General features: G+C 70.9%; 42 protein-coding genes. 15 read left to right on the plus strand and 27 right to left on the minus strand.

The genetic code is table 11. From position 1 onward, the window contains the following. Positions 1-449: 449 nt before the first annotated feature. Positions 450-1,457 carry a stage II sporulation protein M gene (locus ACZ61E_RS28085; protein ID WP_469702763.1) on the minus strand — a complete coding sequence of 336 codons (1,008 nt, stop codon included), beginning with the start codon at positions 1,455-1,457 and terminating at the stop codon, positions 450-452. Between the two features lie 117 nt (positions 1,458-1,574). Here ACZ61E_RS28085 and ACZ61E_RS28090 point away from each other — a divergent pair, with 117 nt between their 5' ends. Then, positions 1,575-2,549: an RDD family protein gene (locus ACZ61E_RS28090; protein WP_469702765.1), complete on the plus strand. Its 975-nt coding sequence runs from the start codon at positions 1,575-1,577 to the stop codon at positions 2,547-2,549. Between the two features lie 32 nt (positions 2,550-2,581). Here ACZ61E_RS28090 and ACZ61E_RS28095 read toward each other — a convergent pair whose 3' ends face one another. From ACZ61E_RS28095 to ACZ61E_RS28135, 9 genes are all read right to left on the minus strand, one after another. After that, complete coding sequence (locus ACZ61E_RS28095; RefSeq protein WP_469702766.1) at positions 2,582-3,196, minus strand: hypothetical protein; 615 nt, start codon at positions 3,194-3,196, stop codon at positions 2,582-2,584. Positions 3,197-3,385: 189 nt separating this feature from the next. Beyond that, positions 3,386-4,843: an adenosylhomocysteinase gene (ahcY, locus tag ACZ61E_RS28100; RefSeq protein WP_469702767.1), complete on the minus strand. Its 1,458-nt coding sequence runs from the start codon at positions 4,841-4,843 to the stop codon at positions 3,386-3,388. A gap of 397 nt (positions 4,844-5,240) precedes the next feature. Beyond that, positions 5,241-6,257: a cation diffusion facilitator family transporter gene (locus ACZ61E_RS28105; RefSeq protein ID WP_469702768.1), complete on the minus strand. Its 1,017-nt coding sequence runs from the start codon at positions 6,255-6,257 to the stop codon at positions 5,241-5,243. Positions 6,258-6,355: 98 nt separating this feature from the next. Then, positions 6,356-7,525 carry a mannose-6-phosphate isomerase, class I gene (gene manA / locus ACZ61E_RS28110; RefSeq protein WP_469702770.1) on the minus strand — a complete coding sequence of 390 codons (1,170 nt, stop codon included), beginning with the start codon at positions 7,523-7,525 and terminating at the stop codon, positions 6,356-6,358. A 105-nt stretch (positions 7,526-7,630) separates the two neighbouring features. After that, complete coding sequence (locus ACZ61E_RS28115; protein WP_469702771.1) at positions 7,631-8,767, minus strand: SIS domain-containing protein; 1,137 nt, start codon at positions 8,765-8,767, stop codon at positions 7,631-7,633. A gap of 85 nt (positions 8,768-8,852) precedes the next feature. Continuing rightward, the gene (locus ACZ61E_RS28120) at positions 8,853-9,035 is read right to left on the minus strand and encodes a Trm112 family protein (RefSeq protein ID WP_469702772.1); all 183 of its coding nucleotides are present in this window, start codon (positions 9,033-9,035) and stop codon (positions 8,853-8,855) included. Between the two features lie 274 nt (positions 9,036-9,309). Further along, the gene (locus ACZ61E_RS28125; RefSeq protein WP_469702774.1) at positions 9,310-10,668 is read right to left on the minus strand and encodes a phosphomannomutase/phosphoglucomutase; all 1,359 of its coding nucleotides are present in this window, start codon (positions 10,666-10,668) and stop codon (positions 9,310-9,312) included. Between the two features lie 95 nt (positions 10,669-10,763). Further along, on the minus strand, positions 10,764-12,380 hold the full coding sequence (locus ACZ61E_RS28130) for an L-lactate permease (RefSeq protein ID WP_469702775.1): 1,617 nt from the start codon (positions 12,378-12,380) through the stop codon (positions 10,764-10,766). A 224-nt stretch (positions 12,381-12,604) separates the two neighbouring features. Continuing rightward, the gene (locus tag ACZ61E_RS28135; protein ID WP_469702777.1) at positions 12,605-13,033 is read right to left on the minus strand and encodes a DUF3499 domain-containing protein; all 429 of its coding nucleotides are present in this window, start codon (positions 13,031-13,033) and stop codon (positions 12,605-12,607) included. A 271-nt stretch (positions 13,034-13,304) separates the two neighbouring features. Here ACZ61E_RS28135 and ACZ61E_RS28140 point away from each other — a divergent pair, with 271 nt between their 5' ends. Next, the gene (locus ACZ61E_RS28140) at positions 13,305-13,733 is read left to right on the plus strand and encodes a metallopeptidase family protein (RefSeq protein ID WP_469702816.1); all 429 of its coding nucleotides are present in this window, start codon (positions 13,305-13,307) and stop codon (positions 13,731-13,733) included. A gap of 32 nt (positions 13,734-13,765) precedes the next feature. Here the strand turns inward: ACZ61E_RS28140 and ACZ61E_RS28145 are convergent, their stop codons facing one another. The 3 genes from ACZ61E_RS28145 to ACZ61E_RS28155 all read right to left on the minus strand — a co-directional run bounded on the left by ACZ61E_RS28145 (position 13,766) and on the right by ACZ61E_RS28155 (position 19,689). Beyond that, positions 13,766-15,385, minus strand: a complete 1,620-nt coding sequence (locus ACZ61E_RS28145) for a DUF5719 family protein (RefSeq protein WP_469702778.1) — start codon at positions 15,383-15,385, stop codon at positions 13,766-13,768. After that, on the minus strand, positions 15,382-19,146 hold the full coding sequence (locus tag ACZ61E_RS28150; protein ID WP_469702780.1) for a glycosyltransferase: 3,765 nt from the start codon (positions 19,144-19,146) through the stop codon (positions 15,382-15,384). Before ACZ61E_RS28150 ends, ACZ61E_RS28145 begins: the two co-directional genes overlap by 4 nt. A gap of 279 nt (positions 19,147-19,425) precedes the next feature. After that, the gene (locus tag ACZ61E_RS28155; protein WP_023541320.1) at positions 19,426-19,689 is read right to left on the minus strand and encodes a WhiB family transcriptional regulator; all 264 of its coding nucleotides are present in this window, start codon (positions 19,687-19,689) and stop codon (positions 19,426-19,428) included. Positions 19,690-20,342: 653 nt separating this feature from the next. Between ACZ61E_RS28155 and ACZ61E_RS28160 the strand changes: the two genes are divergently transcribed. From ACZ61E_RS28160 to ACZ61E_RS28170, 3 genes are all read left to right on the plus strand, one after another. Beyond that, entirely contained in the window at positions 20,343-20,843 is a 501-nt protein-coding gene (locus ACZ61E_RS28160; RefSeq protein ID WP_469702781.1) for a cysteine dioxygenase, read from the plus strand. Positions 20,844-20,856: 13 nt separating this feature from the next. Next, entirely contained in the window at positions 20,857-21,825 is a 969-nt protein-coding gene (cofD, locus tag ACZ61E_RS28165; protein WP_469702783.1) for a 2-phospho-L-lactate transferase, read from the plus strand. 74 nt (positions 21,826-21,899) lie between these two features. Beyond that, positions 21,900-23,204 (plus strand): coenzyme F420-0:L-glutamate ligase, encoded by a 1,305-nt coding sequence (locus ACZ61E_RS28170; protein WP_469702817.1) that lies wholly within the window; start codon positions 21,900-21,902, stop codon positions 23,202-23,204. A gap of 36 nt (positions 23,205-23,240) precedes the next feature. On the opposite strand, the gene ACZ61E_RS28175 is transcribed toward ACZ61E_RS28170, so the two are convergent. The 3 genes from ACZ61E_RS28175 to ACZ61E_RS28185 all read right to left on the minus strand — a co-directional run bounded on the left by ACZ61E_RS28175 (position 23,241) and on the right by ACZ61E_RS28185 (position 27,017). Further along, positions 23,241-24,260: a DNA-3-methyladenine glycosylase family protein gene (locus ACZ61E_RS28175; protein ID WP_469702784.1), complete on the minus strand. Its 1,020-nt coding sequence runs from the start codon at positions 24,258-24,260 to the stop codon at positions 23,241-23,243. A 222-nt stretch (positions 24,261-24,482) separates the two neighbouring features. After that, on the minus strand, positions 24,483-25,565 hold the full coding sequence (manB, locus tag ACZ61E_RS28180; protein WP_469702786.1) for a mannose-1-phosphate guanylyltransferase: 1,083 nt from the start codon (positions 25,563-25,565) through the stop codon (positions 24,483-24,485). A 63-nt stretch (positions 25,566-25,628) separates the two neighbouring features. Next, positions 25,629-27,017, minus strand: coding sequence for a peptidoglycan recognition protein family protein (locus ACZ61E_RS28185; protein ID WP_469702787.1), 1,389 nt, complete (start codon positions 27,015-27,017; stop codon positions 25,629-25,631). 137 nt (positions 27,018-27,154) lie between these two features. Between ACZ61E_RS28185 and ACZ61E_RS28190 the strand changes: the two genes are divergently transcribed. From ACZ61E_RS28190 to ACZ61E_RS28205, 4 genes are all read left to right on the plus strand, one after another. Continuing rightward, positions 27,155-27,982 (plus strand): TIGR03089 family protein, encoded by an 828-nt coding sequence (locus tag ACZ61E_RS28190; RefSeq protein ID WP_469702788.1) that lies wholly within the window; start codon positions 27,155-27,157, stop codon positions 27,980-27,982. A gap of 95 nt (positions 27,983-28,077) precedes the next feature. Next, on the plus strand, positions 28,078-29,598 hold the full coding sequence (locus ACZ61E_RS28195; protein ID WP_469702789.1) for an LCP family protein: 1,521 nt from the start codon (positions 28,078-28,080) through the stop codon (positions 29,596-29,598). Positions 29,599-29,824: 226 nt separating this feature from the next. Next, complete coding sequence (locus tag ACZ61E_RS28200; RefSeq protein ID WP_469702790.1) at positions 29,825-31,684, plus strand: LCP family protein; 1,860 nt, start codon at positions 29,825-29,827, stop codon at positions 31,682-31,684. A 70-nt stretch (positions 31,685-31,754) separates the two neighbouring features. Further along, positions 31,755-33,521 (plus strand): LCP family protein, encoded by a 1,767-nt coding sequence (locus ACZ61E_RS28205; RefSeq protein ID WP_469702792.1) that lies wholly within the window; start codon positions 31,755-31,757, stop codon positions 33,519-33,521. A 95-nt stretch (positions 33,522-33,616) separates the two neighbouring features. On the opposite strand, the gene ACZ61E_RS28210 is transcribed toward ACZ61E_RS28205, so the two are convergent. Next, entirely contained in the window at positions 33,617-34,648 is a 1,032-nt protein-coding gene (locus ACZ61E_RS28210; RefSeq protein ID WP_469702793.1) for a glycosyltransferase family 2 protein, read from the minus strand. Positions 34,649-34,843: 195 nt separating this feature from the next. Here ACZ61E_RS28210 and ACZ61E_RS28215 point away from each other — a divergent pair, with 195 nt between their 5' ends. After that, positions 34,844-36,373 carry an LCP family protein gene (locus ACZ61E_RS28215; RefSeq protein WP_469702794.1) on the plus strand — a complete coding sequence of 510 codons (1,530 nt, stop codon included), beginning with the start codon at positions 34,844-34,846 and terminating at the stop codon, positions 36,371-36,373. A gap of 33 nt (positions 36,374-36,406) precedes the next feature. On the opposite strand, the gene ACZ61E_RS28220 is transcribed toward ACZ61E_RS28215, so the two are convergent. Further along, complete coding sequence (locus ACZ61E_RS28220) at positions 36,407-36,955, minus strand: acyl-CoA thioesterase (RefSeq protein ID WP_469702795.1); 549 nt, start codon at positions 36,953-36,955, stop codon at positions 36,407-36,409. A gap of 119 nt (positions 36,956-37,074) precedes the next feature. Between ACZ61E_RS28220 and ACZ61E_RS28225 the strand changes: the two genes are divergently transcribed. Further along, positions 37,075-38,355, plus strand: coding sequence for an LCP family protein (locus ACZ61E_RS28225; RefSeq protein WP_469702797.1), 1,281 nt, complete (start codon positions 37,075-37,077; stop codon positions 38,353-38,355). 142 nt (positions 38,356-38,497) lie between these two features. Here ACZ61E_RS28225 and ACZ61E_RS28230 read toward each other — a convergent pair whose 3' ends face one another. Continuing rightward, positions 38,498-39,670 (minus strand): acyl-CoA dehydrogenase family protein, encoded by a 1,173-nt coding sequence (locus ACZ61E_RS28230; RefSeq protein WP_469702798.1) that lies wholly within the window; start codon positions 39,668-39,670, stop codon positions 38,498-38,500. A gap of 228 nt (positions 39,671-39,898) precedes the next feature. Between ACZ61E_RS28230 and ACZ61E_RS28235 the strand changes: the two genes are divergently transcribed. After that, positions 39,899-41,245, plus strand: coding sequence for a UDP-glucose dehydrogenase family protein (locus tag ACZ61E_RS28235; RefSeq protein WP_469702799.1), 1,347 nt, complete (start codon positions 39,899-39,901; stop codon positions 41,243-41,245). 78 nt (positions 41,246-41,323) lie between these two features. Here the strand turns inward: ACZ61E_RS28235 and ACZ61E_RS28240 are convergent, their stop codons facing one another. From ACZ61E_RS28240 to ACZ61E_RS28255, 4 genes are all read right to left on the minus strand, one after another. Next, positions 41,324-42,466, minus strand: a complete 1,143-nt coding sequence (locus tag ACZ61E_RS28240) for a dipeptidase (RefSeq protein WP_469702800.1) — start codon at positions 42,464-42,466, stop codon at positions 41,324-41,326. A 218-nt stretch (positions 42,467-42,684) separates the two neighbouring features. Continuing rightward, positions 42,685-43,878, minus strand: a complete 1,194-nt coding sequence (locus tag ACZ61E_RS28245; protein WP_469702802.1) for a dipeptidase — start codon at positions 43,876-43,878, stop codon at positions 42,685-42,687. Between the two features lie 8 nt (positions 43,879-43,886). Further along, positions 43,887-44,411: a 5-(carboxyamino)imidazole ribonucleotide mutase gene (gene purE / locus ACZ61E_RS28250; RefSeq protein WP_469702803.1), complete on the minus strand. Its 525-nt coding sequence runs from the start codon at positions 44,409-44,411 to the stop codon at positions 43,887-43,889. Continuing rightward, the gene (locus ACZ61E_RS28255) at positions 44,408-45,547 is read right to left on the minus strand and encodes a 5-(carboxyamino)imidazole ribonucleotide synthase (RefSeq protein WP_469702805.1); all 1,140 of its coding nucleotides are present in this window, start codon (positions 45,545-45,547) and stop codon (positions 44,408-44,410) included. The genes purE and ACZ61E_RS28255 overlap by 4 nt, the downstream gene beginning before the upstream one ends. A gap of 262 nt (positions 45,548-45,809) precedes the next feature. Here ACZ61E_RS28255 and ACZ61E_RS28260 point away from each other — a divergent pair, with 262 nt between their 5' ends. Continuing rightward, positions 45,810-46,319, plus strand: a complete 510-nt coding sequence (locus ACZ61E_RS28260) for a GtrA family protein (protein ID WP_469702806.1) — start codon at positions 45,810-45,812, stop codon at positions 46,317-46,319. Here ACZ61E_RS28260 and ACZ61E_RS28265 read toward each other — a convergent pair. After that, positions 46,312-47,577, minus strand: a complete 1,266-nt coding sequence (locus tag ACZ61E_RS28265; protein ID WP_469702807.1) for an ATP-binding protein — start codon at positions 47,575-47,577, stop codon at positions 46,312-46,314. The genes ACZ61E_RS28260 and ACZ61E_RS28265 overlap by 8 nt on opposite strands. An 82-nt stretch (positions 47,578-47,659) precedes the next feature. Then, positions 47,660-48,337: a response regulator transcription factor gene (locus ACZ61E_RS28270; RefSeq protein ID WP_469702809.1), complete on the minus strand. Its 678-nt coding sequence runs from the start codon at positions 48,335-48,337 to the stop codon at positions 47,660-47,662. Between the two features lie 280 nt (positions 48,338-48,617). Between ACZ61E_RS28270 and ACZ61E_RS28275 the strand changes: the two genes are divergently transcribed. After that, positions 48,618-50,171, plus strand: coding sequence for a peptide MFS transporter (locus ACZ61E_RS28275; protein ID WP_469702810.1), 1,554 nt, complete (start codon positions 48,618-48,620; stop codon positions 50,169-50,171). Positions 50,172-50,296: 125 nt separating this feature from the next. Here the strand turns inward: ACZ61E_RS28275 and ACZ61E_RS28280 are convergent, their stop codons facing one another. After that, positions 50,297-50,785, minus strand: coding sequence for an ATP-binding protein (locus ACZ61E_RS28280; RefSeq protein ID WP_469702812.1), 489 nt, complete (start codon positions 50,783-50,785; stop codon positions 50,297-50,299). 211 nt (positions 50,786-50,996) lie between these two features. Next, positions 50,997-51,365 carry an STAS domain-containing protein gene (locus ACZ61E_RS28285; protein ID WP_469702814.1) on the minus strand — a complete coding sequence of 123 codons (369 nt, stop codon included), beginning with the start codon at positions 51,363-51,365 and terminating at the stop codon, positions 50,997-50,999. A gap of 368 nt (positions 51,366-51,733) precedes the next feature. Here ACZ61E_RS28285 and ACZ61E_RS28290 point away from each other — a divergent pair, with 368 nt between their 5' ends. Further along, complete coding sequence (locus ACZ61E_RS28290) at positions 51,734-52,639, plus strand: RNA polymerase sigma factor SigF (protein WP_469702815.1); 906 nt, start codon at positions 51,734-51,736, stop codon at positions 52,637-52,639. Positions 52,640-52,764: the final 125 nt, after the last annotated feature.

Below are 52,764 nucleotides of genomic sequence, written 5' to 3' on the forward strand. Positions count from 1 at the left end.
TGTTGAGTTCTCAAGGAACGGACGCTTCCTTCGGTCCCGTCACCGGGCCCCTCCGGGCTTTCCCTTCGGTCCTACTGTCTTGCTGTTGTGCTGTCTTGCGTTTCCGACTCTATCAGAACCTTTTCGTGTCTCGCTCCTCATGGAGAAGCGGTCTCGATTAAGAGTCCTGATGGCCTTTGGATTGGCCCTTTGCCTTTCGGCGAGCCCGACATTATCAGAAACATCCGGGCCGAACTAAATCGGCCGTTGCGATTCGGATGATGTATCGGAAGGCCCTGCGGAAATTCGATTCCCACTCAGAGCCGAGTAGACAAGCACGCCACTCTCGAACATGTCCATCTCCGAGGCAACCGTTCAAATCTACCTCCCCACACAGACCGTGTCAACGATCGGCAGCGATCTTTGCGGGGCGGAGAGGAGACTAACAGGTAGGCGACGCCCGACGCACATCAGGCCGCCGTGGGCAGTTGGGCGCTCCGGTCGGCGTCCTCCACGTCGCCCGTCTCCCCCGCGCGAGCCGCTCGTCCGCCCAGTACGTACACGTACACGAGGAAGACGGCCTCGGCCAGGACACCGATGGTGATGCGTGCCCATGTCGGCAAGCCGGACGGGGTGACGAAGCCCTCGATCAGGCCCGAGACGAAGAGGATCAGGGCCAGGCCGATTGCCATGCCCACGGCGGCCCGGCCCTGCTGGGCGAGCGCTGTCCGACGGGTGTGCGGTCCCGGGTCGATCAAGGTCCAGCCGAGTCGGAGACCCGTACCCGCCGCGACGAACACTGCGGTCAGTTCGAGCAGACCGTGGGGCAGGACGAGGCCGAGGAACGTGTCCAGACGGCCGGCCGACGACATCAGGCCGATGCCCACGCCGAGGTTGAGCATGTTCAGGAAGAGGATCCAGATCACCGGGAAGCAGAGGAAGGCACCGAGAACGAGGCACATGGCCGCGGCCCGTGCGTTGTTCGTCCACACCTGTGCGGCGAAGGATGCCGCGGGGTTACTGGAGTAGTAGGACTCGTAGTCACCACCGGGCCGGGTCATCCTGCGCAGGTCCTCGGGGGCCGCGATCGCCGACTGGACCTCGGGGTGCGCCGATATCCACCAGCCGATGAGCGCGGCGACGAGCACCGAGAGCAGCGCGGTGGGTATCCACCAGTGCCGGGAGCGGTACACGGCGGCGGGGAAACCCGCGTAGAGGAAGCGCGCGGCGTCGCGCCAGCCCGCGCGACGGGTTCCGGTGACCACCGCGCGCGCCCGCGCCACCAGCTGGGTCAGGCGCGCGATGAGCATGGGGTCGGGGGCGCTGGACTGGATCAGGGAGAGATGAGTGGCTGTCCGCTGGTAGAGAGCGACGAGTTCGTCCGCCTCGGCACCCGTCAAGTGGCGTCCTCGGCGCAGGAGAAAGTCCAGGCGGTCCCACTCGGGTCGGTGGGCCGTCACGAAGACGTCGAGATCCATGGTCGGCTGCTGCTCCAGGCACTGGGTGCGTACGGTCCTACTACTGCGGCGCGTTGCAGGCCAGCTTGGCAGACTGAGCGGTCCGGGGGCAGAGAAGGTCGGCGAAGGGTGGCACCGGTGAATGAGCTTGTGACGGGCGACGCGGTCGTACTGGGGCTGCGCCCCGCGAAGCTGCCGAGCCGGGCGCTGGCCGTCGTCATCGACCTGGTGGTCGTCTGGACCGCTTACATCGCCGTCTCGATCGTTCTCGCCATCGTGACGGATTCACTGGACACGGCGGCGGTGGCGGCACTGGCGGTCGCGAGTTTCCTGCTGATACCGGTGGGTGTGCCGATCGCGGTGGAGACCCTCAGCCACGGGCGTTCGCTGGGGAAGTTGGCCTGTGGGCTCCGGGTGGTGCGTGACGACGGTGGGCCCATCCGTTTCCGTCACGCGTTGGTGCGTGGGGCGATCGGTGTGGTGGAGCTGCTGATGTCGTTCGGCGTCATCGCGTCCATCGCCTCGCTCGTCTCGGCACGTGGACGCCGGGTCGGGGACCTGTTCGCGGGGACGCTGGTCGTACGGGAGCGGGTGCCGGCGGATCGGGCCCCTGCCGTGCCGCCTCCGCCGCCCTGGCTCGTCGGCCGCTTCGCCGAGCTGGATCTGTCGTCGGTGCCCGACGATCTGTGGCTGGCGATACGGCAGTACCTGACCCGGATGCGGCAACTCGACCCCGGCGTCGGGTGGTCGATGTCGGAGAGGCTGGCGGGTGATCTCGCGGCGCGTACGGGTGTGCCGCTCCCCCACGGGGTGCCGCCGGCGGCATATCTGGCGGCAGTGGTGAGCGAACGGCAGGCACGGGACGCGCGCCGGGCCTTCGGCGCGGCCACTGATGTCGGCGGGCCGCCGCCGGTCCGGTCGCCCCACCCGGACCGGCCGGACGTCACGCGACCGCAGGACGCCCGACAGCGGAACGAACAGCCGGAGGCCGTGCAGGCACGAGCCGTGCAACCGCCCGAGGTACGGCATCAGGCGGCTGAGACGGCGTCAACTCACGGACGGGGTCCGGCCGATCCACCGGCTTCCGGTTCCGGGTTCGCGCCACCGGCATAGGGCGGCAGCCGCGCCGTTGGGCCGATCCGGCGTCAGGAGAGGGTCGACGGTGGGGATTCGAGGTCTTCGAGTTCGACACCCGGCGCCGCGAGTACCACGTCGCCGCTGATGTGGACGGTGTGCTGCTCACCGGTGTCCAGCGCGCTGACCTGGTATTCGTCCACGCTCAGGGGCCCATTGTCAGTGGCATGCGCTTCACTTCTCAGTAGCGCCCAGGACTGGTCGACAGTACGGGGGGCCAGCACAGGGTCCGTGAACGCCACGAGGCGGACGCGAGTCACGGGGGAAGCGGAAGTGAGGCGGAGCAGGCGGGTGATCGCGACGAGGAAAGCGGGGGAAGCACCGGTGAAGGCGTGGGCGGGGACATTGCCTTCGGTGGCCTCGGTGCCGGTCGGGTCGGTGCGGACCCAGGTGACGCCTTCGAGTGCGGCGGCACGCACGCGCCAGCTCGCGGCGTGCAGTTCGAGACGGATGGGGCGGCCGAGTTCGTCGAGCGTGAGGTCGACGGAGCCGGAGTGCTCGCCGGAGGGAGCGGTGATCTGGGAGACGTAGCGCCAGCCCGAGGGCCCCGGCGCGCAGTGGAAGTGTTCTTCGCCGAGGGGGGTGTGGTCGTGCGGGTCGTGGAGTGAGTAGCGGCCACGGGGCATGTGCGGGAGTCCTTCGATGTCCTCGGAGCCCGCGCCGGGGAGCGCACGGAAGCGCCGCCGCACACACGGGCCGTCTGGACCGCTGGACCGGAAGCCGGTGGGACCAGGAGCCGGAGACCTGGGCAGGCCCCCAACACGGGGGTGTGGGGGCCTGCCCGTACCGCTGGTGTCAGCGGCGGTGTCTGTGGGTCAGTAGCGGTAGTGGTCGGACTTGTACGGGCCTTCGACCTTCACGCCGATGTACGCGGCCTGCTCGGGGCGGAGCGTCGTGAGCTTCACGCCGAGGGCGTCGAGGTGGAGGCGGGCGACCTTCTCGTCGAGGTGCTTGGGCAGCACGTAGACGTCGGTCGGGTACTCCTCGGGCTTGGTGAAGAGCTCGATCTGGGCCAGCGTCTGGTCCGCGAACGAGTTGGACATCACGAAGGAGGGGTGGCCGGTCGCGTTGCCGAGGTTCAGCAGGCGGCCCTCGGACAGGACAATCAGCGTCTTGCCGTCGGGGAACTTCCAGGTGTGGACCTGCGGCTTGACCTCGTCCTTGACGATGCCGGGGACCTTGGCGAGACCGGCCATGTCGATCTCGTTGTCGAAGTGGCCGATGTTCCCGACGATGGCCTGGTGCTTCATCTTGGCCATGTCCGAGGCCATGATGATGTCCTTGTTGCCCGTCGTGGTGACGAAGATGTCGGCGATGCCGACGACGTCGTCCAGGGTCGAGACCTGGTAGCCGTCCATCGCCGCCTGGAGCGCACAGATCGGGTCGATCTCGGTGATGATCACGCGGGCGCCCTGGCCGCGCAGGGACTCGGCGCAGCCCTTGCCCACGTCGCCGTAACCGAAGACGACGGCGACCTTGCCGCCGATCAGCACGTCGGTGGCGCGGTTGATGCCGTCGATCAGGGAGTGGCGGCAGCCGTACTTGTTGTCGAACTTCGACTTCGTCACGGCGTCGTTGACGTTGATCGCCGGGAAGAGAAGCGTGCCGTCACGGTGCATCTCGTAGAGACGGTGGACACCGGTCGTGGTCTCTTCGGTGACGCCGCGGATCTCGGACGCCAGGAGGGTCCACTTCTGCGGGTTCTCGGTGAGGGTGCGGTTGAGCAGACGGAGGATGTGGCTGTACTCCTCGCTGTCCGCCGTGGCCGGGTCCGGGGCCGCGCCGGCCTTCTCGAACTCGACGCCCTTGTGGACGAGGAGGGTGGCGTCGCCGCCGTCGTCCAGGATCATGTTCGGGCCGCCGGTGGAGGCGTTGGGCCAGGTCAGGGCCTGCTCCGTGCACCACCAGTACTCTTCGAGCGTCTCGCCCTTCCAGGCGAAGACCGGGACGCCCTGCGGGTCGTCAGGGGTGCCGTTCGGGCCGACGGCCACCGCGGCGGCGGCGTGGTCCTGGGTGGAGAAGATGTTGCAGGAGGCCCAGCGGACGTCGGCGCCGAGCGCGACCAGCGTCTCGATAAGGACGGCGGTCTGCACGGTCATGTGCAGGGAGCCGGTGATGCGGGAGCCGGCGAGGGGCTGCGCCTCGGCGTACTCCTTGCGGATCGACATCAGGCCGGGCATCTCGTGCTCGGCGAGGGTGATCTCCTTGCGGCCGAAGTCGGCAAGCGAGAGATCGGCGACCTTGAAGTCCTGTCGGTTGGCGACAGTGGTCATAGCGAGCTGCTCCTCGTGAAGGGGTCGAGGGTGGGTACGGCTGACTCTGCGGCGGGCGGGCATAGGAATGCCCGGACGTACGCAAACGCAGTCCGTCGGAGGCCCTCTCTCCCTCGGCCGGTCCGCGCCGCAGACCGCCCGACCGCCATCAGCAGCGACGTCTGGCTCTGGTGACGAATCTACACCGATCGGCCCAGCGCCCTAAAGGGCGCCTGGGTGCGGTCCCCGTCCGTGACGGGCTCCGAAGGGGCCCCAACTCGGGCCTTACCGGCGTTTTCGCCGCATGTCCTCGGTCCGGATATGGCCGAGAACGACCGGGGGTCGCACCGGTTCCTCCGTGGAGAGGCCCCGGCACGTCATCGCTGCCGGGGCCTCTCCACGGAGACGAGCGCGTTGATCAGTGGTCGTCCTTGCCGGGGCCTGAGCCGGAGCCCGGCTCGGAGGTCGGCACGGTCTCCGCGCCGCCCGGCGACTTGGCGGGGTTGGTGCCCGCCGCCGCGGCGGCAGCGTTGAAGATGTCCGGTTCCAGATAGATCACACGGGCGATCGGGACCGCGTCACGGATGCGTCGCTCGGCCGCGTTGATGGCCTGGGCGACCTCGGCCGCCGTGTCGTCGTGCTCGACCGCGATCTTGGCCGCCACCAGCAGTTCCTCGGGGCCGAGGTGGAGCGTGCGCATGTGGATGATGCCGGTGACGACGTCGCCGTCGACGATCGCGGCCTTGATCTTCTCCGCGTCCTCCCGGGCGGCGGACTCACCGAGCAGCAGCGACTTCGTCTCGGCGGCCAGGACCAACGCGATGACGATGAGCAGGACGCCGATGCAGAGGGTGCCGATGCCGTCCCAGACGCCGTTGCCCGTGGCGAGCGCCAGGCTCACACCGAGGAGCGCGAGGATCAGACCGACCAGCGCGCCGAGGTCCTCCAGCAGGACGACGGGGAGTTCGGGGGCCTTGGAGTGCCGGATGAACTCCTTCCACGAGCGCTTGCCGCGCGTCTGGTTGGACTCGACGATGGCGGTGCGGAAGGAGAACGACTCGGCGATGATCGCGAACACCAGGACGCCGACCGGCCAGTACCACGCCTCGATCTCGTGCGGGTGCTTGATCTTCTCGTAGCCCTCGTAGATGGCGAACATGCCACCGACGGAGAAGAGCACGATGGAGACGAGGAACGCGTAGATGTAACGCTCGCGACCGTAGCCGAAGGGGTGTTCCGGGGTCGCCTCGCGCTTCGCCTTCTTGCCGCCGAGGAGCAGCAGCCCCTGGTTGCCGGAGTCGGCGAGCGAGTGCACGCTCTCGGCGAGCATGGACGACGAGCCACTGAAGAGGAACGCCACGAACTTGGCTACTGCGATCGCTAGGTTGGCGGCGAGCGCCGCCACGATCGCCTTGGTTCCGCCTGACGCGCTCATGGGTGCGGTGGTTCCCTTCCTCGGTCTGCGGCCCTGGCGCCGCGGTACGGCGGCACATTGTTGCAGCCGCCGGGGCGGACCGTGCGGGAAGCTCCGGTTCAGGCGATGACGGTGGCCCTGAAGACCTTTCCCGTACCGGTCAGTTCGGTCTTCTCGCCCGCGGGGACGAAGACCGAATCACCAGGTTTCAGGCCGATTTCGTTGGCGCGCGGGGTGCCCGCCGTGCAGAGCAGGATCTGCGGGGTGCCGGTGGTGAGATCGCGGGGTTCGGCGCCCGGGGCCAATCCGTAGCCGGACAGCCGGAATTCGTCGATCGGGGTCTCGTACACCTCCTCGCCGGACGACGACGCCTCGGGGCGGAGCACGGCGGGCTCGGTCGACTCGAAGCGCACGATGCGGAGCAGTTCCGGTACGTCGACGTGTTTGGGGGTGAGGCCGCAGCGCAGGACGTTGTCCGAGTTGGCCATGATCTCGACCCCCAGCCCGCTCAGATAGGCGTGGGGGACACCGGCGCCGAGGAAGAGGGCCTCACCGGGCTGGAGTTGTACGTGGTTGAGCAGCATGGCCGCGATGACGCCGGGGTCGCCGGGGTAGTGGTGCGCGATCGACACGTATGGCGAGTACTCGCCGCCGAGGCGTGCCGCTGCCTCTGCGGAGGAATGCACTGTGTGTGACATCTCGTCGGGGTCGGCGGTCAGCACGGCGGTGAGGACCTCGCGCAGCGCGGCTTCCTCGGGGTGTGCGCGCAGGAGGTCCACGTAGGGCTTGAGGGAGTCGACGTCGAGCCGGGCCAGGAGGTCGGCGGTCTCGTCGGGTGCCCGGAAGCCGCACAGACCGTCGAAGGGGGTGAGGGCGCAGATCAGTTCGGGCTTGTGGTTGGCGTCCTTGTAGTTGCGGTGCGGCGCGTCGATGGGGACGCCCTGGCGCTCCTCCGCGGCGTAGCCCTCCTTCGCCTGGGCGAGGTCGGGATGGACCTGGAGGGAGAGGGGGGCGCCGGCGGCGAGGAGCTTGAGGAGGAAGGGGAGACGTGGTCCGAATTTCTTGACGGTGGGGGCGCCGAGTTCCGTCTCGGGGGCTGCCGCGATGAGGTCGGAGAGGGGGTGGTCCGCGGGGGTGGTGGCGCGGTTGACACGGGACGGGGCCCCCGGGTGGGCGCCCATCCACATCTCGGCCTGGGGCTCGCCGGTCGGGGCGGTGCCGAGCAGTTCCGGGATGGCGGTCGTGGAGCCCCAGGCGTAGGGGCGCACGGTGTTGGAGAGGCGGTCCATGGGTGGTTCCTTGCTCTTGTTCCGTGACGTACGGGACGGAGTGGGCGGCCCCGGGGGCTGTGAGGGGCGCTCAGCGCGTGGGCCGGCCGGACGGGCCGGTGGGGGTCATTCGCGGTTGCCGGAGGCCAGGGCCAGATAGACGGCCGTGAAGTCGGTGACGGCGACGAGTTCCGCGAGGGCTTCGAGTTCGCTGCCTTCTCGCGGCTCCAGCTCGCTGATGGCCGTCTCGTGGCTGATGGCGAGTTCGCGGGCGGCGGGCGCCGCGGTCAGTCCGCCGACGGGGCGGTCGCGGAGCAGTACGACCCGGGCGTGCAGCGGCTGGGTTTCCTCGACGCGGTCGCGGAAGAAGTCGTCGGGGTCCGCGGTGCCGCCGGCGAAGTCTCCGCCCAGGAGGAGGCCGTGTGCGGGCAGGGCGCCGGGAAGCTCGGCCGCGAGCGCGGGGCGGCCGGACAGCTCGGCGAGTACGGCGGCGAAGCGGCGACCGGCGGGGGCGGCGACCGTGCCCTCCGTCCAGATGAGGGGGAGGCTGTCGGCCAGTTCGGCGGCGAGGGTCTTGGCGGGGTTGCTGTAGGTCGCGATGGCCGGGCCGCAGCGTTCGGCGGCGCTGTCGAGACGGTCGGCGACGAGCTGAAGGGTCCCCGCGGACGCGGTGAGCAGTCCGACGCGGTCAAGAAGCGAGAGGAGCGGGGTGAACAGCGCCCACAGCGCACCCGGACTGGCCGCCTGGATCTCCTCGTACTGCTCCTGGGGTGTGGGCGCCATGGGCACGGTGAGACCGTGCGTGCCGCCGACGGCCTCGCTGAGCGGGGACGGGTGCGGGGCGACGGCGACGACGGTGCAGCCGCGGCGGTACGCCTGCTCGGCGAGGAGGGCGAGGCCCGGTTCGCCGCCGTCCGTGGTGGCGATGAGGAGCAGGTCGACGGAGCCGGCCCAGCCGGGGAGGGCCCAGCGCAGGGCGCCGGGGGCGGGGGCGACACCGGTGGGGCGCAGGAGGGTGACGGGCGCGGCGGCGCCGGCGAGCGCGCCGAGCAGGTCGGCGACGTTGAGTGCGGCGGTGCCGGAGCCGGCGAACAGCACGGCGCGGGGGCGGCCCTCGGGGTTGAGCTGTCCGATGCCCGCCTCGGCGGCGTGCCGGACGGCGGTGCGTACACGTGCCCCGGCCTCGGCGGCGCCGAGGAGCAGCCCGCGGTGGTCGGCGCGTGCCAGCGCGTCCGGCGCGTCGAGCAAGGACTCGTCGAGCATGGGAGGTGTGTCTCCGATCACCGGGCGCCGTGGACGGCGCGTGGGCACGGGCCTGTGGGTGCGGGCCTGCGGGTGCGGGGCTCGCTCAGGCGGGGCGGCGGGCCTCGTCCACGAGGAGCACGGGGATGTCGTCCCGGACCGGGTAGGCCAGGCCACAGTCCGCGCCGGTGCAGATCAGCTCGGGTGTGTCGGCTTCGGTGCGGTCGTTGAGCGGCGCGTGGCAGGCCGGGCAGGCGAGGATCTCCAGGAGGCCGGCTTCGAGCGGCATGGGGTGGTGTCCCTTCAAACGAACTGAGGCGTACGGGGTGGTACGGATCGGACCACGTCAGCCTACCGCCGGAGGGTGGAGCCGGGCTCGTTCCGGGGGTGGGGCTCGGGCGGGCGCCGGACGGGGGTGAGCGGTGCTCCGCCGCTGCTCGCCAGCCGCCGCCCAAACCGGGGGCGCTCCGGAACCCCGTACCGCCCCCGTCCGGCGATCCGGGTGGGAACCGCGGCCCACGCCACAGCCCCCCAGCCCCCAGCCCTCAGCCGCCGGCCCGGAGTCAGGACCGGATCAGAGCCAGGGCCTCGTCCCTGATCTTGGCCATCGTCGGCTCGTCGCGGGCCTCCACGTTGAGGCGCAGCAGCGGTTCCGTGTTGGAGGCACGGAGGTTGAACCACCAGTCGGGGGTGGTCACGGTCAGTCCGTCGAGCTCGTCGGTCGTGACGCCCTCGCGGTCGGAGAAGGCTTTCCGTACGGCGGCCAGGCGGGCCGTCTGGTCGTCCACCGTGGAGTTGATCTCGCCCGATCCGGCGTACCGGTCGTAGGAGGCGACGAGTTCGGACAGCGGTCCGGTCTGGCCGCCGAGTGCGGCCAGGACGTGGAGCGCGGCGAGCATGCCGGTGTCCGCGTTCCAGAACTCGCGGAAGTAGTAGTGCGCCGAGTGCTCGCCGCCGAAGATGGCGCCGGTTCGGGCCATCTCCGCCTTGATGAAGGAGTGGCCGACGCGCGTGCGGACCGGGGTGCCGCCCTGTTCCCTGACGACCTCGGGGACCGACCAGGAGGTGATCAGGTTGTGGATCACCGTGCCGCCCGGGTGCTTGGCGAGTTCGCGTTCGGCGACCAGGGCCGTGATCGCAGAGGGTGATACGCCCCTGCCCCGCTCGTCGACGACGAAGCAGCGGTCCGCGTCCCCGTCGAACGCCAGCCCCAGATCGGCGCCTTCGGCGAGGACCCGGGCCCGGAGGTCCACGATGTTGCGCGGATCAAGCGGGTTGGCCTCGTGGTTGGGGAACGTGCCGTCCAGTTCGAAGTACATCGGGACCAGGTCGACGGGCAGCCCGGCGAAGACCGTGGGCACGGTGTGGCCCCCCATGCCGTTGCCCGCGTCGACGACGACCTTCAGCGGGCGGATCGCCGAGAGGTCGACCAGGGACAGCAGATGGGCGGCGTAATCCGTCAACGTGTCACGCTGTGTGATCGTTCCCGGCTTCTCGGCCGGTTCCGGGGGGCCTTCGGCGAGCCACCGCTCGGCCAGCGCGCGGATCTGGGCCAGGCCGGTGTCCTGCCCCACCGGCGCCGCGCCCGCGCGGCACATCTTGATGCCGTTGTACCGCGCGGGGTTGTGCGACGCGGTGAACATCGCGCCCGGCAGGTCCAGTGCCCCGCTGGCGTAGTAGAGCTGGTCCGTCGAGCAGAGCCCGATCAGCGTGGCGTCGGCCCCGCGCCGGACGCCGCCGTTGGCGAAGCTCGCCGCCAGATGGGGCGAGGAGGGCCGCATGTCGTGACCGACAACGATCGCCGTGGCGCCCGTGACTTCCACGAAGGCCGCCCCGAAGAGTTCGACGAGCCGGTCGTCGAGCTGGTCCGGATACACGCCACGTACGTCGTACGCCTTCACGATCTGGCCCAAGTCGGCCACGGCCACCCCTCCTGAGGTCTCTGCGGACAGTCATCACAAACTACCCGTCCCCGGGAGGGGTCCCGAGGCACGTCCCCGGCCCGGCCGCGGCGCGCCTACGGCAGCATCCACCCCAGGACGAAGGTGCTCTGCCCCACGACGATCAGGCACATCACCAGCAGCAGCCCGAGGCTCCAGGGCAGGACCTTCCTCAGGAGGTCGCCTTCCTTGCCGGCGAGGCCGACCGCCGCGCACGCGATGGTCAGGTTCTGCGGGGAGATCATCTTGCCGAGCACACCGCCGGAGCTGTTCGCCGCCGCCAACAGCTCGGGGGACAGCCCGGATTCACGCGCCGCCGTCACCTGGAGCGCGCCGAAGAGGGCGTTGGCCGAGGTGTCGGAGCCCGTGACGGCGACACCGAACCAGCCGAGCACGGGCGAGAGGAACGCCAGCCCGGCACCGGCCGCCGCGACGAAGTGGCCGATGGTGGCCGCCTGTCCGGAGAGGTTCATGACGTAGGCGAGGGCCAGTACCGATACGACGGTGAGGATGGCGTAGCGCAGTTCGTGGACGGTGGCCGCCCACTCCCTCACCGCGTCCTTCGCCTTGAGCCCGATCACCGCGGCCGTCAGGAGGCCCGCGATCAGGACGAGTGTGCCGCCGGTCGAAATGAGCGGCAGCGAGAAGACGTTGGCCCCGACCGGTTTGCCCTCGGAGTCCGCGACGTTGAGGAAGGGCCAGTCGAAGGACTGGGTCGCCTCGGCCAGGAGGTCCTTGACCGGCGGGATCTGCGCGAGGGAGAAGATGACCACGATCAGGCCGTACGGCGCGTAGGCGCGGACGATCTCGCGGCGGTCGTCCTCGACGTCGAGGTCCTCGCTGCGGGCGCCCGTCAGTACGGAGGCGCGCACCGCCTCGTCGGCCGGCCTGCGCGCGCTCGGGACGGCGAGCAGCGCGGCGGCGCCCACCAGCGCGGCCCCGATGTCCGCGAGTTGGGCGGAGACGTAGTTGGCGGCGACGAACTGCGCGGCGCCGAAGGCCAGTCCGCATGCCAGGGCGGGCGCCCAGGTCTCTCGCAGGCCCCGCTTGCCGTCGACGAGCAGGACGAGCACCAGGGGGACGACGACGGCCAGCAGCGGCGTCTGGCGGCCGACGACGGAGGCGACGGTGTCCAGCGGCAGTCCGGTCACCTGGGCCAGGGTCACGACGGGCGTGCCCATGGCGCCGAAGGCGACGGGCGCGGTGTTGGCCACGAGGGCGACGACGGCCGCCTTGACGGGGTCGAAGCCGAGTGCCACGAGCATCACCGCGGAGATGGCGACGGGCGCGCCGAAGCCGGCGAGTGCTTCGAGGAGCGCGCCGAAACAGAAGGCGACGACGAGCGCCTGGATGCGCGGGTCGTCGGAGAACCGCCCGAACGAGCGGCGCAGGATGTCGAAGTGCTGGGTACGGACCGTCATCCGGTACACCCAGAGGGCGTTGACGACGATCCACATGATCGGGAAGAGGCCGAAGACGACGCCCTGCGCGCCCGCGGAGAGGGTCTGGCCGAGCGGCATTCCAAAAGCAAGCCAGCCGACCAGGACGGCGACGGCCAGACCTGTCAGTCCGGCAAGATGCGCCTTCATACGGACGGCACCGAGCAGCACCAGCACGGTGACCAGGGGAAGCGCGGCGACGAGGGCGGACACGCCGAGTGAATCGGCGACAGGTTCCAGTTGCTGTTCGAACACGACGAGGGCCTCCGTATTCCGCGATGCGGAAAGTGATCTCTCACGGCTGGGAGGCATGATCGTGTCCACGACATACAAGGTCAATGGCCCGTGCAGGATCCGTCACCGAAAGCCGGTGAGGGAGGCGAGGGCGCGGCCGGAGATGACCCGGGAGTCAGGAACCCAGGGCCTGGTGCGGCGAGCCGGAGACCCGGGATTCGCGACCGGGCGCCGGGAATCGCGGGTCAGGAATCGGGTGAACGCAGCACCCGCAGATGCCCGCGGCGCCCGGCCTCCGTCTGCTCCGCCCCGCGCGGCCCGTTCACACCGGGTCCGGCCGTTCTCTCCGGAGGACGCGCGGCCTCACGCACGGCGTTCGCCAGGGCTTCGAGATCGTCCCCGCTGGGCCGGGCCGGCGCCGAACCGTCCGTGAGCCGGACGACCTCCCACCCGCGTGGCGCGGTCAGTCTCTCGCTGTGTTCGGCGCACAGGTCGTAGCAGTGGGGCTCGGCATGCGTGGCGAGCGGGCCGAGGACCGCGGTCGAATCGGCATAGACGTACGTCAGTGTCGCGACAGCGGAACGGCCGCACGCGGTGCGCGAACAGCGACGTACAGGGCTCACGATGTTGGACGGTACCGCACTCTTGAGCGGGCCGCGACGACTCTCCCTCACGTCACCCCGCCGTGTCGTGACACGGAATTCGCCCCGCCGGCGACCCTCACAACTGCCCTGACCTGCACGGGAGGAGGAGTAACCGACCGATTACCATCAGTGAATCAGTCATTACTTGGGGCAAATCCCGTCATTGGAGGCGAGCGCCACGATCCGGCCGGCGAAGCGAAACGAGCCCAGGCTTGGCCGGAATGCTCAATTTGCGACATGACGTCCGGTGGTCACGGCACGCCGTCGCGGCGTGCCGAATGAGAGCTACCCTGCGTCAGTGATGGACAGTCCCGTACCGCCGAATCCGACCGAGCCGAGACCTCGCCGCCGCGACCGTCACGGCCGCGGGATGCGCGGACCCGTCGCCCCGCCGCAGGTTCCGCTCTCGGCGAGCCGCTCGGATTCGTTCCGCGATCTCGTACGGGACTCCGTGGAGCGGCTGGAACGGCGCTGGCCCCAGCTGGCGGAGATGGATTTCCTCGTCCTCGACGTGCCAGGCGCGGAGGACGAGTCGGTGCCGCTCGGCCGGTCACTCCCGGAGGGCAAGGACCGGCCCGCGCGCATCGTCGTGTACCGGCGGCCCGTCGAGATCCGTACGAAGAACCGCGAGGAGCGCGCGATGCTCGTCCACGAGGTGGTGGTCGAGCAGGTGGCCGAACTGCTGGGGCTCGCACCGGAATCCGTCGACCCCCGGTACGGCCAGGACTGACCGCGAGGGTTCCCGCGGTCCCGCCCCCGGCGTCACTTCAGTACGGAGAGGTCTTCCTTCGTCGCCGGTACGGACACCATGCCCCGGTCGTCCGGCAGCGTCTGCACCGTGAACATGGGGACGCCGTCCTGGGTCAGGGCCAGTGTGCGCGCCGCGTGGACCGGACCGCCCGACTCGGGCTCCACCGTCAGCGCGTACGAGCCCTTGAGGCCCTGTGGCACGGGCGGGGTGACGGCCTGCGTGGTGCCGCCCTTGACCGAGTAGGTCTTGACGACCTGCTCGCCTCCCCCGGTGCCCGCCGACGCGGTGACCTTCACCTTGCCGGTGCCGTCCGGCGCGGTCAGTGACAGCGTCGAGCCCTTGGCCCGGTTGTCGGCGGCCGTCGCGCGCTCCGTGACCGGGCCGGTCGCCGGGACGAAGGCGACCTCCTGGTCGGTGCCCTTGCCCCGTACGACGCGCAGCGCGGCGACCACCGGGGTCTCGCCGGCGCCCTCCGCCGGGCCCACCAGCACCGAGCCGGCCTCGCCCTTGGTGACGTCCCCCAGATCGAGCGAGGCCGTCATGCCCGACTTGACGTTCAGTGTCTCGGCCGCCGTGGCGGGGACGATCGTGCCGCTCTCGCCTGCCAGTCGCACCCTCAGTTCGGCGTCGTCCTCACCCGGCGCGAAGACCACCAGTCGTACGGAGGTGGCGTCGGCCGGGATGCCGGGGAGCACCACGCGCGCTGCCGGATCGGCGGAGGCGGCGAGCCAGTCGCCGCCGAGCTTCTCGTCGGCGGCGTTCACCACGGCGCCGACCCGGCCCGTGCGGGTGCTGACGTGGACGGTGACGTTCGGCTCGGCCTCTCCGGTGAGCGTCGAGAGCAGGACGGGGACGCTGGACCGCGCCGGTACCGGAATGCCCTCGCCCGTGTCGGACTTGAGCGTGCCCTCCTTGCCGTACAGCGCGACATCGGCGACGGCCGCCGTGTCGTCCGGGTTGGTGAGGTGGACGTAGTCCTGGCGGGACTTGTCCGTGGAGGCGCCGGGGAACCAGAAGTCGGTGTCGGGCGGGGTGCAGTTCATACCGAACAGGCCGCGTCCGTCGCCACCCGTGACCGTGGTGGTCTGCTGAGCGGTCCAGCCGGGCGCGAGAGGGCCGGTGGCCGTGCCGACGAGGGCGGGGGCGTCCGAGGTGTTCTTCGTCCCGGAGACGGGCTTGCCGGGCTCCTTGAGGGCCAGGAACGGCTTGGCCCCGGCGTCCGCCGCGTCCGCGGCGGGCTCCTTCGCGGCCTCGTCCCCGGCCGCGTCGTCCGTCTGCTCGCCGTCCTGCTCCCCGTCCGTGGCGTCGCCCGCCTCGTCGCCCGCCTCGTCCTTCTTGTCGTCGTCGGCGGCCGTGTCGTCCAAGGGAGCGGCGGACGGCGCCAGTTCGGCCGTGCCGCCGGTGCCCGCGCCGCCGTTCCCGGCCGGCGTGAAGGAGGTGTACACCGTCTCGGCCAGCTCCGACGTGCTGGGCGCGGGGCAGAGCAGGCTGCTGCGCTCCACGGGGAGCCGTGCGGCCGTCTTCGCCGTCGCGGTCGTGTCGGTGCCGTCCGGCGCGCTGACCGCGGCGAAGCCGGTGACCGCGGCGAGTGCGGTGGCGGCGGCGATGAGGGAGAGGGTCGTGCGGTTCACTGGTTTCTGCTCCCGTCGGGGCGCTGCTCGTTCTCATCGCCGTCGGTGTACGGCTGTTGGGGCGCGGTGTAGGGCTGCTGCCCCTCGGTGTACGGCTGTTGGACGACGTATCCGTACTGGTCGTACTGGACCGGCGCCTGCTGCTGGTACTGGTCCGCCGGATACTGCTGGTACTGCTGGTATCCGTCGGCGTCGTACTGAGCGGCGCCCTCGTACTGCCGCGTGCCGTCGTACTGCTGTCCGCCCTGGTGGGCGGCGCCTTCGTACCCCTGCTGCTCGTTCCGTCCGCCCTGGTACTGCTGTTCGTTCGTGTACGAGCCGTACTCCGCGCCCTGGTAGGACGCCTGGCCGTCCCACTCTCCGTACGACTGCTGCTGCGGAACGGCCGCAGCGGCGGCGTACGGGGCCTCCGCCGGGGGCGGCGGCACGGTCGTGTCGCCGCTGTCGGTGGCGACCGCCGCGGTCCCCGCTCCCGCCTCGGCTTCCGCCTGCGCCGCCGCCCGCAGCCTGCGCGCCCGGCGGCCCTCGCCGGACACGGGCTGCGCGGGTACGTCGGCGCGCTCGTCGGGCAGGTCGTCGTCGATCTCCCGGCGCCGCCCCGGCAGGGCGAGCACGAGCAGGACGACGCCGAGCGCCGCCTGCGCCCAGACCCACGCGGTGTGGGTGAACGAGTCCTCGTACGTGAGGTCGAGCCGGCCGCCCTCGGCGGGCAGTTCGAAGCCCTGCGCCCAGCCGTCGACGGTCGTCTTCTCAAGGAGGTTGCCGTCGAGCGTGGCCTGCCAGCCCTCGGCGGCCCGGTCGGCGATCCGCAGCACACGTCCGGCCTTGCCGGCCGGGATGTCGGTGTGGGCCTCGACCGTGGACGATCCGACGGGCAGCGGCTCGGCGTCGTTCTCGCCCTCGATGATCGTGGCCCGCGAGATCTGACGGTCGACGCGCCAGAGCGCGCTGCCGTCGAGCTGGCTGAGCCGGCTCAGGCCGGGGGTGGCGTCGAGCACGCGCGACATCTGCGCCGGGGCGCCGTCCCGGACGAGGACGTAGCGGATCGCGAATCCGCTGAGCTGATCGGTCTGGTCGGCGCCGGAGCCGGCGACCAGACGGCCGACGACCTTGTCGAGGCCGGGGTCGCTGCCACCGGACTCGGTCAGCTCGGCGTCGCCGAGCCGGCCGCCGGAGCCGCGTACGAGCGAGTAGGAGACCTCGGCGGGCGACGTGCCACCGAGGACCAGGGTGCGCGGCTGGTCACGGGTGATGCTCTCCTCGGCGACGAACGCCGGCACCTGCACGGGGTCGCGCCGCTCCAGCGGGCCCGCGGCGCCGCTGATCATCCAGCCGCCCGCGGCGAGCAGCGGGGCCGCGCCGGCCGCGAGGGCGATGAGCGCGGCGACGGGCTGGCGCCAGCCGAAGCTCTGGCTCGCGACGCGTTCCCTGGCGCCGTCGGCGCCGAGCACGGCCGCGGCGATGAGCGCGAGACCGTAGAGGAGCGTGGCGGGCCCGGCCCAGCCGGAGTTGTTGGCGAAGACGGCGAAGACCAGCGCCACGAGGGCGGTCGCCCAGGCCGCGCGGACGGCGAACTGCCGCTCACCGCGCAGCAGCGCGGCCAGTGCGGCCAGGACGACGCCGATCAGCAGCAGCCCGCCCGCGGCCTTGGGGCCGCCGGGGCTGATGCCGAGCAGATCGAGCGCGGTGGCCTGTCCGGTTCCGAACTCCAGTCCCGCCTCGCGGAAGAGGCCGGACGGTGACGTCAGCAGCGAGAGCGACCAGGGGGCCAGGACCAGCAGCGGGGTGCCGGCCACGGCCAGCAGGCGCAGCCCGTAGGCCACGATGTCGTCGCGGCGCAGGGCCAGGACGGCGAGGCCGAGGACGAGCGCCATCGGCCAGACGATCGGGGTGAACGCCATGGCGAGGGTGAGCAGGAAGGTGTACGCCCAGGTGGCGCGCCAGCTCCCGCGCGCCGGACTCGCGGAGCCCTCCTTCGGCTCGGCGCGGATTCCGTACGCCGCGACGGCCGCACGCGCGATCAGCGGCAGCAGGACGGCCAGCACGGCCGTGCCGAGCCGTCCGGTGGCCAGGGCGCCGGTGGCGGCGGGCAGGAAGGCGTACGCGACGCTCGCCCAGGCCCGCAGCAGCTTCGATTCGACGAGCGGCCGGGAGGCGAAGTACGCGGTGACTCCGGCCAGCGGTACGGAGCAGACGAGCAGCAGGGTCAGCGCGAAGCCGGTCGACCCGAGGAACAGCGCCGACAGGGCCGCGAGGACCGCGAGGTAGGGCGGCGCGGTCTGGGTGCCGCCCGTGCCGACGGGGTGCCAGCCGTCGGCGTAACGGGACCACAGGCCCGCCACGTCCGGCGGCGCGGGCAGCAGCGCGCCGCCCGCGAGGGCGCCGCCGCCGAGCAGGGCCCGGCAGGCGACGAGTGAGACGACGAGCAGTACGGCGAAGAGGACGGGGCCCGGCTTGTGCGCGAGGCGCTTCAGCCGGGCGAACTGCTCGACCTCCAGGAAGTCCGCGTCGTCCCCGCCGGGGCCCGACTCCACCGCGCCGTGGCGTGAGCCACCGGCTTCGGTCTCAGAGCCGCCACCGAGGCTTCCAGCTACTTGCTCGGCCGTTGCCCGGACGGTGGCGCCGGGTGGCGGGAAAAGCGCGCGGAGTTCGCTCGCCTCGACGACGCCCTTGCCGCGTCGTTTTCGCGCGGCGACGATGCGGCCGGGCCTCAGGAGCGTGCCGGACAGGCCCATGACCTCGTCGACGGCCTGCCCCGGTGCCTTGCCCACCAGGTAGGCGATGGTGCGCAGCAGTGTGCCGACGATCAGCCGCAGTAGTACGTAGGGCAGGACGGCGGCGCGTGAGTTGACGAGCATCGTGTAGACGGCGCCGGCCTTGTCGACCCGGTGCGGGTTGACGACGGAGCGGCCCGCGCAGTCGACGGTGCGGCGCTCGCGGGCGGCGGCCTCGGCGTGTCTGAGGACGGCGTCGGGCGCGACGAGCACCCGGTGTCCCGCGGCGTGCGCGCGCCAGCACAGGTCCACGTCGTCGCGCATCAGCGGGAGTCTGCGGTCGAAGCCGCCGAGTTCCTCCCACACGTCGCGGCGGATGAGCATGCCCGCGCTGGAGACGGAGAGGACGGTGCGGACCTGGTCGTGCTGGCCCTGGTCCTGCTCGCGCCGGTCCAGCCCGGTCCAGCGGCGCCCGCTGTTGGCGATGGAGACGCCGGCCTCCAGGAGCTGCTTGCGGTCGTACCAGCCGCGCAGCTTGGGGCCGACGATCGCGGCGTGCGAGTCGGTGTCGACGACGCGCAGCAGTTCGGCGAGCGCGTCGGGCTCGGGCGCGCAGTCGTCGTGGAGCAGCCACAGCCACTGCACGGGCTCGCCGTGCGGCAGGTCGGGCATGTCGTACGCCTCGTCGTGCCAGGTCCTGGTGACCGGGTCCCAGCCGCTCGGCCGTTTCAGATACGGCAGGTCGTCGGGTGTCAGCACGCCGGCGGTGCGGACCGCCTCCTCGACGGCCGTACCGAAGCCGGTGCGGCGGGCGAGGTGGACGACGCGGTCGGGGCCGAGCGATTCGGTGAGGAACGCGGCCGATTCGTCGGCGCTGCCGGTGTCGGCGGCGATGACGTTCTGTACGGGGCGTTCCTGGCCGATCAGCCCGGTGAGGGCGTCGGGAAGCCAGCGGGCACCGTCGTGGGAGACGAGCACGGCGGTGACGACGTGCCGCGGGTACTCCGGTGCGGTGGCTGAATCGAACGCGGCTGTGGTGGCGGACATCGAGGTAGGGGCCCTCCGGCCGGGGGGTCGCCCCGACGGGGCGTTGGGGCGTCTCGGACGGGGCCCCACACTAACGGTACGAACACCCACCGGATGGCCGAGCGCCCGGACAAAGCGGACGAGGTGGGAGACGGCGCCGGGCCGGGCGGCGCGCGCCGGTCACGACAACGGTCCGCCGTCTGCGAATGAGGACGCAGCTGACGGACCGCTCGGAGACTGCCTCGCGAGGTCGCACGCGGACTATCGCGCAGGGAGCGTGCGGAGAATGGCTGGAACTGTTCAAACCGCGGCCTTCTTGAGACGCCGGCGTTCCCGCTCGGACAGACCGCCCCAGATACCGAACCGCTCGTCGTTGGCGAGGGCGTACTCCAGGCATTCCGAGCGGACCTCACAGGCGAGGCAGACCTTCTTGGCCTCGCGGGTGGAGCCGCCCTTCTCGGGGAAGAAGGACTCGGGATCGGTCTGGGCGCACAACGCGCGCTCCTGCCAGCCGAGTTCCTCGTCCGCGTCCTCGACCAGCAGTTGTTCGAACAGCTCGGTCATGTGCGCCCCTCGTCTGTCTTTTCATCCCCGCGCTTGCGGCCGCTACCGTTTTCGGCCGAACGACACGAGTGAAATTACAAGTGTGTGGATACAGGCCAGTCAAGCCGAGATCTGCTATTGGTCCCGGTATTCACTCTGCGGAACCAAGGCTATGCGGAAAGTGTTCAAATCACCAAAAACCTGACACATGCCACCGGCCTGCTCGCACCCACCCCTCTCCGGGGGAGACGTCAGGAGCCGTGCCGATGTTGCGATCCAGCCATGGAAGCGATTCGAATCACAGTCCGGTCACGAGAGCGTGACGGTGTTCGCGAGCCCGACGCAGCGCCATGTCTCCAGGTCGGCGGCCACGCAAACCTTTCTCCTGAACCAGCACCCGGACGAGGGGAAACATTGCCGCCAAATCGGTCATTGAGTTGACAAGTGGGAACCATTTCCACCACCTTTGAACGCATGCCGGTCTCCTCAGCGACGTACGCGACCCACACCCGTGGATTCCGCACTGCTGTCCTGACCCGCTGTAGCTGTTCCTGTTCCTGTTGTCCGTGCTGTTGAGCCACTGACGCTCCGGCCGTACACCTCTTCTCCACCACCCTCTCCGCGGGCTTGTCCCGCGCCCCCACGCATCCTTCTGCCGAGGAACCTCCACACCCATGAACAGCGACAGCGACCTTCAGATCGCGGGCGATCTCCTCGAGGTGCCGCACCTCCTCCAGCCCGCCCGTGAGCACCCCTCCACCGTGGCCGAATTCGTCGGCCTCGCCCGTGCCGTCGCCGCCGACCGCGCGCGGTGGGCCGCGCTCGTCGAGTACGACGCCGTCAGCCGCTGGTACCACCGGCTGAACACCGGTCCCGGCTACGAGGTGTGGCTGCTCTCCTGGGTGCCCGGCCAGCGCAGCGGGCTGCACGACCACGGCCGCTCCTCCGGCGTACTGACCGTCCTCGACGGCGAGCTGACGGAGCGTACGCGGAGGACGAGCCGCCGCCTCGCCGGCGGCGCGCAGCGGGTCTTCGCCCCCGGATACGTCCACGAGGTGGTCAACGATTCGCTCGAACCGGCCGTGAGTCTGCACATCTACTACCCGGGTCTGACCGAGATGCCGATGCACTCCGCCCGGTGCGCCCCGGCGGCCCGGGATGTCGTACCCGCCTGACAAACTGCACGGCATGCGCATTGTGGTTCTGGCCGGCGGTATCGGCGGTGCCCGTTTCCTGCGCGGCCTCAAACAGGCCGCGCCGGACGCGGACATCACGGTGATCGGCAACACCGGTGACGACATCCATCTGTTCGGGCTGAAGGTCTGTCCGGACCTCGACACGGTGATGTACACCCTCGGGGGTGGCATCAATGAGGAGCAGGGCTGGGGGCGTACGGACGAGACGTTCCAGGTCAAGGAGGAGCTGGCGGCGTACGGGGTGGGGCCCGGGTGGTTCGGTCTCGGAGACCGCGACTTCGCCACCCACATCGTCCGCACCCAGATGCTGGGCGCCGGTTATCCCCTGAGCGCCGTGACCGAGGCGCTCTGCGCACGCTGGAAGCCGGGAGTCCGGCTGCTGCCGATGTCCGACGACCGCGTCGAGACACATGTCGCCGTCGATGTGCCGGACAGCCCCACCGGCGAGCGCAAGGCCGTGCACTTCCAGGAGTACTGGGTGAAGATGCGGGCCTCGGTGAAGGCGCACGCGGTCGTGCCCGTGGGCGCCGACCAGGCGAAGCCGGCGCCCGGTGTGCTGGAGGCCGTCGCGCAGGCGGACGTCGTCCTCTTCCCGCCCTCGAACCCCGTCGTCAGCATCGGCACGATCCTGGCCGTGCCGGGGATCCGTGAGGCGATCGCCGACGCCGGGGTGCCGGTCGTCGGGCTCTCGCCCATCGTCGGCGACGCGCCGGTGCGCGGCATGGCCGACAAGGTCCTGGCGGCGATCGGCGTCGAGTCGACGGCCACCGCCGTGGCGCAGCACTACGGCTCGGGGCTGCTGGACGGCTGGCTGGTCGACACCGTCGACGCGGCGGCCGTCGCCGAGATCGAGGGCGCGGGGATCCGCAGCCGGGCCGTACCACTGATGATGACCGATCTGGACGCGACGGCGGCGATGGCGCGTGAGGCGCTGGCGCTGGCCGAGGAGGTGCGGGCGTGACGGTGTCCTACGAAAGCGGAACCGGAAGCGAGGACGGGCGCGCGGTCGGGCGCGGGGGCGGGGGCGGAGGAGTCCTGTCCTACGGCGTGCGGGCGCTCGCCGGGCTGCCCGAGGTCGCCGCGGGCGACGACATCGCGAAACTCATCGCCGCGGCGGGGCCCGGTCTGGTCGACGGGGACATCCTCCTCGTCACCTCGAAGATCGTGTCCAAGGCCGAGGGCAGGATCGTCGAGGCGCGGGACCGTGAGGCGGCGATCGACGCCGAGACCGTCCGCGTCGTGGCGCGCCGCGGGCCACTGCGGATCGTGGAGAACCGGCAGGGTCTGGTGATGGCGGCGGCCGGTGTCGACGCGTCCAACACCCCTCCGGGGACGGTGCTGTTGCTGCCCGAGGACTCCGACGCCTCGGCCCGTGCGATCAGGGACGGGCTGCGGGACGCGCTGGGCGTGGACGTCGGCGTGATCGTCACGGACACCTTCGGCCGGCCGTGGCGCAACGGGCTGACGGACGTCGCGATCGGCGCGGCGGGCGTGCGGGTCCTGGACGATCTGCGCGGTGGTACGGACGCGCACGGCAATCCGCTGGGCGCGACGGTCGTCGCTCTCGCCGACGAACTGGCCGCCGCGGGCGACCTGGTGAAGGGCAAGGCCGCCGGGCTCCCGGTGGCCGTGGTGAGCGGACTGGGACGGCTGGTGGGCGAACCGGCCGACGGTGAACCGGCGGACGGCGCACGGGCGATGGTGCGGGTCGCCGCCGACGACATGTTCCGGCTGGGGACTTCCGAGGCGGTACGGGAAGCGGTAACCCAGCGCCGTACGGTCCGGGAGTTCACCGACGAGCCGGTCGACACGGGCGCGGTCCGCCGCGCGGTCGCCGCGGCCGTGACGGCACCGGCGCCGCATCACACGACGCCGTGGCGGTTCGTCCTGCTGGAGTCGCCCGGGTCGCGGCTGCGGCTCGTCGACGCGATGCGGGAGGCGTGGATCGCCGACCTGCGCCGTGACGGCAAGTCGGAGGAGTCGGTGGCGAAGCGGGTGAAGCGGGGGAACGTGCTGCGCGACGCGCCGTACCTGGTGGTGCCGTGTCTGGTCGCGGACGGCGCGCACACGTACGGCGACACACGGCGCGACACGGCGGAGCGCGAGATGTTCGTGGTCGCGACGGGCGCCGGTGTGCAGAACTTCCTGGTGGCGCTGGCCGGGGAGGGGCTCGGCTCCGCCTGGGTGTCGTCCACCATGTTCTGCCGCGACGTCGTACGGGAGGTGCTCGAACTGCCCGCGAACTGGGACCCGATGGGCGCGGTGGCGGTCGGTCACGCGGCGGCACCGCCGAGGACCCGGCCGGGGCGGGCACCGGAGGACTTCTTCCAGGTGCGCTGAGCCCGTCACAGCACCTGCGCCTCGCGGCGCCCCGCGTCAGAGGTGGGCGATCCTGCCGACCGGCATGCGCGGGGCGCGGCGGGGTGGTGTGCGGCCGCTGAGGAGGATGAGCCGTACGGCGCGGTGCCGCTGCCCGGCGTACGGCTCCAGCAGTTCGAGCATCCCGGCGTCGTCGGTGTCGGGGCGGCCGGCGAGCGCGTAACCGACGATGCCGGGCAGATGGAGGTCGCCGACGGTGACGGCGTCCGGGGCGCCGTTCGACCGCTGAAGGACCTCGGCTGCGGTCCAGGGCCCGATGCCGGGGATCAACTGGAGCCGGGCGGCGGCGGGTTCGGGCTCCATGCCGACGGCCTCCTCCAGCCGGCGGGCGACGCGGGCCGCGCGTACGACCGTGTCGGAGCGTTTGGCGTCGACACCGGCCCTGTGCCACTCCCAGGACGGGATCATGGCCCAGGCGCGGGCGTCGGGCATGACGTACATCCGGCTGTCACGGCGGCCGTCGGACGGTTCGCCGTACGGGCCGGGAGCGGGCTCGCCGTACTTGCGTACGAGATGGCGCCAGGAGCGGTTGGCCTCGATCGTCGTGACCTTCTGTTCGAGGATCGACGGGATCAGCGACTCCAGTACGAGGCCGGTGCGGCACAGGCGCAGGCCGGGGCGGCGGCGCTGGGACGCGGCGAGGAGCCGGTGGCGCGGGACGAAGGCGGCCGGGTCGTCGAAGGCACCGAGCATCTCGGGCAGCTTCTCCAGCAGCCAGTCCGCGCCCGGCCCCCATGCCTCGGCGTGCACGGTGCCGTCGCCGGCCGCCCCGACCCGCAGGGTGCCCGGCCCGGCGGGCGTCCGTGTCGCGCGGACGGCGGAGCCGTCGGCAGCGATACGGAAGGTGGGATCGGCGGGTCCCCGGCGCAGGGGTCCGAGGACGAGGCCCAGCTCGAACGCGTCACCCGGCGGGGTCCACCTCCGGGTCCTGGCGGGCGGGCTGCCGGTGCCGTCGCCGCGGGAGCCCGTCCGGGGCGTGGGGATCGCGGGCGTACGGGGGGCGAAGCGGCCTGCCACGGGGAGGGTCCTTGGGGTCGGGGTCTGTGACGAGGGTAGGCGAGCCGTGAGCGCGGCCTCTCCCCTGCCCCGCCCCTTCCCGAGAACCGGGGCCGAGCCCCCGGGCCTCCGGGCCGGGCCCCTGGTGGGCGGCGGGCCCGACAGGACCGGGCTCCGTCCTCGATCGCCGGACGGGAGCGAAACGCCCCAACGGTCGAGACGAGCCCGGGACGGCACGGCGGGCTACTCGTCCGAGGAGAAGCGGATCGAGGCCGGCGGGATGGTCGTGTCGCACCAGACGCGGGCTCCCGCCCGGAGTTCGTTGTCCGGCCCCACCGTCGCGCCGTCGCCGACCACCGTGCCCGACAGGGTCGTACGCGCGCCCACCCGTGCCCCCTCGCCCACCAGGGAGTCGGTGACGACCGCACCGGGGCCGACCACCGCGTTGTCCAGGATCGCGCTGCCGGAGATCCGGGCGCCCTCCGCGATCACCGCGCCCGCGCCGATCACCGTGCCTGCCGTGAGCTTCGCGTCCGGGGCGACCGTGGCCGACGGGAGGACGAGGCGGTCGCCGCGGCGGCCCGGCACCGCCGGGGACGGCGCCACGCCCATGACCAGGTCCGCCGAGCCGCGGACGAACGCCTCCGGCGTGCCCAGGTCCAGCCAGTACGTGGAGTCGACCATGCCGTGCAGATGGGCGCCCGACTCCAGCAGGCCGGGGAACGTCTCACGTTCGACCGACACCGGGCGCCCCGCCGGGATGGAGTCGATCACCGAGCGGCGGAAGACGTAAGCCCCCGCGTTGATCTGGTCGGTGACGATCTCCTCCGGGGTCTGCGGCTTCTCCAGGAACGCGGTGACCCGGCCGCTGTCGTCCGTGGGCACCAGCCCGAACGCCCTCGGGTCCTCGACCCGGGTCAGATGCAGCGAGACGTCCGCCCCGGCCGACGCGTGGGTGTCGACCAGCGCGCCGATGTCCAGGCCCGTCAGGATGTCGCCGTTGAAGATGAGCACCGGGTCGTCCGGGCCGGAGTCCAGCCGGGAGGCGACGTTGCGGATCGCACCGCCGGTGCCGAGCGGCTCGCGCTCGGTGACGTACTCCAGCCGCAGGCCGAGTGACGAGCCGTCACCGAAGTACGGTTCGAAGACCTCCGCCAGATAGGACGTCGCCAGGACGACGTGCTCGACACCGGCGGCCCGCGCCCGTCCCAACTGGTGTGCGAGGAACGGGACACCGGCCGCCGGGACCATCGGCTTGGGCGTGTGCACCGTGAGCGGCCGGAGCCGGGTGCCCTTACCGCCGACCAGGAGGATCGCTTCAGTCACCTTGTTCGTCTCTGCTTCCTGCTGGGGCCGACGGTCCCCCCGTACGGGGGGTGACCGGCCAGTCTAGGAGCGTCCCTGGTACTTCGCGGCGGACACACGGATCGTCCCGAGTTTGCTGTAGAGCTTGTTGCCCGGACAGTCGGTCACGAAGCCGTCCCGATGGCCGGACACCGCGTTCATGCTGACCTTCCGGCCCTTCTTGTACTTGTTGCTGCCGCCGGACGTCAGCGTCACCTTGCCCCGCGGGTTGATCCCGTGCAGGCCGAGCTTCCAGGCGCCGAGTCTGGCGACGGCGGTCGTGACGGCCGCGGGCGGGTTGGTGGACGAGTACGAGCCGAGAACGGCGATGCCGGTGGTGTTGGTGTTGAAACCGAGGGTGTGAGCGCCCATGACCGGCTTCGTGACGCCTCCGGCGCGCCCCTCGTAGATGTTTCCGCACTTGTCGATGGCGAAGTTGTAGCCGATGTCCCGCCAGCCGCTGCTCGTCACGTGGTAGCGGTAGATACCGCGAATGACGGAGGGCGCCTGCTTGCAGGTGTAGTTGTTGCCGGTGGCGCTGTGGTGGACGAAGGCGGCCTTCACCGTCTTGGTGTAGCCGAACTGCTTCTCACGCAGCTTCTCGTCGGCTCCCCAGCCCTTGCGCGAGATGATCTTCGGGCGGGGTGCGCCGTACGGCCTGGCGGCGACACCGGTGTCCGTGACGGTGCCGTCGCCGGTCTCCGCGTCCGTACCGGTCTCCGCGTCCGTACCGGTCCCCACGTCCGTACCGACGGTCGCGTCCGTACCGGCGCCCGGGTCGGTGGCCTCGTCCGGGTCGATGGCCTCCGCGTCCTCGTCGGTCCCCGCGGGCTCCGGGTCGGCCGCGACCGCCTGGCCGCGCGGGGCGTGGGCACCCGTCACGGGAAGCTGTTCCGGCGCCTCCCCCGGGTCGACGAGTTCCAGGCTCAGCCCGCGAGGCAGTGTCGCGCGGTCCGCGCCACCGTCCGGGCCGATGTCCGCACGGACCCGTGCCTGGACGCCGTCGGACGCCCCGACCCACAGCGGGGCCGTCGAGCCCCGTACGGTGCCGGAGTCGCGCTCCGACGTACCGAGGTCGGCACCGTGTTCGGCGTTGTGCGTCTCCAGGTCCTGCCAGCCGGACCAGACGCCCGTCTCGGCGGACCGGCTTCTGACCTGGACCGAGCCGTGGAGTTCGGCGTCGGCGTCGTCCCAGACGACACCGACGAGCGAGAAGGGTTGGACGTTCCGCTGGGACAGCCCCTGCTCGGTGGCGACACCGGAGGAGCGTTCCGACCCGAACGGGACGAGTGGCAGCGACTCGGTGGTGCCCGGAACGGATGTGCCCGCTCCGGCGTCCTGGGGAGCCGCCACAGCCCCGGAGGGCAGAGAGAGCGGGAGTACGAGAGCCGCGGCACACGCGACGCCGATCGAGGATGACAGGAATGCACGCATGTCCCGATCGTGCGGCCGTCCGTCCGTCGCCGCCTTCCGGGAGCGGCCGGGGAAACTGACGGTCCATCGGACCAACCGGTGGACGGCGTCACCGGTACGGCGGTGCGCCCCCGGTGGCCCGGCGTACCCTTGCCCGCGTGAACGCCAGCGACCGCACCCCCGCCGACCTGCTGCGATCCGCTCTCGCCACGGATCCGGCCCGCCCCTTGGTCACCTTCTACGACGATGCCACCGGTGAACGCGTGGAATTGTCCGTGGCCACCTTCGCCAATTGGGTGTCCAAGACCGCCAATCTCCTCCAGGGCGACCTCGCCGCCGAGCCCGGCGACCGGCTCGCGCTGCTGCTGCCCGCGCACTGGCAGACGGCCGTGTGGCTGCTCGCCTGTTCCTCGGTGGGGGTGTGCGTCGAGATCGGCGGCGACCCGGCCGCGGCGGACGTCGTGGTCAGCGGCCCGGACCCGGACGACCTCGCCGCCGCCCGCGCCTGCCGGGGCGAGCGGCTGGCCCTCGCGCTGCGTCCGCTCGGGGGCCGCTTCCCCCAGGCGCCCGACGGGTTCGCAGACTACGCGGTCGAGGTGCCCGGCCAGGGCGACCGGTTCGCCCCGTTCGCCCCGGTGGACCCGGATGCGCCCGCGCTCGTCGTCGCCGGTACGGAGCTGACGGCGGCCCAGCTGGTCGAGCGGGCGGGCGCCGACGCCAAGGCCCTCGGTCTGACGGCGCCCGGCGCGCGGCTGCTGTCCGACAGGCCGTACGACTCCTGGGAGGGGCTCTCGGCCGGGCTGTACGCGCCGCTGGCCGCGGGCTCGTCGGTGGTGCTGTGCCGCAACATGGCTCAGCTGTCGGCGGAGGCGCTGGTCAAGCGGATCGAGAGCGAGCGTGTCACTGTCACGGCGGACGGCGGACGGCGACACGGTGAGCTGATGGTCCGACGGGTTCCGGCGTGGAGCGCCGCCTCCGGTAGATGATCGTCGGTAGATCTCGTTCAGTGCACAACCAAGCGTGCGGTTCAACCGTCTACCCCTGAAACCGGCGGAGCCGTGCGCCGCCGCCGCCATGAAGGATGGACTCGCCCGTGACCGACAGTGCTGGCACGCCGCCCGAACCGGACCCCCGGGCCGACGACGAGCCGCCGACCGCGTCGCCCGGGTCCGACGGCGACGCCACCTCGGCGGAGAAGGCCGCAGCGGCGGATACCGGAGCCGGGAAGGCCGGAGCGGCGGATGCCGCCGAAGCCCCGGAGGGAGCCGTACCGGACGGAGCGAAGGCCGGGAGCGAGGCCGGGAACGGGACCGGGGCCGACGCGGAAGCAGGGCCGGAGGCCGGAGCGAAGGCTGAAGGGAAGGCCGAGGCGTCCGATGTCCCGGACGCCCCCGCAGCCCCTCCCGGCGACGGTGACGACCCCGGCACCGGCACCGACGCCCCGCGCAGACGCCACTGGCTCCGCTGGACCGCCCTCGGCACCTCCGTCGTCGTCCTCGCCGCCTCCGGTGTCGGCTGGTGGTTCTACCAGAAGCTCGACGACAACATCACCACCGACACCACCGCCGAGGCCGAGCTGCGGACGTACGAGAGGGAACGCCCCAAGCCCATCGCCGTCGACGCGAAGAACATCCTCCTCATCGGCTCGGACACCCGCTCCGGCGAGGGCAACGGGAAGTACGGCCGCGACGACGGCGGTTCGCAGCGCTCCGACACCACGATCCTGCTGCACCTCGCCGCCGACCGGCAGAGCGCGACCGCCGTCTCCATCCCCCGCGATCTGATGGTCGAGATCCCGAGCTGCCAGACGTCGGACGGCAAGCGCTCGCGGAAGCAGTCCGCGCAGTTCAACTGGGCCTTCCAGTTCGGCGGTACGGCGTGCGCGGTCCGTACGGTGGAGAAGCTGACCGGTATCCGCGTCGATCACCACATGGTGGTCGACTTCAGCGGGTTCAAGGACATGGTGGACGCCGTCGACGGCGTCGAGGTCTGTCTCAAGAAGCCCGTCGACGACCGGGACGCGCATCTGAAACTGCCGGCGGGCAAGCAGACCCTCACCGGCGAGGAGGCCCTCGGGTTCGTACGGGCCCGCAAGACGATCGGCGACGGCAGCGACACCGAACGCATGGAGCGCCAGCAGCAGTTCCTGGGTTCGCTGGTCAAGAAGGTGCAGAGCAACGGCGTTCTGCTCAATCCGACCCGGCTGTATCCGGTGCTGGACGCGGCGACCAAGTCGCTGACGACGGATCCCGGGCTGAACACGCTCAGGGACCTCTACGACCTGGCACGCGGCCTGCGGAACGTACCCACGGAAAAAGTGCAGTTCCTTACCGTACCGCGACAGCCTTATGTAAATGACCCGAACCGTGACGAGCTGGTACAGCCCGACGCGGACAGGCTGTTCACACAACTGCGTGAGGACGAGCCCGTCTCGGTCGTCCCGGCGGGCCAGGAGCAGAACGGCGAAAACAACCAGGGGGACACTCAACGTGACGGAGAAAGCGCGAAGCCGGACGGAAAGCCGGACGACACCGGATCGTCGAGTGCCACTGCGACACCGAGTTTCCCGGGCACAAATGCCGCCGCCGGGCTCTGTGAGTAAAAGCAATACCAAGTAGGGGTCGGCAGTCTATGCCGATTGGGCAGATTGCCCCTTGTAAGAGGAGTCGAATTTGTCACTGGCGTCGCTCGACGCTGAACTGGGCGGATAGTGTGACGCGATCCGGTACATCGGACCGCAGTGGTCGCACACGCCGCCGGATCGAAAGACCGAGCGCTTTTGGGGGATGAAGCGCTTCGTGTGGCACCGACGGAGGACTCAAGCAACCGTGGATGCGCAAGGCCGTGGACAAGGCGACGGGATCGATCCCGCCGACCAGTGGGTACTCAACCCGCAGACCGGCAATTACGAATTGCGACTGAACCACTCCGAAGGGCAGTCGTCCGCTCCTTCCCGTGACTCGGGAAACGGACACGACGCTCCTCGTCGGTCGAGAAACGCGCCGCACACGGACGCTTCACCGCAGGGGCGTTCCGCCAGAGACCGCGGAGCACCCGGCGCGGCGGGGGCCGGCGCCGCCGACGAGGCGGGCGCGAGCATCCCGCGTGCCCGAAACTCCTCCGGTTCCACGGGCACTTCGGGCACCTCCCGCCGCGACGTACCCGCCCAGCGCGGGCGCCGCGCCGCGAACAACGCCGACGCGGCGGGTGCCGCGGGCGCGGGCCGCCGCAAGCGCAAGGCGCCGCCCAAGTCCCGGAAGAAGAAGGTCCTCGGCTGGACCGGCGGCATCACGGCGTTCATCCTCATCGGCGGGGCGGGCGCCGCCTACTACGCGTACCAGGAGCTCAACGGCAACATCAACACGATCGATGTCGAGGGCGCGGGCAGCGGAGGGTTCAAGAAGGACCAGGCCGTCAACATCCTGGTGATCGGCACCGACAAGCGCACCGGGTCCGGCAACGAGGGCTACGGCGACAAGGACAGCGTCGGTCACGCCGACACCACGATCCTCTTCCATGTCTCCAAGGACCGGACGAACGCGACCGCGCTCTCCATCCCCCGTGACCTGATCACCGACATCCCGGACTGCCAGACGACGACCGAGGACGGTACGAAGAAGGTCGTCCCCGGCGAGCAGGGGGTCCGCTTCAACACCAGCCTCGGCCAGTCCGAACGGGACCCGGGCTGCACGATGCGTACGGTCAAGGAGCTCACCGGGCTCACGGTCGACCACTTCATGATGGCCGACTTCAACGCGGTCAAGACGCTGACGACCGCGGTCGGCGGTGTCGAGGTGTGCGTCGCCAAGGACGTCGACGACCCCGACTCGCATTTGAAGCTGAGCAAGGGCAAGCACGTCATCAAGGGTGAGCAGGCCCTCGCCTTCGTCCGTACGCGGCACAGCTTCGGCAACGAGAGCGACCTGGACCGGATCCAGACCCAGCAGCAGTTCCTGAGCGCGCTCATTCGCAAGATGAAGTCCAGCGAGACCCTCACCAGCCCCACGAAGCTGTGGGACCTGGCGTCGGCGGCGACCGACGCGCTCACGGTCGACACGGGCATCGGCAGCATCGAGAAGCTCCGGGACCTCGGTACGGAGCTGTCCAAGGTCAATCCCAAGAACATCACCTTCACCACGCTCCCCGTGGTGGACAACCCCGCGGAGGTCGTGAAGGCGACCGTCGTGGTGAACGAGGCGAAGGCGAAGCCGCTGTTCGCGATGATGCAGAGCGACACCTCCCTCACCGAGGTGAAGGAGCAGGAGAAGGCCGCCAAGAGCAAGCAGGCGGCGCTCCTCAAGGGAACCAAGTCGGCACCCGCCGATGTCAGGGTCGATGTGTTCAACGGCGGCGGGCCCCAGGGTTCCGCCCAGGAGACGCTCGCCTGGCTCCAGAACGAAGAAGGCGTACCGAAGTCCACCAACAAGGGCAACGCGCCCGAGGAGCTGGACAAGACGTCGCTGGAGTACGCACCGAACCAGGCGGACCAGGCCCGCCGTCTCGCGGACATGATGGGCCTGCCCGCCTCGGCTATGAAGCCGGGCACGGAGGACGCCGAGGGGCTCCAGGCGATGACCCTGACGCTCGGTGCGGACTTCAAGGGCGCGGGCGTGCCCATCGCCGGACCGGCGAAGGCGCCGGACGGCGTGCAGAAGGTGGAAGCCGACAAGCAAGTGTGCGCCAAGTGAGCCAGGCCCCGGTACGCCCGGATCGCCTGCTCGCGCTGAGCGCTTGAGCGACAGGGGCAGGGGGCACGGGGTGGAAGAGAGCTCGCGCGGACAGGGGACACGGCAACGTGTCGCGCACGCCGGTGAGTTGGGCTGGGACGACAGTCTGTACGAGGACGGTGCGGGCAAGCCGGCGGGCGGGCCCGGTGCCACGTCGGGCGCGGGCGGTTCGAACGGCGGCACGGGGTCGGGCGACGGCTCCGGCTCCGGCTCCGGCTCCGGCGACGCTGCCGCCGGCAGCGGTGAGGGCTCGGGCAGCGCCCGCGGAAGCGGCCCCCGCCGCGACGGCGCGCGCCCGCGCGACCGGCGCGGCAGACGCCGAATACTGCGCTGGGTGTCCTCAGCCGTCGCCCTGCTGATACTCGGCACGGCCGGCGCCGGATACCTCTACTACCGCCATCTCGACGGCAAGCTCAAGAAGGAAGACCTGACGCTCGGCGACAAGCCGATGGCCGACCACAAGGTCAACTCCGCGGGGCAGACCCCGCTCAACATCCTGCTCATCGGCTCCGACGCGCGCGACTCCAAGGCGAACCAGAAACTCGGCGGCGCCAAGGAGACCTTCGGCGGCCCGCCCCTGGCCGACGTGCAGATGCTGCTCCATGTGTCGGCCGACCGCAGCAACATGTCGGTGGTCAGCATGCCCCGCGACACCATGCTGAAGATGCCCAAGTGCACCGACCCGGACACCGGCAAGGTCTACCCGGCCAGCACGGGCAACGTACAGACCAACGAGAGCCTGGGACGCGGAGGTCCGGGCTGCACGGTGGCCACCTGGTACGAGCTGACCGGCATCACCATCGACCACTTCATGATGATCGACTTCGCCGGTGTGGTGTCGATGGCGGACGCCATAGGCGGCGTACCGGTCTGCGTCCAGGAGAACGTCCACTCGCGCAACGCCGAGGGCAAGGGCTCGGGACTGAAGCTGGAGAAGGGCGAGAACGTCGTCCAGGGCGAGCAGGCACTCCAGTGGCTGCGTACGCGCTACGGCTTCGAGGACGGCAGCGACCTGGCCCGCACCCACGCCCAGCACATGTACATGAACTCGATGGTCCGGGAGCTGCGCAAGGGCGCCAAGCTGACCGACCCCGGAAAGCTGATGAGCCTCGCCGAGGCGGCCACCGAGGCGCTGACCGTCGACAAGGGCCTGGGCGGCGTGACGAAGCTCTACGACCTGGCGGAAGAACTCAAGCAGGTGCCCACGAACCGCATCACGATGGCGACGATGCCGAACGTGTACGGCGAGGGGACCGAGTCCGGGCGGGTGTTCCCGAAGCCGGGCGACGCCGAGCAGCTGTTCGACATGGTCCGTGACGACGTGCCGCTGGACGGCAAGGCGTCCAAGCGCAAGCCCCCGGCCGAGTCCAAGGACCCGGCGGCGCCCCCGGCCGAGACCGGCGTACTGGTACGCAACGGCACCGGCAGCGACACCCGGGCACCGACGCCGCAGCGGGCCTCGGCGGTCGCGGGGCTGCTCAGCGCGGAGGGTTACACGAAGGCCGTGGCGGACGTGACGCCCGACGCGACCGCCCGTACCGAAGTCCTCTTCCCCAGCGCGGACTTGGAGGGCGACGCCCAGGCGGTCGCCAGGTCCCTCGGCATCCCGGTGAGTGCGGCGAAGAAGTCGTCGGACGTGTCGGGTGTGACGCTGATCGTGGGCGCCGACTGGCGTACGGGTGACACGTACCCGAAGTCGGCGGCGAAGGACGAGACCAAGACGCCGGACACGGCACGCGCGCTCAACGGCGCCGACGACACCGAGTGCATGGAGATCCAGCCCGGCTTCACCTTCTAGGGCGGGCCCGGAGAGTCCCGCCTGGCCCGCGGACGGCAGGGAAGGAGCCCCGGGGCGATGCGCCCCGGGGCTCCCGTCGTGTCCGTCCGCCCTGCTCAGACGGTCTGCTGGACCGCCGGGCGGCGGCTCGCCATGACCTTCTTGGCGAGCGAGCGCGGGCTGGTCAGGAAGCCCACCCCCCACGACATGTGCATGGTGGCGAGCGCGAGCGGGATCTGGAGCCGCGCCTTGAGGGGCAGGCCCCGGCCCGCCGGAACGGAGCCCGCGACGATCGCGGCGAGATAGCCGCCGGGGACGACGAGCGCCCAGGGGGTGAAGGCCAGGCCGACGACGACGCCCAGGACGTTGGCGCAGACGGCGACCGGCGGCGCGAGGTAGCGCAGATTGATCGAGCCCGAGTGGAAGCGGGCGACGACATGGCGCCAACGGCCGTAGTTCCGGTACTGCTTGGCGAGTTCCCGGACGGACGGCCGCGGCCGGTACTGGACGCGCAGCTCCGGCGAGAACCAGATCAGGCCGCCGGCCTCGCGGATCCGGAAGTTCAGCTCCCAGTCCTGGGCCCGGATGAACTCCTCGTTGTAGCCGCCCTGTTGTTCCAGCGCGGCCCGCCGGAAGACCCCCAGGTAGACGGTCTCGGCGGGGCCCGCCGAGCCGCCGGTGTGGAAGGCCGCGTTGCCGACGCCGATCCTGGAGGTCATCGCGGCGGCGACGGCGTGCTCCCAGTCGTTCTCGCCCTCGGCGTTCATGATGCCGCCGACGTTCTGCGCGCCCGTCTCCTCCAGGAGCCGTACGGCGGTGGAGATGTAGTTCGGCGAGAGCATGCCGTGGCCGTCGACGCGCACGACGACGGGGTGCTTGGACGCCTTGATGGCCGCGTTGAGCGCCGCCGGCGTGCGGCCGGTCGGGTTGGGCACGGTCTGTACGCGGGCACGGTCACTGTCCGCCGTCTCGCGCACGAGCTCGGCGGCGATCTCGTCGGTGCGGTCCGTGGACGGACCGAGCGCGATGACCACTTCCATCTCGCCGTCGTACTCCTGCTCCAGGATGTGCTGGACGGAGTTCCTCAGATGCCGTTCCTCGTTGAGCACCGGCATGATCACGGAGACGGCGGGGAGCTGGGCAGGCATGTGGTCCTTCGGGCGTCAGGGAGAGGGGTTGACCGCACGCCACGTTACCGCGAATGGGGGACTGCGGCGCGCGTCGGGCGGGCTCAGCGCAAGGCTGCTGATCGTATGGGCCTACGTTGCGTTCCCCTGCCCCCCGTCGTCCGTCGCCCGTCACCCAGTAGTCAGCCGTCCCCGTCGCCCGCGGAGGTGTCCCCCGTGCCCACACCACCCCGCTCCCCCCGGCCCCGGCCCGCCGGTCTGCCGCGACCGCGGCAGACCGGCGTACGGAGCGCGCGGAACGTACGGAACGGCGGGAAGGCGCGCGGTGGACGCCGCGGAGGGCCCCGCTGGGGGATGCGGGCGGCGACCACCCTCTCGGTGCTCGTCCTGGGCGCGGGCGGCATCGGCCACGCGCTGGTGACCAGCCTCGACACGGGGATCGACCGGGTCGACCCGTTCAAGGACATGAAGAACCGCCCGGACGCGGGGCACGGCATGAACATCCTCCTGGTGGGCACCGACGGCCGCGACAAGATCACCGAGGAGGAACGGCGGAAGTACCGGCTCGGCGGCGCCCCGTGCCGCTGCACCGACACGATCATGCTCGTGCACATCTCGGAGGACCGGGAGCGGGCGAGCGTCGTGAGCCTGCCGCGCGACAGTTACGCGGAGCTGCCGTCGCACACCGACGCGACCACCGGCGACAAGCACGGACCGCACCCGGTGAAGCTCAACGCGGCGTACTCGGAGGGCGGTCCGCATCTGACGGTCCGGACCGTCGAGAGCATGACGGGCGTCAAGATCGACCACTATCTGGAGATCGACTTCACCAGCTTCATGAAGACGGTCGACGCGCTCGGCGGGGTGGAGGTCTGCACCGCCAAGCCGCTGAAGGACTCGCACACCGGCCTCGATCTGAAGGCCGGGACGCACGAGCTGGACGGCGGTCAGGCGCTCCAGTACGTACGGTCCCGCTATCTCGACGGCTCCTCCGACCTCGGCAGGATGCAGCGCCAGCAGCGTTTCATGGCGGCGCTGGTCAAGCAGGCCACCAGCAGCGGTGTGCTGCTGAACCCGGTGAAGCTGCGCGGTGTGACCTCGGCCATGCTCGAATCGGTCCGCGCGGACAAGGGCTTCGGCACGGCGGAGATGCTCACGCTCGGCAAGGCGATGCGCGACTTCACCCCGGCGTCGTCGGAGTTCACGTCGGTACCGGTCGTGACCGGGGGCTTCCCGGTCAAGGGCATCGGATCGACGCTGAAGTGGGACCCGGCGAAGTCCAAGAAGCTCTTCCGGGCGCTGCGCGAGGACAAGCCGCTCACACCGCCGTCCCCCGGAGGGCCGGGCGGGCCGCAGGGGCCGAAGCAGCCGCCGGCCTCGATGGTCGAGGTGTCACCGGAGCAGATCAGGGTGCAGGTCTACAACGCGACGCGGCAGGATGGTCTGGGCCAGCGGGTCGATGGCGCCCTGCGCGGGACCGGCTTCGACACGACGCGGGCCCCGCTGAACCACACGGGCCCCGAGGCGGAGCGTACGCAGGTGCTGTTCGACCCGCGCTGGGACCGCTCGGCGAAGTCCCTGGCGGCGGCCCTGCCGGGCTGCGAGCTGCGGCCGGTGGCCCGGCAGGGCGCGACGCTGAAGGTGATGGCGGGCAAGGACTACGAGGCGGTGCGGCCGGTACGCGCGGAGGACGCGCACCAGGGTGAGTTCGGGGCGGTGACCGGCGACCAGGTGGTGTGCCCGTGACCCGGCGGGGCGGTCGCCGGGCGGGGGCGCCGGTCAGTCGTCGATGCCCTCCGCCGCGCGCTTCTCGCGCAGTTCCTTGATGGCCCGGCGCCGGGCGAGCCGGTGCGTGCGCCGGATCTGCGCCTCCTGGTAGCGCCGCTTGTCGCGCTCCGTCTCCGGGACCACCTGCGGTACGGGGCGGGGCCTGCCGTCCGCGTCGACGGCGGCGAAGACGAGATAGGCGCTGCCGACCTGCTGGGCGGGGGTCGACTCGTTCCAGCGCTCGGCGAGTACCCGCACGCCGACCTCCATGGACGACCGGCCCGTCCAGTTGACCTGGGCCTTCACATGGACCAGGTCACCGACCCGTACCGGCTCCAGGAAGACCATCTCGTCCATGGACGCGGTGACCGCCGGTCCTCCCGAGTGCCGGCCCGCGACCGCCCCCGCCGCGTCGTCGACGAGCTTCATGATCACGCCGCCGTGCACCGTGCCGAGGAGGTTGGTGTCGCTCCCGGTCATGATGTGGCTGAGCGTGGTGCGGGACGCCGAGGTGGGCTTACCCGGAATATCTGTCTCGGGGCGGACGGCCTGGTCTGTCATGCCCTCCACCCTATGCGGGGGTCCGTCACCGCCCGCATTGCATCAGCTTGGCAACAGGCAGGCTGTGATTTTCCTCCACCCCTGTTTGCGCGACACCTCCGAGCCGCACACTGGTCGGCATGAACGATTGGCCTGACGGATGGAACGGCGACCGCGCTGACCGTGGCGGCGAGCGTTACGGACGCGGCAGCACGGGCGCGCAGCCCGAGGGAGCGCGCGCCATGCCGCACGTGCAGCGGCGCTCCGTCCCCCAGCAGTCGTCGCAGGGCCACGACGGCGGTTACGACCCGCCGCCGTACAACAGTGACTACAACACCGGACAGGTCTACGGCTCCCCGGCCGGACGGGGGCAGGGCGGACCGCCGCGAGTGCCCCCGCAGGGCTCATACGACAACGGCGGGGGCCATCCCCCGGCCCACGCACCGGACTGGCGGCGCCGTATCAAGATCACCGCGATTTCCCTCGTCGTCATACTCCTGACGGTCTCCATAGGCACGTACTTCTGGGCCGACTCCAAGCTCAAGCGGGAGGTCGACCTCTCGAAGGTGATCGAGCGGCCGGAGTCGGGGGACGGCACGAACTATCTGATCGTGGGTTCCGACAGCCGTGAGGGCATGTCCGACGAGGAGAAGAAGAACCTCCACACGGGCAGCGCCGAGGGCAAGCGCACGGACTCCATGATGATCCTGCACGACGGCTCGAACGGCCCGACGCTGATCTCGCTGCCGCGTGACTCGAACGTGGTGATCCCGTCGTTCCGCGGCTCGGAGTCCGGGAAGATGTTCCCGAACCAGGGCCGGGAGACCAAGCTCAACGCCGCGTACGCGGAGGACGGGCCCGAACTGCTCGTCCGCACGGTCGAGTTCAACACCGGTCTGCGCATCGACCACTACGTCGAGATCGGCTTCGCGGGCTTCGCCAACATCGTGGACGCGATCGGTGGTGTGGAGCTGGACATCCCGAAGGCGTTCAAGGACAAGAAGTCGGGCGCCGACTTCCAGAAGGGCAAGCAGACGCTGGACGGCGAGCAGTCCCTGGCGTTCGTCCGCACCCGGTACGCGTTCGCGGGCAGTGACCTGGACCGTACGAAGAACCAGCAGAAGTTCCTGGCGGCCCTGGCCTCGCAGGCGGCCACGCCGGGCACGATCCTCAACCCGTTCAAGCTCTACCCGACGCTGGGCGCCGGCCTGGACACCCTGATCGTCGACAAGGACATGTCCCTCTGGTCGCTGAGCCAGATGTTCTTCGCGATGAAGGGCGTCACGGGCGGCGACGGCACGTCGATGAACATCCCGATCTCGGGCAGCAAGGGCGGGAACCTGGTCTGGGACAAGGCGAAGGTCAAGCAGCTCGTGGACCAGCTGAACAACGACGAGAAGGTCACGGTCTCCTCGGACTGAACCGGCGGGCGGCCGGATCACACGGGAGAGGGAAGCAGGGGGCGCCGATGGCGCCCCCTGCTTCTTCACAAGCACCCCGGCCCCCGTGGGGGGCGGGCCGGGGTGGTTCCGGTCGGGCCGGCCGGGCCGGTCCGATTCCGCCTTACGGCAGGTTGCGTGCCATCACGATGCGCTGGACCTGGTTCGTGCCCTCGTAGATCTGGGTGATCTTGGCATCGCGCATCATCCGCTCCACCGGGTAGTCGCGCGTGTAGCCGTAGCCGCCGAGGAGCTGGACCGCGTCCGTCGTGATCTCCATCGCGACGTCGGAGGCGAAGCACTTGGCCGCGGCGCCGAAGAAGGTCAGCTGTTCCTTGTCGCCGCCGTCGGAGAAGCGCTGCGAGCGGGCCGCCGCGGAGTAGGTGAGCTGACGGGCCGCCTCCAGCTTCATCGCCATGTCGGCGAGCATGAACTGGACGCCCTGGAAGTCGCCGACCGGCTTGCCGAACTGCTTGCGTTCCCGGACGTAGCCCTTCGCGTAGTCGAGCGCCCCCTGGGCGATACCGAGCGCCTGGGCCGCGATCGTGATGCGGGTGTGGTCCAGGGTCTGCATGGCCGTCGCGAAACCGGTGCCCTCGGCGCCGATGAGGCGGTCGGCGGGGATGCGGACGTTGTCGAGGTAGACCTCGCGGGTCGGGGAGCCCTTGATGCCGAGCTTCTTCTCCGGGGCGCCGAAGGAGACGCCCTCGTCGCCCTTCTCGACGACGAACGCCGAGATGCCCTTCGTACGGAGGTCGGGGTCGGTGACGGCCATCACCGTGTAGTAGTCGGAGACACCGGCGTTGGTGATCCAGCGCTTCACGCCGTTGAGCACGTAGCCGTCGCCGTCCCGTACGGCCCTGGTCTTCATGCCGCCGGCGTCCGAGCCCGCGTCCGGCTCGGAGAGGCAGTAGGAGAACATCCCGTCGCCCTTGGCCAGCGGACCGAGGTACTTCTTCTTCAGGTCCTCGCCGCCGGAGAGTACGACGGGGAGGGAGCCGAGCTTGTTCACGGCCGGGATCAGCGAGGACGACGCGCAGACGCGGGCGACCTCCTCGATGACGATCACGGTGGCCAGGGCGTCGGCGCCCGCGCCGCCGTACTCCTCGGGGACGTGGACGGCGTGCAGATCGGCGGCGACCAGCGCGTCGAGCGCCTCCTGCGGGAAGCGGGCCTCCTCGTCCACGGCGGCGGCGAACGGCGCGATCTTCGCCTCGGAGAGCGCGCGCACGGCGTCACGGAGCATGTCGTGCTCCTCGGACGGGCGGTACAGGTCGAAATCAGCCGATCCGGCCACGGTCTTCCACTCCCCTGAATGCTAACTACCGTTAAGTAACCCCAATTTTAGAGGTCCGGGGCGCGGTGGCGTACGTGAGTTTCCCGACAGCTCCCGCACCTTGCCCCGAGGCGCCCGAGAAGGGGTCCGGACGGCGCGGCTATGCTCGGGCACCGCACTCGCGGTGCGATCGCAGCCGCGATCGCACCGCGAGTGCGAGGCATCCCGACCGCACTCCCTGGAGCACCCATGGCCCTCAAGATCACTGTGATCGGTACCGGCTACCTCGGCGCCACCCACGCCGCGGCCATGGCGGAGCTGGGCTTCGACGTGCTCGGGCTCGACGTCGTCCCCGAGAAGATCGAGATGCTGACGGCGGCCAGGGCCCCGATGTACGAACCCGGCCTCGAAGAGCTGCTGCGCAAGCACGTCGCCGGCTTCGAGGGGTCGACCGGCCGGCTGCGCTTCACCTCCTCCTGGGAGGAGGTCGGCGCCTTCGGCGACATCCACTTCGTCTGCGTGAACACCCCGCAGAAGCACGGCGAGTACGCGTGCGACATGAGCTATGTGGAGAGCGCCTTCGACTCCCTCGCCCCCCGGCTGGGCCGCTCGGCGCTGGTGGTCGGCAAGTCGACCGTGCCGGTCGGCAGCGCGGAGCGCCTCGCGCGGCGGCTCACCGAGCTGGCGCCCGCGGGCGTCGATGTCGAGCTGGCCTGGAACCCGGAGTTCCTGCGGGAGGGCTTCGCCGTACAGGACACGCTCCACCCGGACCGGATCGTGGTCGGCACGGCGTCCGCGCGCGCGGAGAAGCTGCTGCGCGAGGTGTACGCGACACCGATCGGCGAGGGGTCGCCGTTCGTCGTGACGGACTTCCCGACCTCCGAGCTGGTGAAGACCGCGGCCAACTCCTTCCTCGCCACCAAGATCTCCTTCATCAACGCGATGGCCGAGGTCTGCGAGGCGGCCGGCGGCGACGTCGTGAAGCTCGCGGAGGCCATCGGCTACGACGAGCGCATCGGGAAGAAGTTCCTGCGGGCGGGGATCGGCTTCGGCGGCGGCTGTCTGCCGAAGGACATCCGGGCGTTCATGGCGCGGGCGGGCGAGCTGGGCGCTGACCAGGCGCTGACCTTCCTGCGCGAGGTCGACTCGATCAACATGCGGCGCCGCGGCCACATGGTGGAGCTGGCGCGCGAGGCGGTCGGGGGCGACTCGTCGTTCCTCGGCAAGCGGGTCGCGGTCCTGGGCGCGACGTTCAAGCCGGACTCGGACGACGTACGGGACTCCCCCGCGCTGAACGTCGCGGGCCAGATCCACCTCCAGGGCGGTCAGGTGACCGTGTACGACCCCAAGGGCATGGAGAACGCGCGGGGTATCTTCCCGACGCTCGGGTACGCCGACTCCGCGCTGGAGGCCGTGCGGGGCGCCGATGTCGTGCTGCACCTGACCGAGTGGCGCGAGTTCCGCGAGCTGGACCCGGCTGAGCTGGGCGAGGCCGTGACACGGCGGCTGATCCTCGACGGGCGCAACGCGCTGGACCCGGCGGTGTGGCGCGGGGCGGGCTGGACGTACCGGGCGATGGGGCGGCCGAGGGCCTGACCGGGGCGGTGGGGCCGGGGGCCCGGCCCGACGCGAGGGGCCCGGCTACCGGCGAGGCGCCCGGCTACCGGCTACCGGCTACCGGCGGGAGTCGTCCAGTTCCTCGATCGTCGCCGTCGAGGGTGAGCGGCGGCCCTGGGCGGCGCGGGCCAGGAACTCGGTGTCGCGGAGCACGCGTGCGGCGTTGCCCCAGGTGAGATCGGTGATCGCGGTGTCGTCCCAGCCTCGGTCGAGCAGCTCGGTGATCAGGCGCGGGTAGCACGAGGTGTCCTCCAGGCCGGCGGTGCGGGGCGTGTCAGCCTCACGGCCGTACGTCCCCGAGAGACCCACGCACTCCGGGCCGGCCACGTCCCGTACCCGCTCGACATGGTCGGCGACGGCGGACACGGCCGAGGCCCTCCCGTCGGGCGAGGTGAGGGCGGGCGCGAAACTCACCATGCAGACACCGCTGTTGGCGCCGAGCAGCGCCAGGACCTCGTCGGGGACATTGCCCGGGGCCGGGGTGAGGTCACCGGCCGCGGAGTGGGAGAACATCACGGGGGCCTTGGTGACGGCGAGGGTGGCGCGCGCCGTCTCGTCGGACGCGCCGGACAGGTCGACGAGCACACCGAGGCGGTTCATCTCGCGGACGGCCTCCTGGCCGAAGCGGGTGAGCCCCTTGTCGGCCCAGCGCGCGCCCGCGAGAGCGAGGGCCCGCACACCGAGGAAGTGGAACGCGCGGAGCGTGGCCAGCGAGTCGCCGATGGCCCGGCCGGAGACGGGGCCGAGGAGCGAGGCGACGCGTCCGCAGTTGCGGGCGTCGGCCAGCTCGCCGGCGCCGAGCGCGAGACGCAGGCTCTCCGGGCACGAGGCGATCAAGTCCCGCACGAGGTCGATCAGTTCGAGCGTGGCGCTGACGGCCCGGCCCTCGTCCTCCGCGTCGCCGGTCACCTGGAGGGACCAGAACTGCGCGCCGAGCCCGCCCGCCCGGATCCGCGGCATGTCGGTGTCCAGGAAGTTCTCGCCCTCGTCGAGGTCGTGGCTGTGCCCGGCGGCGCGGCGGCGCAGCAGGGTGGGGGCGAGGCTGTTGTGGCCGTCGAAGACGGGGTACGACGCCAGCAGCGCGTGGGCCCGCTCGGCGGACGACGCGGGGGTGGTGGCGGACGGCTGCGCCGGCGCGTCGAGGTCGCCGGCGGCGCTCGCCGAGTCCGTGTCGTGAGGGTCGTCCCGTAGATCCGCCATGACGAGGCTCCGTGGGGTGCGAAGGCAGTACGGCCACCGTGGCACGGAGCGCGGGAGAGGTCGCGGCGGGCGGGGCGTTCGGAGTACGCCGCACCCGCCGCGCCTGCCCACGACCACCGGGTCGGGGTGCCTCTCCGGCGGGCCCGTCCCGAGGAACGCCCGCCTCCGCGAGGGCGGTGCGAGGGCACGCGAGCCCGGCAAGATCCAAACGACAGGCCCTAGCCGTCCAGGTCCTCGATCGTCGCCGTCGACGGGCCCCGTTCCGATTGCAGGCCCCGGGCCACGTCCTCCGCCGCGCGCAGCACCCGGACCGCGTTGTGCCAGGTCAGTTTGGAGAGGTCCTCGGGGGACCAGCGGCGTGCGAAGAGTTCCGCGATCAGGTTGGGGTAGCCCGCCACGTCGTCGAGGCCCTCCGGCGTGAACGCCGTGCCGTCGAAGTCGCCGCCGATGCCGATGTGGTCGATGCCCGCGACCTCGCGCATGTGGTCGAGGTGGTCGGCGACGGTCGCCGCCGTGGCCGTCGGGCGCGGGTGCGCCTCCTCGTAGGCCCGGTGGATCCTCATCCCGGCCTCGGTGGTGTCCAGCGGGTGCGCGCCGTGCGCGCGCATGTTGTCGTCGGCGGCCTTCGTCCAGGCGATCGCCTCGGGAAGGATGAACTTCGGTACGAAGGTGGCCATCGCCACACCGCCGTTGGCCGCCAGCGCCGCCAGCACGTCGTCGGGGACGTTGCGCGGGTGGTCGCAGACCGCCCGCGCGGAGGAGTGCGAGAAGAGGACCGGCGCGGTGCTCGTGGCGAGCGCGTCGCGCATCGTCGTGGCGGCCACGTGCGAGAGGTCGACCAGCACGCCGGTGCGGTTCATCTCCCGTACGACCTCGTGGCCGAAGGGCGACAGACCGCCCACGCCCGGCTCGTCGGTGGCCGAGTCCGCCCACGCGAGGTTGTCGTTGTGCGTGAGCGTCATGTAGCGCACCCCGAGGGTGTGCAGGGCGCGCAGCGTGGCCAGGGAGTTGTTGATGGAGTGGCCGCCCTCGGCGCCCATCAGGGAGGCGATCCGGCCGGTGCGGCGGGCGTTCTCCATGTCGTCGGCGGTGCGTGCGGCGACGAGGTCTCCGGGGTAGCGGGCGATCATGCGCCCCACGACGTCGATCTGCTCCAGGGTCGCGCTGACCGCCGAGTCGCCGGCCAGGTCGGAGCGTACGTACACCGACCAGAACTGTGCCCCGACCCCGCCCGCCCGCAGCCGGGGGATGTCGGTGTGCAGGTGCGCCGACTGGTCGTCGGCGATGTCCCGGCGGTCGAGGTCGTAGCGGACCTGCTCGCGCAGCGCCCACGGCAGGTCGTTGTGCCCGTCGACCACGGGGAAGTCCTCGAGCAGTTCGCGTGCCTGCTCCAGATAGTCGTCGGCGCCCATGGCGGCCCTCACTTCCCGAAGCCGAAGGCGTCCTGACCGGCGACCTTCGCCCGCAGGCGTTTGCCCTTGTCCGTGGCCTGCTCGCCGAGCCGCCGCTGGAAGTCCTCCATACGGGCCAGCAGCTCCGGGTCGTGCGCGGCGAGGATCCGCGCCGCCAGCAGACCGGCGTTGCGCGCTCCTCCCACGGAGACGGTGGCCACCGGCACCCCCGCCGGCATCTGGACGATCGACAGCAGCGAGTCCATGCCGTCCAGGTACTTCAGCGGTACGGGGACCCCGATGACCGGCAGCGCCGTGACCGAGGCGAGCATGCCCGGCAGATGGGCCGCGCCGCCGGCGCCGGCGATGATCGCCCTGAGCCCCCGTCCGGCGGCCTCCTCGCCGTAGGTGATCATCTCGCGCGGCATCCGGTGCGCGGAGACGACGTCCACCTCGTAGGGGATCTCGAACTCGTCGAGCGCCTGGGCTGCGGCCTCCATGACGGGCCAGTCGGAGTCCGAACCCATGACGACGCCGATGAGGGGAGAGCTCATGTGGTGATCGTTCCTCGGAGGTATCCGGCGGCGTGGCGGGCGCGCTCCAGCACGTCGTCCAGGTCGTCACCGTAGGTGTTGACGTGGCCCACCTTGCGGCCGGGCTTCACGTCCTTGCCGTACATGTGGATCTTGAGCTGCGGGTCGTGGGCCATGCAGTGCAGATACGCCGCGTACATGTCGGGGTAGTCGCCGCCGAGCACGTTGCACATGACCGTCCACGGGGCGCGCGGGCGCGGGTCGCCCAGCGGCAGGTCGAGCACGGCCCGTACGTGGTTGGCGAACTGCGAGGTGATCGCGCCGTCCTGGGTCCAGTGGCCGGAGTTGTGCGGGCGCATGGCCAGCTCGTTGACGAGGATCCGGCCGTCCGCCGTCTCGAACAGCTCGACGGCGAGATGGCCGACGACGCCCAGCTCGTCGGCGATCCGCAGCGCGAGCTGCTGCGCCTGACCGGAGAGTTCCTCGGAGAGTCCGGGCGCGGGCGCGATGACGGTGTCGCAGACGCCGTCGACCTGGCGGGACTCCACGACGGGGTAGGCGACGGCCTGGCCGTGCGGCGAGCGCACGATGTTGGCGGCCAGCTCCCGGACGAAGTCGACCTTCTCCTCGGCCAGCACCGGGACTCCGGCAAGGAAGGGCTGCCGGGCGTCGTCCTCCGACCGGGTGAACCACACGCCCTTGCCGTCGTAGCCGCCGCGCACCGTCTTCAGGATCACGGGGAAGCCGCCCACCTCGGCGGCGAAGGCCGCCACGTCGGCGGCGTCGGTGACGATGCGGTGGCGCGGGGCCGGCACACCGAGTGCCGTGAGGCGCGCCCGCATCACGCCCTTGTCCTGCGCGTGGACGAGGGCGTCGGGGCCGGGGCGTACGGGGATGCCGTCCGCCTCCAGGGCGCGCAGATGCTCGATCGGGACGTGCTCGTGATCGAAGGTGATCACGTCGCAGCCGCGCGCGAAGGCGCGCAGCGTCTCCAGATCGCGGTGGTCACCGACGACCACGTCGCCCACCACCTGCGCGGCGGAGTCCTGGGAGGTCTCGCTGAGGAGCTTGAATCTGAGGCCGAGGGGGATGCCCGCCTCGTGGGTCATACGGGCGAGCTGACCGCCGCCGACCATGCCGACTACCGGGAACGTCACACCCCCAGGGTATCCGGCGCCCGGCCCGGGTCTCCCGTCCGGACCCGGCCGGGTTCGGTCCGGTGCGGTCGGGAGACCCGGGTGCCCCCGCGGGACGCGGAACGGACAAGATCCGCAGGAGGCTCGCCGACCCCGGTCCGGTGGTTAGAGTGGGTCGGTCGGTGGGCGTCGCGGCGTCGGGGGGAACGGACCGACGAGACCGTGTCGCCGGCGTCTTGGACGTCTTCGACGGAACACCGACCGGACGGGGTTGAGCGGCCACATGGCTCCTGCGCCTTCGCAGCGACAGAACCTGCGGCAGCGGCTGTCCCTGCTCGCCCGTGAGATCGCCAAGTTCGGTGCGGTCGGCGGGGTGGGCCTGCTGGTCAATCTGGCGGTCTTCAACCTCGTACGGCACACGACCGACCTCCAGGTGGTGCGGGCCAGCATCCTGGCGACCGTCGTCGCGATCGCCTGCAACTACGTGGGCTTCCGCCACTTCGCCTACCGGGACCGCGACAAGAGCCGCCGTACGAAGGAGCTGACGCTCTTCCTGCTGTTCAGCGCGGTCGGGCTGGTCATCGAGAACGGTGTGCTCTACACGGCGACGTACGGGTTCGGCTGGGACGGGCCGCTCCAGAGCAACGTGTTCAAGTTCCTCGGTATCGGCGTGGCGACGCTGTTCCGCTTCTGGTCGTACCGCACCTGGGTGTTCCGCAGGCTCCAGCCGGAGCCCGGGCCGGGGTCCGTGGCGGACGGGCGGCGCGAGCCGGAGCCCGGCCGGGTCATCTGACGGTCTTCCCGGGCTCCTCGCGCACCCGTACCTCACGGCTCAGGAACAGCGCGAAGACGGGCGGCTGCTGCTGGAGCAGTTCGAGCCGCCCGCCGTCCGCCTCGGCCAGATCGCGGGCGACCGCGAGCCCGATGCCCGTGGAGTTGTGCCCGCTGATCGCGCGCTCGAAGATCCGCGACCCGAGGTCCGCCGGTACGCCGGGCCCCTCGTCCGTCACCTCGATCACCGCCTGGTTGCCGGTGATCCGGCTGCGCAGGGCGACGGTGCCGCCGCCGTGCATGAGGGAGTTCTCGATCAGCGCGGCGAGGACCTGGGCGACGGCGCCGGGGGTGCCGACGGCCCGCATGTGCTGGGTGCCGGAGCAGACGATCGCGCGGCCGGCGCTGCGGTAGGCCGGGCGCCACTCCTCGATCTGCTGCTGCACGACGTCGTCGAGGTCGAAGACGATCGCCGAACCGGTCCGGACGTCGCGCGAGTTGGTGAGCAGCCGCTCCACCACGTCGGTCAGCCGCTCGACCTGGGTGAGCGCGATCGTCGCCTCCTCCTTGACGATGTCCGGGTCGTCGGTGGCGGAGATCTCCTCCAGGCGCATGGAGAGCGCGGTGAGCGGTGTACGGAGCTGGTGGGAGGCGTCGGCGGCGAGCCGGCGCTCGGCGGTGAGCATCCTCGCGATCCGTTCCGCGCTGGCGTCGAGCACGTCGGCGACCCGGTCGAGTTCCGGCACGGCGTACCGCTTGTGACGGGGGCGCGGGTCCCCGGAGCCGAGACGTTCGGCGGTCTCGGCGAGGTCGGTGAGCGGTGACGCGAGCTTGTTGGCCTGGCGTACGGCGAGCAGGACGGCGGCGACGACGGCGAGCAGGGCGACCGCGCCGATGATCAGCAGGGTGCGGCCGAGTTCACGGGTGACGGACGCGCGGGACTCCTCGACCGTGACGGTCTCGCCCTGCTCGCCCTCCGCGCTGCCCCGGATGACGCCGCCCTCGGGGCGGGCGCCGATCTCGACGGCCGGACGGCCCGGGATCTCGACCTTGGCGTAGCGCTCGCCGTCGATCTGCTCGCGCAGGATCGCCTCGGTGACGCGCTCGCCGCCGAGCAGCCGGCTGTCGACGATGCTGACCAGCCGGACCGCCTCCAGGTCGACTCTCTCCTGGGCGCTGCTGGTGATGGTGCGGGTCTCGACGATGACGAGCGAGACGCCGAAGACGGCGATGACGACGAGCACCACGGCGAGCGTGGAGTTGATCAGACGACGGCGCACTGTGCCCTACCCTGCTCGGCTGGCCTGCCCGGCGGTCCGTCCCGCCGGATCACCGGGCCGGACCGGACCGCCCGGCCAGGGCTCAGCTCTTCTCGAAGCGGAATCCGACGCCCCGGACCGTCGCGATGTACCGGGGGTTCGCCGCGTCGTCGCCCAGCTTCTTGCGGAGCCACGAGATGTGCATGTCCAGGGTCTTCGTGGACGACCACCACGTGGTGTCCCAGACCTCGCGCATCAGCTGGTCGCGGGTGACGACCCGGCCCGCGTCCCTGACCAGGACCCGCAGCAGGTCGAACTCCTTCGCGGTGAGCTGGAGCTCCTCCTCGCCCATCCAGGCCCGGTGCGACTCGACGTCGATGCGGACGCCGTGCGTGGCGGGCGAGGCGGCCGGTTCGCTTGCGCCGCGCCGGAGCAGGGCCCGTACCCGGGCGAGCAGTTCGGCCAGCCGGAACGGCTTGGTGACGTAGTCGTCGGCGCCGGCGTCGAGGCCGACGACGGTGTCCACCTCGTCGGCGCGGGCGGTCAGCACCAGCAGGGGTACGGAGTGGCCCTCCGACCGCAGTCTGCGGGCCACTTCGAGGCCGTCCATGCCGGGCAGCCCGAGGTCGAGGACGACCAGGTCCACGCCGCCCTGGAGGCCGGTTTCGAGCGCGGTGGGACCGTCTTCGCGTACCTCCACCTCGTAGCCCTCCCTGCGCAGGGCGCGGGCCAGCGGCTCAGAGATGGACGCGTCGTCCTCGGCGAGCAGTACACGGGTCATGAGGTGATGGTAGTCCGCGCTGCGGAGCGGCCGGGCGGTGATCGCCGATGCCTGTGGCTCCGGTAGGCGATCGGGCCGCCTGCCTTCGAAAGTGGCCACTGGTCCGGGAGAGACCTGTGATCCATCCCTCAAGTCACTCCATATACCTCTCTGTCGTACCGAATACCGCACTGTCATGCCGTAGGGTGGCCTGGCTCTTCGTACGACCGGTTGGGGACCTTTGGCGGCTTGAGAGCCGAAGGTCCCCTTTTCATGAACCCGAGCAGGCAAGGATCCCCCCATGGCGTCCAGCAGCCTTACCAAGGACTCCCCCGAACCACCCGGCGGTCCCCACGGCCCCGGCCTCCGCACCGGCCCCGAGAAGACGTTCTTCGGCCACCCGCGCGGTCTGGCCACGCTCTTCATGACGGAGATGTGGGAACGCTTCAGCTTCTACGGCATGAGGGCTCTGCTCACGATCTATCTGCTCTCCGGCGGCCCCGACGCCTCGAACGGGCTCCAAGGGGGCGGTCTGGGTCTGACCCTGGCCACCACGACCGCGATCTACTCGATCTATCTGTCGATGGTCTATCTGCTGGCCATGCCCGGCGGCTGGCTCGGCGACCGGGTCTGGGGCCCGCGCAAGACGGTGACGATCGCGGCCTGCACCATCATGGTGGGCCATCTGACGCTCGCGCTGCCGGGCGCGGGCACCTTCTTCGCCGGTCTGGCGCTGGTGGCTCTCGGCTCGGGACTGCTGAAGTCCAACATCTCCACGATGGTCGGCCATCTCTACGACGGGCCGAACGACCCGCGCCGCGACGGCGGGTTCACCATCTTCTACATGGGCATCAACATCGGTGCCTTCTTCGCGCCGCTGATCATCGGCACAGTCGGCGAGAAGTACAGCTGGCACCTCGGCTTCGCGCTCGCGGCCCTCGGTATGGGGATCGGTCTGATCCAGTTCCTGGCCGGTACGAAGCACCTGGCGCCGCGCAGCGGTGTCGTCCCGATGCCGCTGTCGCGCGAGGAGCGCGCGAGCTGGCTGACCAAGGGGCTGACATGGCTGCTCGTCGGATCCGTCTTCTACGGAGGCGTCGTCTTCACCGGCAACTTCACCCTGAACTGGGCGATGGTGCCGTTGACGCTCGCGGGCATCGTGATCCCGGCCGGGGTGCTGATCCGGATAAAGCGCGACAAGGATCTGACGCCGGTCGAGCAGACCAGGATGTCCGGGTACATCTGGTTCTTCGTCGCGGCCGCCGTCTTCTGGATGATCTACGACCAGGGCGGGTCGACGGTCCAGGCGTTCGGTACGACGAAGGCGGCCGACCAGGTCTTCGGCATCGGCTTCCCGACGTCCTGGTACCAGTCGCTGAACCCCGTGTTCATCATGGCGCTGGCCCCGGTGGCCGCCTGGTTCTGGCTCTGGCTGAACCGGCGGGGCAGGGAGCCGGGCACGGTCGTGAAGTTCGCCGCGGGACTGCTCTTCATCGGCGTCTCGTTCTTCTTCTTCCTGATCCCGCTCGTCCTGGCGGCCGACGGCACCCTGGTCAGCCCGGTGTGGCTGGTGGGCATCTATCTCATCCAGACCGTCGGGGAGCTGTGCGTCTCGCCGGTGGGACTGTCGGTGACGACGAAAATGGCTCCGGCCAAGTACGCCAGTCAGATGATGGGCGTCTGGTTCCTCGCCGTGACGGCGGGCGACTCGGTGACCGGGATGCTCTCGATCGCCGGTGTCGACCTGAGCCGTACGGGGGTGGTCGCCCTGGAGGCGCTGCTCGCCACGCTGGCGGGCTTCGCGATCTTCATGTACCGCAGGAAGGTGCGGGCGCTGATGGGCGACGTGCGGTGACACACGGCTGAGCCGGGCGGGCCGGTCGGGGGCGGGCGGGCCCGGAAGGGGCCCGCCCGGCGGCCGGTGGAGGAACATCGGCGGCCGGTGGCGCGGGCGCCGGCGCCCGGCGGAGGGGTCGTGCGTTACGCCGGGGCCGCCAGGACCGCCCACACCGTCTTGCCGGGGGCTCCCGGCGTACGGGACACGCCCCAGTCCAGGCAGAGCCGCTGCACGATGAACATCCCGTGCCCGCCCGGCCGCCCGGCGCGGTGCGGTGTGCGGGGCGCGGGCTGGCCCGTGCCCCGGTCGGTGACTTCGAGGCGCAGGACCTTGGTGTCGGAGGAGACCCGCAGCTCCTCGGGGCCGTCGGCGTGCAGACAGGCGTTGGTGACCAGTTCGGAGACGACGAGCAGCACGTCCTCCGCGGCGGCGCGGCGGTCGGCGGTCGCCGCCGGCAGCCAGCCCCAGTCGTAGAGCGCCTGACGGGTGAAGTCACGGGCCATCGGGACGATACCGCTGGCGCTGCCCAACGCCAGGGTGCGTACCCGGCTTTCGGACCCGGCGGAGGTGGTACCCGCGCCGTCCGGCTCGGAGCCGAAATCGCCCGGCGGAGACTGCCGGGTGGTGCTCATCAGCGGTTCACCTCACCGATTCACCGGTTCGCCAATTGGTCGTTACATCATTACGTCGCCAGGCCGTGACAGAGAGTGCTTCGCCTGTCGCGGTCCGGCCGCCCGGGACTCTTCTGCCCGGCGTAATCGTGACAACACCCACAAGACCTACGCGGGTGACGTGACACTTGCAACATCTGGTTCGCGCGGGGCCTCAGCACCGGCTCTGGGATCAGTCGGCAAGAGCCGCTTCGAGCGACTCGTGCACGGTGAAGACCGCGTCGGCGCCCGTGATTTCGAAGACCCTGGCGACCACCGGCAGCATCGCGGCCAGATGGACGGCGCCGCCGGCCGCCTCGGCCTTGAGGCGGGCCCCGAGCAGCACGTTCAGGCCGGTGGAGTCGCAGAACTCGAGCTGCGAGCAGTCGATCACCAGGCGTGTCCGCCCCTGGTCGATCGCTTCTTCCAGGGGTGCGCGCAACAGTTCGGCGGTGTGGTGGTCCAACTCACCCGCCGCTGTCACGACCTCGCTTCGGCCCTCGGTCCGAACTTCGACCCGAAGCCGGCCCCGGTTCGTGCTGCCGACCGTCTGCCGGTCCATGCCCGTCCGTCCCTCTTCCGCAGTGTCGTGCGCCGTCGTCAGATTTCTCGGAGTCAGATGTCTCGATGGTGTGCCTGAAAGATGTGAGCGGGGGCGCCGTGATCGCACTCCCGTCCATGCCCGGCGTTTTACCGCGCGCCATGGGCGTTCGGCGAAACATTACGCCTTTCACGCGTTCCGCGGTAGCCAATCTCCCACGCAATGCGGACATTTGTGCGAAATGACACTTGCACGTGTCCACACGGAACCGATAGGGCTAGTAAGGACACAACCCACCTGACCGACGCGACGGCTATGGAGGCGCCGCAAACCGCAGCAGCGCGTATTGGCATCGGCAGCCATATGCCGAGAACGTATGGAGGAGACCCATGTCACCCCGGCTCGACGAATCGCGTACCCACGACGCGACGTCGACAACCCCGTCCGACCCTGACGAGACCGGCGCCACTTCCGCGTCCGGCTTCCAGGGCCTCGATGACATGCCAGAGATCCCACCCTTCGACGAGGTGGGCGCGCTGGACGCCCGGTCTCTGTCGAAGACCCTCTTCGGCCGCCTCGAAGGTCTGGAAGAGGGCACCCATGAGCATGCTTATGTACGGAACACCCTGGTCGAGCTGAATCTCGCCCTGGTCAAGTTCGCCGCCTCCCGGTTCCGCTCCCGCAGCGAGCCCATGGAGGACATCATCCAGGTCGGCACGATCGGTCTGATCAAGGCGATCGACCGCTTCGAGCTGAGCCGGGGCGTCGAGTTCCCCACCTTCGCGATGCCGACGATCGTCGGTGAGATCAAGCGCTTCTTCCGCGACACGTCCTGGTCGGTGCGGGTGCCGCGCAGGCTCCAGGAACTCCGCCTGGAACTGGCCAAGGCGGGCGACGAGTTGTCCCAGCTGCTGGACCGCGCGCCGACGGTCCCCGAACTCGCCGAGCGGCTCGGCCTCACCAACGACGAGGTCGTCGAGGGCATGGCGGCGAGCAACGCGTACACGGCGAGCTCGCTGGACGCCCAGCCGGAGGAGGACGACACCGAGGGCGCGCTGTCCGACCGCATCGGCTACGAGGACCACGGTCTCGAAGGCATCGAGTACGTCGAGTCGCTGAAGCCCATGATCGCGGAGCTGCCGGCGCGCGACCGGATGATCCTTTCCCTGCGCTTCGTCGCCAACATGACCCAGTCGGAGATCGGCGAGGAGCTCGGCATCTCACAGATGCATGTGTCGCGGCTGCTGTCGCGCACGCTCGTCAGGCTGCGGAAGGGCCTGACGATCGAGGAGTGACGGGCACGCCTTCGGCGGGAAGTCCTCCCTGTGGGGGGGGGGGGGGGGGGGGGGGGGGGGGGGGGGGGGGGGGGGGGGGGGGGGGGGGGGGGGGGGGGGGGGGGGGGGGGGGGGGGGGGGGGGGG

Source organism: Streptomyces sp. NPDC104581 (assembly GCF_055583685.1).

Bases quoted from the DNA above. Each gene is read 5' to 3' on its own strand.
- ACZ61E_RS28085 (WP_469702763.1), bottom strand. From the start codon at position 1,457: ATGGATCTCGACGTCTTCGTGACGGCCCACCGACCCGAGTGGGACCGC.
- ACZ61E_RS28095 (WP_469702766.1), bottom strand. From the start codon at position 3,196: ATGCCCCGTGGCCGCTACTCACTCCACGACCCGCACGACCACACCCCC.
- ahcY (WP_469702767.1), bottom strand. From the start codon at position 4,843: ATGACCACTGTCGCCAACCGACAGGACTTCAAGGTCGCCGATCTCTCG.
- ACZ61E_RS28105 (WP_469702768.1), bottom strand. From the start codon at position 6,257: ATGAGCGCGTCAGGCGGAACCAAGGCGATCGTGGCGGCGCTCGCCGCC.
- manA (WP_469702770.1), bottom strand. From the start codon at position 7,525: ATGGACCGCCTCTCCAACACCGTGCGCCCCTACGCCTGGGGCTCCACG.
- ACZ61E_RS28115 (WP_469702771.1), bottom strand. From the start codon at position 8,767: ATGCTCGACGAGTCCTTGCTCGACGCGCCGGACGCGCTGGCACGCGCC.
- ACZ61E_RS28120 (WP_469702772.1), bottom strand. From the start codon at position 9,035: ATGCCGCTCGAAGCCGGCCTCCTGGAGATCCTCGCCTGCCCGGCCTGC.
- ACZ61E_RS28140 (WP_469702816.1), top strand. From the start codon at position 13,305: ATGGACAGTCCCGTACCGCCGAATCCGACCGAGCCGAGACCTCGCCGC.
- ACZ61E_RS28150 (WP_469702780.1), bottom strand. From the start codon at position 19,146: ATGTCCGCCACCACAGCCGCGTTCGATTCAGCCACCGCACCGGAGTAC.
- ACZ61E_RS28155 (WP_023541320.1), bottom strand. From the start codon at position 19,689: ATGACCGAGCTGTTCGAACAACTGCTGGTCGAGGACGCGGACGAGGAA.
- ACZ61E_RS28160 (WP_469702781.1), top strand. From the start codon at position 20,343: ATGAACAGCGACAGCGACCTTCAGATCGCGGGCGATCTCCTCGAGGTG.
- cofD (WP_469702783.1), top strand. From the start codon at position 20,857: ATGCGCATTGTGGTTCTGGCCGGCGGTATCGGCGGTGCCCGTTTCCTG.
- ACZ61E_RS28185 (WP_469702787.1), bottom strand. From the start codon at position 27,017: ATGCGTGCATTCCTGTCATCCTCGATCGGCGTCGCGTGTGCCGCGGCT.
- ACZ61E_RS28195 (WP_469702789.1), top strand. From the start codon at position 28,078: ATGGACTCGCCCGTGACCGACAGTGCTGGCACGCCGCCCGAACCGGAC.
- ACZ61E_RS28210 (WP_469702793.1), bottom strand. From the start codon at position 34,648: ATGCCTGCCCAGCTCCCCGCCGTCTCCGTGATCATGCCGGTGCTCAAC.
- ACZ61E_RS28220 (WP_469702795.1), bottom strand. From the start codon at position 36,955: ATGACAGACCAGGCCGTCCGCCCCGAGACAGATATTCCGGGTAAGCCC.
- ACZ61E_RS28225 (WP_469702797.1), top strand. From the start codon at position 37,075: ATGAACGATTGGCCTGACGGATGGAACGGCGACCGCGCTGACCGTGGC.
- ACZ61E_RS28235 (WP_469702799.1), top strand. From the start codon at position 39,899: ATGGCCCTCAAGATCACTGTGATCGGTACCGGCTACCTCGGCGCCACC.
- ACZ61E_RS28240 (WP_469702800.1), bottom strand. From the start codon at position 42,466: ATGGCGGATCTACGGGACGACCCTCACGACACGGACTCGGCGAGCGCC.
- ACZ61E_RS28245 (WP_469702802.1), bottom strand. From the start codon at position 43,878: ATGGGCGCCGACGACTATCTGGAGCAGGCACGCGAACTGCTCGAGGAC.
- purE (WP_469702803.1), bottom strand. From the start codon at position 44,411: ATGAGCTCTCCCCTCATCGGCGTCGTCATGGGTTCGGACTCCGACTGG.
- ACZ61E_RS28260 (WP_469702806.1), top strand. From the start codon at position 45,810: ATGGCTCCTGCGCCTTCGCAGCGACAGAACCTGCGGCAGCGGCTGTCC.
- ACZ61E_RS28270 (WP_469702809.1), bottom strand. From the start codon at position 48,337: ATGACCCGTGTACTGCTCGCCGAGGACGACGCGTCCATCTCTGAGCCG.
- ACZ61E_RS28275 (WP_469702810.1), top strand. From the start codon at position 48,618: ATGGCGTCCAGCAGCCTTACCAAGGACTCCCCCGAACCACCCGGCGGT.
- ACZ61E_RS28280 (WP_469702812.1), bottom strand. From the start codon at position 50,785: ATGAGCACCACCCGGCAGTCTCCGCCGGGCGATTTCGGCTCCGAGCCG.
- ACZ61E_RS28285 (WP_469702814.1), bottom strand. From the start codon at position 51,365: ATGGACCGGCAGACGGTCGGCAGCACGAACCGGGGCCGGCTTCGGGTC.
- ACZ61E_RS28290 (WP_469702815.1), top strand. From the start codon at position 51,734: ATGTCACCCCGGCTCGACGAATCGCGTACCCACGACGCGACGTCGACA.